The sequence below is a fragment of the Mesobacterium hydrothermale genome (assembly GCF_035818635.1).
In the GTDB taxonomy this organism is placed as follows: domain Bacteria; phylum Pseudomonadota; class Alphaproteobacteria; order Rhodobacterales; family Rhodobacteraceae; genus Mesobacterium_A; species Mesobacterium_A hydrothermale.
Genome location: NZ_JAYLLH010000009.1, coordinates 1 through 57,671, shown reverse-complemented (window position 1 = coordinate 57,671; position 57,671 = coordinate 1). Strand labels below are relative to the sequence as shown.

Annotated in this window: 44 protein-coding genes (1 of these 44 running past the window's edge); 14 read left to right on the top strand and 30 right to left on the bottom strand. The window is 64.4% G+C overall.

What is annotated here, in order from left to right:
• From VK792_RS08385 to VK792_RS08365, 5 genes are all read right to left on the bottom strand, one after another.
• Positions 1 to 3,529 carry the 5' portion of a MupA/Atu3671 family FMN-dependent luciferase-like monooxygenase gene (locus VK792_RS08385; RefSeq protein ID WP_326297015.1) on the bottom strand. Its footprint begins 1,091 nt before the window's first position, so only the first 3,529 of its 4,620 coding nucleotides appear in the window; the start codon lies at positions 3,527 to 3,529; the stop codon falls past the left edge of the window.
• Positions 3,530 to 3,533: 4 nt separating this feature from the next.
• Positions 3,534 to 4,535: a glycosyltransferase family 2 protein gene (locus VK792_RS08380; RefSeq protein ID WP_326297014.1), complete on the bottom strand. Its 1,002-nt coding sequence runs from the start codon at positions 4,533 to 4,535 to the stop codon at positions 3,534 to 3,536.
• Positions 4,536 to 4,538: 3 nt separating this feature from the next.
• Positions 4,539 to 11,012 (bottom strand): type I polyketide synthase, encoded by a 6,474-nt coding sequence (locus VK792_RS08375; RefSeq protein WP_326297013.1) that lies wholly within the window; start codon positions 11,010 to 11,012, stop codon positions 4,539 to 4,541.
• A 184-nt stretch (positions 11,013 to 11,196) separates the two neighbouring features.
• A complete protein-coding gene (locus tag VK792_RS08370) occupies positions 11,197 to 12,561 on the bottom strand; it encodes an oligosaccharide flippase family protein (protein WP_326297012.1) in 1,365 nt (454 codons plus the stop codon).
• A complete protein-coding gene (locus tag VK792_RS08365) occupies positions 12,558 to 13,412 on the bottom strand; it encodes a glycosyltransferase family 2 protein (protein WP_326297011.1) in 855 nt (284 codons plus the stop codon). Before VK792_RS08365 ends, VK792_RS08370 begins: the two co-directional genes overlap by 4 nt.
• A gap of 106 nt (positions 13,413 to 13,518) precedes the next feature.
• Here VK792_RS08365 and epsE point away from each other — a divergent pair, with 106 nt between their 5' ends.
• Complete coding sequence (gene epsE, locus VK792_RS08360) at positions 13,519 to 14,766, top strand: exopolysaccharide biosynthesis GT4 family glycosyltransferase EpsE (RefSeq protein ID WP_326297010.1); 1,248 nt, start codon at positions 13,519 to 13,521, stop codon at positions 14,764 to 14,766.
• Here the strand turns inward: epsE and VK792_RS08355 are convergent.
• Together VK792_RS08355 and VK792_RS08350 are read right to left on the bottom strand one after the other, a co-directional pair.
• Positions 14,752 to 17,661, bottom strand: a complete 2,910-nt coding sequence (locus VK792_RS08355) for a calcium-binding protein (RefSeq protein WP_326297009.1) — start codon at positions 17,659 to 17,661, stop codon at positions 14,752 to 14,754. The two genes, epsE and VK792_RS08355, sit on opposite strands and share 15 nt — an antisense overlap.
• Before the next feature lie 122 nt (positions 17,662 to 17,783).
• Complete coding sequence (locus VK792_RS08350) at positions 17,784 to 18,896, bottom strand: polysaccharide biosynthesis/export family protein (protein WP_326297008.1); 1,113 nt, start codon at positions 18,894 to 18,896, stop codon at positions 17,784 to 17,786.
• 182 nt (positions 18,897 to 19,078) lie between these two features.
• Here VK792_RS08350 and VK792_RS08345 point away from each other — a divergent pair, with 182 nt between their 5' ends.
• Both VK792_RS08345 and VK792_RS08340 read left to right on the top strand, forming a co-directional pair.
• Positions 19,079 to 19,876, top strand: coding sequence for an NAD-dependent epimerase/dehydratase family protein (locus tag VK792_RS08345; protein ID WP_326297107.1), 798 nt, complete (start codon positions 19,079 to 19,081; stop codon positions 19,874 to 19,876).
• Positions 19,873 to 20,484, top strand: coding sequence for a sugar transferase (locus VK792_RS08340; protein WP_326297007.1), 612 nt, complete (start codon positions 19,873 to 19,875; stop codon positions 20,482 to 20,484). The genes VK792_RS08345 and VK792_RS08340 overlap by 4 nt, the downstream gene beginning before the upstream one ends.
• Here the strand turns inward: VK792_RS08340 and VK792_RS08335 are convergent.
• Complete coding sequence (locus tag VK792_RS08335; RefSeq protein WP_326297006.1) at positions 20,481 to 21,161, bottom strand: YjbF family lipoprotein; 681 nt, start codon at positions 21,159 to 21,161, stop codon at positions 20,481 to 20,483. The two genes, VK792_RS08340 and VK792_RS08335, sit on opposite strands and share 4 nt — an antisense overlap.
• On the bottom strand, positions 21,158 to 23,269 hold the full coding sequence (locus VK792_RS08330) for a YjbH domain-containing protein (RefSeq protein ID WP_326297005.1): 2,112 nt from the start codon (positions 23,267 to 23,269) through the stop codon (positions 21,158 to 21,160). The genes VK792_RS08335 and VK792_RS08330 overlap by 4 nt, the downstream gene beginning before the upstream one ends.
• A gap of 224 nt (positions 23,270 to 23,493) precedes the next feature.
• Here VK792_RS08330 and VK792_RS08325 point away from each other — a divergent pair, with 224 nt between their 5' ends.
• From VK792_RS08325 to VK792_RS08305, 5 genes are all read left to right on the top strand, one after another.
• The gene (locus tag VK792_RS08325; protein WP_326297004.1) at positions 23,494 to 24,318 is read left to right on the top strand and encodes a flagellar motor protein MotB; all 825 of its coding nucleotides are present in this window, start codon (positions 23,494 to 23,496) and stop codon (positions 24,316 to 24,318) included.
• Positions 24,319 to 24,420: 102 nt separating this feature from the next.
• The gene (locus tag VK792_RS08320) at positions 24,421 to 25,722 is read left to right on the top strand and encodes a flagellar hook protein FlgE (RefSeq protein WP_326297003.1); all 1,302 of its coding nucleotides are present in this window, start codon (positions 24,421 to 24,423) and stop codon (positions 25,720 to 25,722) included.
• 19 nt (positions 25,723 to 25,741) lie between these two features.
• Complete coding sequence (gene flgK / locus VK792_RS08315; protein ID WP_326297002.1) at positions 25,742 to 27,190, top strand: flagellar hook-associated protein FlgK; 1,449 nt, start codon at positions 25,742 to 25,744, stop codon at positions 27,188 to 27,190.
• 18 nt (positions 27,191 to 27,208) lie between these two features.
• Positions 27,209 to 28,213 (top strand): flagellin, encoded by a 1,005-nt coding sequence (locus VK792_RS08310; RefSeq protein WP_326297001.1) that lies wholly within the window; start codon positions 27,209 to 27,211, stop codon positions 28,211 to 28,213.
• On the top strand, positions 28,210 to 29,316 hold the full coding sequence (locus tag VK792_RS08305) for a flagellar basal body P-ring protein FlgI (protein ID WP_326296999.1): 1,107 nt from the start codon (positions 28,210 to 28,212) through the stop codon (positions 29,314 to 29,316). Before VK792_RS08310 ends, VK792_RS08305 begins: the two co-directional genes overlap by 4 nt.
• 9 nt (positions 29,317 to 29,325) lie before the next feature.
• On the opposite strand, the gene VK792_RS08300 is transcribed toward VK792_RS08305, so the two are convergent.
• The 6 genes from VK792_RS08300 to greA all read right to left on the bottom strand — a co-directional run bounded on the left by VK792_RS08300 (position 29,326) and on the right by greA (position 33,977).
• Positions 29,326 to 29,667: a RidA family protein gene (locus VK792_RS08300; protein ID WP_326296998.1), complete on the bottom strand. Its 342-nt coding sequence runs from the start codon at positions 29,665 to 29,667 to the stop codon at positions 29,326 to 29,328.
• Complete coding sequence (locus tag VK792_RS08295) at positions 29,664 to 31,055, bottom strand: FAD-dependent oxidoreductase (RefSeq protein WP_326296997.1); 1,392 nt, start codon at positions 31,053 to 31,055, stop codon at positions 29,664 to 29,666. Before VK792_RS08295 ends, VK792_RS08300 begins: the two co-directional genes overlap by 4 nt.
• Positions 31,048 to 31,347, bottom strand: coding sequence for a (2Fe-2S)-binding protein (locus VK792_RS08290; RefSeq protein ID WP_326296996.1), 300 nt, complete (start codon positions 31,345 to 31,347; stop codon positions 31,048 to 31,050). Before VK792_RS08290 ends, VK792_RS08295 begins: the two co-directional genes overlap by 8 nt.
• On the bottom strand, positions 31,328 to 32,422 hold the full coding sequence (locus VK792_RS08285; RefSeq protein ID WP_326296995.1) for an NAD(P)/FAD-dependent oxidoreductase: 1,095 nt from the start codon (positions 32,420 to 32,422) through the stop codon (positions 31,328 to 31,330). The genes VK792_RS08290 and VK792_RS08285 overlap by 20 nt, the downstream gene beginning before the upstream one ends.
• Before the next feature lie 66 nt (positions 32,423 to 32,488).
• Positions 32,489 to 33,493 carry a hypothetical protein gene (locus tag VK792_RS08280; RefSeq protein ID WP_326296994.1) on the bottom strand — a complete coding sequence of 335 codons (1,005 nt, stop codon included), beginning with the start codon at positions 33,491 to 33,493 and terminating at the stop codon, positions 32,489 to 32,491.
• A 13-nt stretch (positions 33,494 to 33,506) separates the two neighbouring features.
• Positions 33,507 to 33,977 (bottom strand): transcription elongation factor GreA, encoded by a 471-nt coding sequence (gene greA, locus VK792_RS08275; protein WP_326296993.1) that lies wholly within the window; start codon positions 33,975 to 33,977, stop codon positions 33,507 to 33,509.
• A gap of 313 nt (positions 33,978 to 34,290) precedes the next feature.
• On the opposite strand from greA, the gene VK792_RS08270 reads away from it, so the two are divergent.
• Positions 34,291 to 35,937 carry an electron transfer flavoprotein-ubiquinone oxidoreductase gene (locus VK792_RS08270; RefSeq protein ID WP_326296992.1) on the top strand — a complete coding sequence of 549 codons (1,647 nt, stop codon included), beginning with the start codon at positions 34,291 to 34,293 and terminating at the stop codon, positions 35,935 to 35,937.
• Between the two features lie 208 nt (positions 35,938 to 36,145).
• Here VK792_RS08270 and msrA read toward each other — a convergent pair whose 3' ends face one another.
• The 5 genes from msrA to fzlA form a co-directional block, all read right to left on the bottom strand.
• Positions 36,146 to 36,655, bottom strand: coding sequence for a peptide-methionine (S)-S-oxide reductase MsrA (gene msrA / locus VK792_RS08265; protein WP_326296991.1), 510 nt, complete (start codon positions 36,653 to 36,655; stop codon positions 36,146 to 36,148).
• Positions 36,655 to 37,101, bottom strand: a complete 447-nt coding sequence (gene msrB / locus VK792_RS08260) for a peptide-methionine (R)-S-oxide reductase MsrB (RefSeq protein WP_326296990.1) — start codon at positions 37,099 to 37,101, stop codon at positions 36,655 to 36,657. The genes msrA and msrB overlap by 1 nt, the downstream gene beginning before the upstream one ends.
• A gap of 91 nt (positions 37,102 to 37,192) precedes the next feature.
• Complete coding sequence (locus tag VK792_RS08255) at positions 37,193 to 39,184, bottom strand: hydantoinase/oxoprolinase family protein (RefSeq protein ID WP_326296989.1); 1,992 nt, start codon at positions 39,182 to 39,184, stop codon at positions 37,193 to 37,195.
• A 43-nt stretch (positions 39,185 to 39,227) separates the two neighbouring features.
• Complete coding sequence (gene queG / locus VK792_RS08250; protein ID WP_326296988.1) at positions 39,228 to 40,283, bottom strand: tRNA epoxyqueuosine(34) reductase QueG; 1,056 nt, start codon at positions 40,281 to 40,283, stop codon at positions 39,228 to 39,230.
• A 92-nt stretch (positions 40,284 to 40,375) separates the two neighbouring features.
• Positions 40,376 to 41,047: an FtsZ-binding protein FzlA gene (gene fzlA / locus VK792_RS08245; RefSeq protein WP_326296987.1), complete on the bottom strand. Its 672-nt coding sequence runs from the start codon at positions 41,045 to 41,047 to the stop codon at positions 40,376 to 40,378.
• A gap of 191 nt (positions 41,048 to 41,238) precedes the next feature.
• Between fzlA and VK792_RS08240 the strand changes: the two genes are divergently transcribed.
• Both VK792_RS08240 and VK792_RS08235 read left to right on the top strand, forming a co-directional pair.
• Positions 41,239 to 42,912 (top strand): bifunctional protein tyrosine phosphatase family protein/NAD(P)/FAD-dependent oxidoreductase, encoded by a 1,674-nt coding sequence (locus VK792_RS08240; protein WP_326296986.1) that lies wholly within the window; start codon positions 41,239 to 41,241, stop codon positions 42,910 to 42,912.
• A 200-nt stretch (positions 42,913 to 43,112) separates the two neighbouring features.
• Positions 43,113 to 44,909, top strand: a complete 1,797-nt coding sequence (locus VK792_RS08235; RefSeq protein ID WP_326296985.1) for a SulP family inorganic anion transporter — start codon at positions 43,113 to 43,115, stop codon at positions 44,907 to 44,909.
• On the opposite strand, the gene VK792_RS08230 is transcribed toward VK792_RS08235, so the two are convergent.
• The 3 genes from VK792_RS08230 to VK792_RS08220 form a co-directional block, all read right to left on the bottom strand.
• Entirely contained in the window at positions 44,856 to 45,575 is a 720-nt protein-coding gene (locus VK792_RS08230; RefSeq protein WP_326296984.1) for a metallophosphoesterase, read from the bottom strand. The genes VK792_RS08235 and VK792_RS08230 overlap by 54 nt on opposite strands.
• Positions 45,576 to 45,718: 143 nt before the next feature.
• Positions 45,719 to 47,317, bottom strand: coding sequence for a phosphoglycerate dehydrogenase (gene serA, locus VK792_RS08225; RefSeq protein WP_326296983.1), 1,599 nt, complete (start codon positions 47,315 to 47,317; stop codon positions 45,719 to 45,721).
• Positions 47,318 to 47,478: 161 nt separating this feature from the next.
• Positions 47,479 to 48,633 (bottom strand): phosphoserine transaminase, encoded by a 1,155-nt coding sequence (locus tag VK792_RS08220; protein WP_326296982.1) that lies wholly within the window; start codon positions 48,631 to 48,633, stop codon positions 47,479 to 47,481.
• Between the two features lie 341 nt (positions 48,634 to 48,974).
• Between VK792_RS08220 and serB the strand changes: the two genes are divergently transcribed.
• Positions 48,975 to 49,844, top strand: a complete 870-nt coding sequence (gene serB / locus VK792_RS08215) for a phosphoserine phosphatase SerB (protein WP_326296981.1) — start codon at positions 48,975 to 48,977, stop codon at positions 49,842 to 49,844.
• Here serB and VK792_RS08210 read toward each other — a convergent pair.
• The 4 genes from VK792_RS08210 to VK792_RS08195 all read right to left on the bottom strand — a co-directional run bounded on the left by VK792_RS08210 (position 49,841) and on the right by VK792_RS08195 (position 51,456).
• A complete protein-coding gene (locus VK792_RS08210) occupies positions 49,841 to 50,104 on the bottom strand; it encodes a DUF6455 family protein (RefSeq protein ID WP_326296980.1) in 264 nt (87 codons plus the stop codon). The genes serB and VK792_RS08210 overlap by 4 nt on opposite strands.
• Positions 50,101 to 50,409, bottom strand: a complete 309-nt coding sequence (locus VK792_RS08205; RefSeq protein ID WP_326296979.1) for a DUF6455 family protein — start codon at positions 50,407 to 50,409, stop codon at positions 50,101 to 50,103. The genes VK792_RS08210 and VK792_RS08205 overlap by 4 nt, the downstream gene beginning before the upstream one ends.
• Entirely contained in the window at positions 50,406 to 50,666 is a 261-nt protein-coding gene (locus tag VK792_RS08200) for a DUF6455 family protein (protein WP_326296978.1), read from the bottom strand. The genes VK792_RS08205 and VK792_RS08200 overlap by 4 nt, the downstream gene beginning before the upstream one ends.
• 85 nt (positions 50,667 to 50,751) lie before the next feature.
• Positions 50,752 to 51,456, bottom strand: a complete 705-nt coding sequence (locus tag VK792_RS08195; RefSeq protein WP_326296977.1) for a M48 family metallopeptidase — start codon at positions 51,454 to 51,456, stop codon at positions 50,752 to 50,754.
• Positions 51,457 to 51,592: 136 nt separating this feature from the next.
• Between VK792_RS08195 and VK792_RS08190 the strand changes: the two genes are divergently transcribed.
• Positions 51,593 to 51,823: a DUF8831 family protein gene (locus VK792_RS08190; protein ID WP_326296976.1), complete on the top strand. Its 231-nt coding sequence runs from the start codon at positions 51,593 to 51,595 to the stop codon at positions 51,821 to 51,823.
• Between the two features lie 267 nt (positions 51,824 to 52,090).
• On the top strand, positions 52,091 to 53,779 hold the full coding sequence (locus VK792_RS08185; RefSeq protein WP_326296975.1) for a thiamine pyrophosphate-requiring protein: 1,689 nt from the start codon (positions 52,091 to 52,093) through the stop codon (positions 53,777 to 53,779).
• 4 nt (positions 53,780 to 53,783) lie between these two features.
• Here the strand turns inward: VK792_RS08185 and VK792_RS08180 are convergent, their stop codons facing one another.
• From VK792_RS08180 to VK792_RS08170, 3 genes are read right to left on the bottom strand one after another with little or no spacing between them, the layout of a single operon-like run.
• The gene (locus VK792_RS08180) at positions 53,784 to 54,734 is read right to left on the bottom strand and encodes an ABC transporter ATP-binding protein (protein WP_326296974.1); all 951 of its coding nucleotides are present in this window, start codon (positions 54,732 to 54,734) and stop codon (positions 53,784 to 53,786) included.
• A complete protein-coding gene (locus VK792_RS08175) occupies positions 54,731 to 56,614 on the bottom strand; it encodes a dipeptide/oligopeptide/nickel ABC transporter permease/ATP-binding protein (RefSeq protein WP_326296973.1) in 1,884 nt (627 codons plus the stop codon). Before VK792_RS08175 ends, VK792_RS08180 begins: the two co-directional genes overlap by 4 nt.
• Complete coding sequence (locus VK792_RS08170; protein WP_326296972.1) at positions 56,611 to 57,558, bottom strand: ABC transporter permease; 948 nt, start codon at positions 57,556 to 57,558, stop codon at positions 56,611 to 56,613. The genes VK792_RS08175 and VK792_RS08170 overlap by 4 nt, the downstream gene beginning before the upstream one ends.
• Positions 57,559 to 57,671: the final 113 nt, after the last annotated feature.

The window sequence follows — 57,671 nt, the reverse complement described above, 5'->3', positions numbered from 1 at the left end:
ACCCACCGGGCAAGGCTTCGCCGCCCAGGAAGATGTGGTTGACCTTGCGCAGGGCGGCGCGGGCTTCGTCGTTCATGGCGATCATGCGGGCCATCGAGGGGGTGCACTGCATGTGGGTCACGTTGTGCCGCTGGATCTGTGCCGCGATGGAAAAATCGTCGTCCGGCAAGCCGGCCCCGGCGTTGGCCTGTTTCACCACCTGCGCCAGCAATGGCAGGCTGTTCAGAACCTCGTCCGCAGAGATACCATAGTCGATCAGGCAGGCGATTTCCGTGACCCCGATGGCCTTCAGCTGTTCGGTCCGCGCCAGCGCATCGTCGACCGTGCCGAACAGGCCACTGTCATTGAAATAACGCTCGAAGGCAAAGTTCAGGATCTCGTCCAGTTCGCCGTCTTCCAGCACGTCCAGTTGCAGGTCGAAGGCATTGTTCACACCTTTGGGCCGCTTGAACGCCGGGAAGGCCCAGGCGTATTGCTTGATCAACCCGGCAGCCGAACGCAGGTAATCCTTCATCGGTTCGCGGGCGCGTTCGCGCGCTTCGTCCCGGGTGTCGGCCAGACAGGTGTGCAGCATCAGCGCGACGTTAAAATTCTTCGGGTCATGCCCCGCGTTGCGCAGTTCCTCGTGGTAGACCTTGATCATCCCCGCCACGTCTTCGATCGACTGGCCCAGAAGGTGGGTCAGCACGTTGCACCCCATCTTGCCAGCCTGGCGCCAGGTGTCGGGGTTGCCCGCGATGGTCATCCAGATCGGCAGATGCGTGCTGACCGGGCGGGGTTGGGTGACGACCTCGTGCAGGGTGCCGTCGGCGCGGGGAAAGGCGACGGGTTTGCCGGCCCACAGGTCACGCACCTTGTTGATCGAATCGGTCAGCGCGGCGCGGTTGTTGGGCGGGGTGTTTTCCGGGCGCAGCACGAAATCGTCCGGCTGCCAGCCACTGGCGACGGCCAAGCCGGCCCGGCCATTTGTCAGGTTGTCGATCACCGCCCATTCCTCGGCGATCCGGGCGGGATGGTGCAGGGGGGCCACGACCGACCCCGACCGCACACCGATATTGCGTGTGACTGCGGCGACGGCGGCCCCGGTCACCGACGGGTTCGGGTACGGCCCGCCAAAAGCGTGGAAGTGGCGTTCGGGTGTCCAGACGGCGCTGAATCCATGTGCATCGGCAAATTTCGCGCCTTCCAGCAGGGTGCGGTACTTGTCGCGGCCCACGCCGTCGTCATTGCCCCAATAGTACAGCGAGAAATCCATGTGGGTGTCGCTGACCGGCACGTGGCCGTTGGATATCATTCCGCGATCTTCGTCGCTGGTGATCACCACCTTGAACCCGCGCGCCGTGGTCCAGAACAGCTCCAGCACGGAAATGTCGAAGGACAGGCTGGTTACCGCCAGCCAGGTGCCGGGCGTGTCGTGGGGCACCACCGGGTCCATCCCGGCAAAGAAATTGGCGACGTTTCCGTGTTCGACCATCACGCCCTTGGGGGTGCCGGTCGAACCGGAGGTGTAGATAAGATAGGCCAGATTGTCCGTCGTCACCCCGCTGTCGGGGGTCTGGTCAGAGGCCTGTGCAATGCGCGGATCGCTGTCGATTTCCAGAACCTGCGCACCATGGGCTGGCAGGCTGCGGGCAATGGCGGATTGGCTGACGATCACCTTGGCTCCGCTGTCGGCGACGTAATGTTCCAGCCGGTCGGCGGGATAGGCCGGATCCAGTGGCAGGTAAGCGCCGCCAGCCTTCAGGATGCCCAGCGCGCCGATCAGAAGGTCGGCGGACCGGGCACAATGCAGGCCCACCACCTCATCCGGGCCGACACCCATGCCGCGGAGCGTGTGCGCGACGCGGTTGGCGCGGGCGTTCAACTCGGCATAGCTCAGCGTCAGGGCCTCGAACACCAGAGCGGGGGCATCGGGGGTGCGGGCAACCTGCGCTTCGAACAGGGCGGGCATGGTTTGCGGGCCATCCAGCGCGACATCGGTTGCGTTCCAGTCGTTCAGCACCATCTGGCGCTCGACTTCGGACAGGTTCGGCACCGTGGCCAGTGGCTGGGTCATGTCGGCCTCTGCCAGCCGTTCAAGGCGGGCGGTCATCAGGCGCGCCAGCATGTCCGGCACGCGCGTGGCGTCGAAATGCAGCAGTGCGCCGGTGTCGGTCAGTTCCACGGTCAGCGTGGTGCCGGGGATCGTCCCTGCCGCTTGCGACAGACCGATGCGTGGCGGCACCGACAGGGTCAGCGACCGGTCCCGCAACGCCAAGTCTCGGGCAAAGCCCACGCGTTTGTCCAACATGGCCAGATCGGTGTTCAGCCGTGCGGCCAGATCGGCAAGCGTGCCGTCTTTCGAAACCGAAAGCGGCATCCAGTGCGCGATCAGCCCGGTGCCTGCCAGATCAGCCAGCCGTTCATCGGCAAAGGCCAGATCGCAAGCATCCATCTGCGCCAGTTGCATCGCCCAGACGGCGATCCGCGCCGGATCGGTCGCGGTGTTCAGCGGGATGGTTTGAAAATCGCCCTGGTCCTGCTTGTCGGTCCCGATGGCGGCGGGGTTGAGCGTGGCCAAACGCTTGCGCCACCAGGCATCATGCGGGGCGGTTACTTCGGTCGCGACATCCATTGCCGCCGTCACCTGCGCGGACTGCAGCGGCAGGATTTCCCCGCGCGACAGTTGCGTTGACGGGTTCACCGGCTGGCCGTCCAGCGTCGTCAGACCCGACAGCGCCAGTGCGCCCGTACCGCAGGTTACCACCAGCCGGTCCTTGCCGGCCTCGGTCACGGTGCCGGGTTCGGCATGGGTGTCGATGACACGCGCGGCTCCGATCGACCAGATCCGGTCGCCCAACCAAAGTTTCGGGGTGCACAGCGGGTTCCAGTACGTCGCGTGATCCAGCGCCCGGATCATCCGGTCCAGCTCTGCCGCGGGGCGGGTCAGATCAAGGCAGCCCCCGGCCGAGGGGCGGTCGGCGCGGGCGTGATAGCTGCGTTGGCCCAGGTCCTGCGCCACCGGGGTAAAAGCCGGGTTTTCCAATGCGTCGATCACGTCGCCAAAGCTGTTCAGCCCGGCCTCATAGGCCTTGGTGTTCAGGGTCAGCGCGGTGTCGCCCGCATCTATGGCAAAGCGCTGCTGTGCCACGATGCGACCTTCGTCCACGCCGCCCTCGATCATGTGCCATGTGACGCCGTGTTCCGTTTCGCCTTCGATCAGCGCCCAGACCGGCGCGTTCAGACCGGCGTGTTTCGGCAGCGGCCCGTCGTGGAAATTGATCGCGCCTTTCAGCGGCTTGGCCAGCACGGCGTCGGGGATGATCGCAAGGTTGGCGATCGAGAAAAACCAGTCGAACCCGCCTTCCAGGCGGTCGCCCAGATCAGCACCGGGGGCGAGTACCGGCAGCGAGTGTCCCTCTGCCCACTTGGTGATCTCGGGGCAGCGGGTGACGACCGCCTTGATGACATGGCCCCGTGCCAACAGCTTTTTGCTGCATTCGATCAACAGGCTTTCATTGCCCATCACGACAGAGGAAAACATGGCCATAAGGTTACTCCACTTTCATCGGCTGGGTCGCTCTCGGGATGCGGGGGCGGCCGGGTAAAGGCCGGAACAAGGCCTTCAGGTGATGCGCGATCAGGTCGCGCGAAAAATGATCGGGGCCTGCGGCGGCCTTGCGTTGCAGGATGCGGCGCACTTGCCAAATGCCTTCGCCCAACAGGCGCAGCGTTGTGGCCCACACGGCATAGGCGCGGCCGTGGTTCTTTGTGTAGTAGTGCCACCGGCTGTCGAGCCAATAGACCGGGATCCGCGTCCATTGCCGCATTCCGGTGGACACCGATCCGATGTGCATCACTTCACTGTCGCGCACGAAATGGGTTTCGTGCCCGGCGCGCAGGGCGCGCAGGCTCAGATCGGTTTCTTCGAAATACAGAAAAAACGTTTCGTCAAACAGCCCGATGTCATCCAGCACCGATTGCCGCATCAGCATCGACGCGCCCGCCAACCAGTCCACCCGGCAGGTTTCCTGAGGGATCGGGATCGGCATGGCGTGATTTTTCAACAGGCGTGAAATCGGCCCGGTTCTGGCCGCGCCTTCCAGTTCGCCCAGCGCACAGGGAAAACGGAACTGGGTCATGTGCGGCTCGTCATCGTCGCCATAGATATAGCTGCCGGCAAACCCTGCTTCGGGATGGCTATCCAGATGGGCGATCAACTTGCGGATCGCGTCGGGCTGGGGAAACGCATCCGAGTTCAGGATATAGACGTAATCAGGCTTGGTTCCGTCCGACAGACCGGCGCGGATGCCCACGTTGTTGCCTGCCCCGAACCCGCCGTTGCGGCCCGACTGGATCACCCGGATCATGCGCTCCTGTGCCCAGTCGGCAGCGGCAAGCCTGGCCTGAATCGTCTCGAACGATCCATCACCGGAATCGTTGTCGACCACGGTGATTTCGCCGTCCAGCCCGTGCATGGCACCAAGCGCCGCCTGCACCGATCTCACGGTCATGTCGGCGGTGCGATAGTTCAGGATGATGGTCAAAAGACGCATGGGTTATTCCGCCGCCTGGGTCTTGGGAAAGGCAATGACATCGCCTTTGCCGCCAGACGCGGCCTCGGCACCGACGATCGCCTCTTTCATCAGGGCGGCCAGAACGCGCACGTTGGGTTCCAGCACCATGCTGTCGTGATCACCGGGGACCTCGTGCACCTCGACCTGTGGAACGTATTGGCCCCAGTCGTTGTCATTCAGAACGTAGGCGCGTTCGCTGTTCACCATCTTGCCGCCCGACACCGTCCAGTGGCCAACCAGCGGCGGCCGGAACAAGACCATGCGGCCATCCCACGGGCGTACCTGGTACTGCGCCACGGCGCCCAGGAAGGCGGCCTCGATCTCGGCGTTGTGGAACTGGGTCTCGGCCTGCGTCACCTCGGGTGCGGCGCGGCGTTTGTGCAGTTCCCAGGCGATGCGGTTCCTGGCCCAGGTAAAGGGATAGGTCACGCCCTTCTTCTTCAGCTCGGCCAACTGGATCAGCAACCGGTCCTTGCGCGACAGCGGTCGGCGCTGCGGCAGCGGGCTGTCCAGCAGCACGACAAGCGCCACCTCGTCGCCCATGGACTTCAACTGTTGCGCCATTTCATAGGCGGTGATCCCCCCGCCGGAAAATCCGCCGATCATGTAGGGGCCTTCCGGCTGGACCTGTTTCATCTCGGCGATATAGTCGGCGGCGGCCTCTTGCAGGGTCTTGTGCGGGTCTTCGCCGCCGTACAGCCCCTTGGCCTGCAAGCCATAGAACGGACGATCCGCGCCCAGCAGATGGGCCAGGTGGCGCAGGTTCAGAACGTTTCCGAACATACCCGCCACAAGGAAGAACGGCGTACGCGGCCCACCTTCGCCATCGTGCATGGCGACAAGATGCTTATAGCGGCGCTGCGGCGACTTCGGCGCGTCGGCGCTGCTGCTGTCTTCGGTACTGGCACCGGTGCGCTCTGCGATCAGGGCGGCACATTTGCGGATCGTTGGGGCCTCGAACAGGACCGAGATCGGGAACTCGATGCGATAGGCCTTTTTCACCATGCTGAACAGCCGCACCGCGATCAGCGAATGGCCGCCAAGGTCAAAGAAGCAGTCCTCGACACCCACGTTCTGCACGCCCAAGAGGTCCTCCCAGAACCCGGCAAGGGTGCGTTCGATATCATTCGCGGGCGCGACATAGTCGCCTTCCAGCTGCGGACGCTCGAATTTTTGCGCGGCACCCTGGTCTGCGGTGCTGGCGACGGTCTGCGCCACCAGCGCGGGCAGGTCCATCGAACTGACCACCACCTGCGGCAGGCCCAGTGCCAGCGCGCGTTTGAACGCGGTCACGCCCTCCGCGGGCAGGATGCCTTGCGACAGGTTGTGGTGCAGCCGTTCCTCTGCCGGGGACAGGGGTTGCGCGGTGCCGGTTTCGCCTTCGTCGAACGTGACTTCGGCCGGGGTCAGGCGCGGCGCTGCGTTCAGGATGTTCAGGTCATCGAGGCGGCGGATGGTGAAGCCTTCGACCTCGACCAGAACGGTGCCGTCGGGCGCGCACAGCGTGACGTTGAAGCTGGCGGTCTGGTGATCCGCCTTGTTTTCCGCCGCATTGCGCACCCAGCTGACGATCTGCGCCGGAACCGGGCCGTGCACGCGCACGCGGGCATAGCTGACCGGCACCCACAGGTGCGTCGGCTGATATCCTTCGATCAGGTCCATCGCCCAACCGGTCGCGATATCCATCAGCGCCGGGTGCAGCAGGAACCCGTCGTCGCCCATCGCCTGTTCCGGCAGGGACAGGTCGGCAATGCCTTCGCCCTTGCCATAGGCGCGGCTGTCCAGGGTTTTCCAGCGCGGGCCGAAATTCAGCTGCACCTCTTGCGCGGCGGTCAGCTTGCCCTTGGACAGGCGCTGCGCGGTGCCACAGCGGGCCCGGATCGCCTGCAAGTCGACGGGCGCGGGGCGCGGCAGCGGCATCAGCGACAGGCTGGCCTGTGCGGTCAGGGCATGACCCTTCTTGCCGCCCAGCGTCACGTCTGCCAGCACGTCAAAACCATAGCCGGTGTTGGCCCGGGTCAGCCGCACCTGAACGTCCCGCGCGGCGCCATCAGCCACCCGCAGCGGACGCAGGAAGGTCAGGTCGCGGATTTCGAACGCCGTGCCTTCGCCCTGTGCCTTCAGCGCGTGGGCGGCCAGCGTCAGATAACCGGTGCCAGGCAGCAGCGCATCGCCTGCCGCGGTGCGGTGTTCGTCGATGAACCAGTTGTCGGACGAATAGCTGGCCGTGAACAGGCGGTTGCCCTTGATGTCGAACGTGGCCTTTGCCAGCATCGGCACGGCGACATCCGTGACCGGCATGTCGGGCATCTGACCGGTGCGGGCTGCCACGGCCTCTGCCGCCATGCCGACCTCGTTCCATATGCCCCAGTTGATCGCGACGACCTTCGTCTGGCCACCGCTGCGCGACCGGGCAAAAGCGTTCAGGTATTCGTTGGCGGCGACATAGTCGACCTGACCGGCCGGGGCCGTCACGGTGGACGACGACGCAAACAGCACCATCCAGTCTACGCTGCCATCGGGGAACAGTTGGTCCAGTACCTCTGTCCCGTGGATCTTGGGTGTAAACACATCCTCGACCGAGGCCGGGGTTTTCGCCAGCAGCGGCGCATCGTCGATCACGCCCGCGCCGTGGATCACGCCGGTGATCGGGCCAAACCGGTCAACGGCGGCATCCACCACGCGGCGCATCTGGGTCAGGTTGCAGACATCTGCGGCGGCAATCATCACCTCTGCGCCTGCTGCCTCCAGCGCCTGAACGGCGCGGATGCGACGGGCGGTGCTGTCCTGCGGGGCGTGGCGGTGCAGGTAGTCGGCCCAGTCACTTCGCGCCGGCAGGTCGTTGCGGGCGATCAGGATCAGCTTGGCGCCATCAGCGGCCATGTCCATCGCCAGCGTTTGGCCAATACCGCCAAACCCGCCGGTGATCAGGTATGTGCCACCGGGCGCTAGCACCGGCGCCTCGGGGTCGGACAGATTCAGTGGTTTCATCTGGCAGGCAAAGCGTCGATCGGCGCGCAGCGCGGCGATGTTGTTTGCAGGCTCTGCCAGCAGGTCTTCCAGTACGCGGGTCACAAGCGTGTCCTGGGCCGCCTCAAAGGCCGCCTGTGCCTTGGCACGGCCAAAGATCCCGGCCTGAACCGGCGCGGGCAGCTCAATGTCCAGCGTCGCAACCGTAACCCCTGGCAATTCGCGCGGGATCACGCGGGCGGGGCCGGCGACGGTGACTTTCGACGGATAGGGCAAAGCTTCGTCGCGCACCTGTGCCGCGCCGTTCGTGACCACGGTCATATGCAGCGGACGGGTTGTGGTTTCCTCCGCCAGCGCCTGGCCCAGGAACATCAGCGAATAGAATCCCTGCTCCTGCAAGCGGTGATAAAAGCTCGACCCGGGGCGGTGGCTTTCATCGGCCGTAACCATCCAGAAATGGCCGATCCGGCTGGGGACAAGCCCGCGTGACAGCATGTCCTGCAGCAGCAAGTCATACCCTTCGCGGCCGCGTTCCGGTGCGATGACATACCGGTCTTCGCCGGTGCGAGAGAAGGTATCGCCGCTGCGCACTTCGACCACGGTGTGCCCGGCGGCGCGCAGGTGCCGGGCCGCGCCCTGTGCCACGCCAGCGTCATCCATGAACATCAGCCAACTCTGCGGCTCTGCATCGTCCAGACCCATGGCCACGTCGATTTCGGTTTCAGCGGCGCGGGGCCGCCAGACCGGTTTCCAGCCCCAGCTTTCGATATCGTCGGTCCGCATCAGGTATGCAGGCGCGCTGTCGGTCTGCAGCTTTCCGGGGGCGATGAAATAAGGTGCGCGCTGGAACGCGTAGGTCGGCAACGACACGCGGTTGCGCCGGGCATCGCCCCAGATCTGACCCCAGTCAAACGTGCCCCCCAGCGCCCAGATCGCCCCAAGGGTTTCCAGGAAATAGCGGTCGTCGGCCACCGCCTCTTCGTGGTGGCGCAGCGTCGACAACACCTGTTGCCCTGGCACGCCACCATGCTGCCGTGCGAGCGACGACAGTGCTTTGCCCGGCCCGACTTCCAACAGGATGCGGTTGGGCGCCGTCAGCGCTGACAGGCAATCGGCGAACAGCACGCTGCCGCGCAGGTGATCGACCCAGTAATCCGGGCTGGTCGCCTGTGCGTCGGTCATCATCTGGCCAGTCAGGTTCGACGTCAGCGGGATCCGCGGGGCGTGCAGCGGGATCGACTGAAGATAGGCGCGGAAATCGTTCAGGATGCCATCAAGCATCCTGCTGTGCGCGGCGATGTTGATCGCGATGCGCTGACAGTCGATTCCCTTGGCCTGCAACTGCGCTTCCAGCTTGTCCAGCGCTGCTTGCGGACCAGAGGCCACCGACAGATCGGGCGCGTTGACGGCGCCAAGGTCCAGATCGTCGCCCAGCATAGGGCGCAGCTTGTCTGCCGACAGGGCCACCGACAGCATCCCGCCGGGGGCGACGCTGTCGAACAGCCGCCCGCGCAGGTGCACCAGCCCGATGCAGTCTTCGAACGACATGACACCGGCCAGGCAGGCGGCGGTGTTTTCGCCCATCGAATGGCCGGTCAGCGCGCTGGGTGTCACACCCCAGCTGATCCAAAGCTGCGCCAGCGCGTATTCCACGATCATGATCAGCGGCAGCTGCACCGACGGTTGTTTCAACCGCTCATCGGCGGCGGCCATGTCCTGCCGTTCCGGCAACCACAGCGCGCGAATGTCGTAGTCCAACTTGGTGTCCAGCACCGCCAGGCCGCGGTCCATCCATTCTGCAAAGACAGGCTCTGTCTCGTACAGATCCCGGGCCATACCGGCATATTGCGCACCGCCGCCAGGGAACATGAACACCACGTCAGGACGGTCCAGCGCGGAATGGGTCCGCACCCGGCGCGGGGTTTCCTCTTCCAGCAGGCGGGCGGCTTCGGCATGGGTTTCGGCCACGATCACACGGCGCTTTTCGAACGCCCGGCGGCCTTCCTTCAGGGTCCAGGCGATATCGGCCAGCGGCTGTTCTGGGTGTTTGCGCAAGTGCGCGGCAAGACGCCGGGCGTTTTCATCCAGCGCCGCCTTGTTGCGGCCAGAGACCGTAAGGATCTGGAACGGCCAGTCGCTGTCTTCCGATTCCGTACGAACCGGGGCTTCTTCCAGGACGGCATGGGCGTTGGTGCCCCCGACGCCCAGCGAATTCACCCCGGCGCGCCGCGGGCCCTTGTGCGATACCCAGGGCGTCAGCCGGTCGTTCACCTTGAACGGTGAGGTTTCGAAATCAATCGCAGGGTTCGGGGCCTCGTACCCAAGGCTCGGCGGCATCTGCTTGTGATGCAGCGCCAGCGATGCCTTGATCAGGCTCGCAACGCCAGCGGCGGTGTCAAGATGTCCGATGTTGGTCTTGACCGACCCGATCCGGCAATAGCCCGCATCGTCGGTGGTTTCGCGAAACGCCTGTGTCAGCGCGGCAACCTCGATCGGATCGCCCAGATAGGTGCCGGTGCCATGGCATTCGACATAGTCGATGGTGTCGGCGCTGACGTCGGCAATGGCCTGCGCTTCGGCAATGGCCTGGGCCTGCCCATCAACAGAAGGGGCCAGGTAGCCCGCCTTTTGCGCGCCATCATTGTTCACGGCGGTGCCCTTGATCACGGCATAGACGTGGTCGCCATCGGCAATCGCATCGGCCAGGCGCCGCAGCACGACCACCCCGGACCCGGAACCGAACACAGTGCCCTGGGCGCGGTGGTCAAAGGCGTGGCATTCGCCGTCCGGCGACAGGATTTCGTTTTCCTTGTAAAGGTATCCCCGCCCCTGCGGCAGTTCGATGGTCACGCCGCCCGCCAGCGCCATGTCGCATTCGCCGTTCAACAGCGCCTGCGCGGCGTAATGCGTGGCCACAAGCGACGTGGAACAGGCGGTCTGAAGGTTGATCGACGGCCCGTGCAGATCCAGCACATGTGACAGGCGGGTGGTCATGAAATCCTTGTCATTGCCGGTATGACGCAACAGGAACATGCCCGTCTGTTCGACCAGATCGGGATTCGAACAGACGTTGAAGTAGAAATAGCTGCCCATGCCGCAGCCCGCGAAAACGCCCACCGATCCGTCAAAGTTTTCCGGTACGTGGCCCGCGTCTTCCAGCGCTTCCCAGGCGGTTTCGAAGAACTGACGATGCTGGGGGTCCATCACCGCCGCCTCTTTCGGGGAAAACCCGAAGAATTCGGCGTCAAACATCTCGAATCCGTCCAGCGGGGCGGCGAAGGGAACGTAATTCTTGTGGCGGATCAGGCCCGGATCTTCGCCCGCGTCCAGAAGTTCGTCCTCGGACAGGCGGCGGATCGACGACACGCCATCACGCAGGTTGCGCCAATAGGCCTGAATCGTGTCTGCCCCGGGCAGATGCGCAGCCATTCCGACAATGGCGATATCATTGCCGAATACGGTTTCCGAGTCGGTCTGAACGGTCATATGGGGCACCCCGGTACTCTACATCCCGAGTTTGGTATCCGGCAAATCTGGAGAAAATGCGGCAGGCTTCCGGCTTTTGTTCCACATTCTGCCGCGGAACCGGCTGCTTGCGAAGCGCTGTTTCCGGGCGCTCCACAAACCGGCGGGTTTGCGGTGTCCGGGATTTCCCGTCTGGAAACAGCGGCTACATACCGATGCCGATCAGCGTGGTCACCTCGTGCCAGTGGAACGCCAGCGCCCCCGCGCCCAGAACGGCGGCCAAACCGGCAAACCCAACGTCGTGCCACACGTCCCACGCGCCGGTGCGCCGCGACAGCCAGACCACCACCGGGTAAACCAGCAGGGTCGAAACCCCGCGCGCGACGATCCCGCCGATCACGCCCGCCAGTTCAAGCCCGATCAGCAGCGTTGCCAGCGTGAAAAACGCCCGCGCGCCGGCCAGGACGAAGAACCGCTTGGAATCGCCCATTGCCAGCGCCGCCATGTCATAGGTCAGCACGATCACCTGCGGCATTTGCATCACCGCAATCAGCACCACCATCGGCCCGGCGGCAAGATAGCGGTCGTCGTACATCACGCCCACCAGCCAGACCCCAAGCAGCGAAAAAACCCACAGCATGGCCAGCAGCCCGGCGGTGACGATCGTCCGCATCTTGCGCAGCTTGGCAAAGTTCTCGGGCGAGTCCTTGGGCGGGGCTTCGCGGTAGATCGGGATCAGGATCTTGCCGGTCACCATATTGCCCAGCAGCAGCGGAAAGGACGCCAGGAAGAACCCGATGCTGTAGATGCCGAAATTGTCCAGTGCGAGGTATTTGCCGAACAGGATCTTGTCACCCTGCTGGAACAGAAAGCCCGCGATGGTCGACAGGAAGATCCATTTGCCAAAGTTGATCAGTTCCTGAGCCGCCTCTTTTTCCCAGCGGAACCGGTTGTTCGGGCCGGGCAGGAAGACCGTATTGATGATCACCTGCACCACGGCGCTGATCAGGTTGGAAAACACCAGCGCCCAGACCGACCCCGTCAACCATGCCAGCAGCACGGCAGAGGTGATGCCGGTCACCTGCGTGATCATGTCCAGCGCCGTCACACGCCCCAGCAACAGGTGCCGGTTTGCGGTGTCCATCTTGGTTGGGTCAAAGCCGGAGATCACCAGCGAAAACGCCGCCACCGGCAAAAGATGCATCAGCTGCGGTTCGCCATAGAACAGCGACATCGGCCACGCCAACACACAGGCCATGGCCCAAAGGCCAAACCCCCGGATCACCTGGATCGTCCAGGCGGTGTTCAGGAATTCGGGATCGTCGCCACGCTTGCTTTGCATGATGGCGGGGGTCACGCCCAGATCGGAAAACTGGTACACCGCCTGGATAAATATCATCACCAGCGCCATCATTCCGAAGGCTTCGGGAAACAACAGTCGTGTCAGCAACAGGTTCGACGCCAGCCGCAGCATCTGGCTGAAGCCAAATCCACCGACAGTCAGCATCGAGCTGCGCAGCACCCGTGCCGACAGCGATGCGCCGCGAAACCGTGCGATCACCGTGTTCATCGCCCCCGGCTCCATTCGGCGGACCTGTCTCCGCCCAGCTTCACCGCCAGCGCCACCCCGGCATAAACCGCAAAGCCCAGCGGGTCGCGCAGCGCCATGGCCAGCTTATGGCTGGTGGGGAAGGCTGGCTTGTCGTCGTTGTCCAGAAGTTCAGGGAACCGTGCCTCGATTTCCCGAACGCCCTTGTCCTGCCGTCGCCGCACGCGGATCAGGTTTTTCAATCCTTCGACGATCGGCCAATCATAGCGGGCGGGTACCTTGACCCGTTCGTCTGGCCGAAAGCTGAGCCGCACAAAGGTGTCGTCGGATATGATATCTGGAAACGCGCCCCAACGTGCGCGCCCGGCGGCATTGACCGCGAACACGCCGCATCCGGGCACCCCGTGGGTCATGAACGGCACCTGCCGGTAGATGCGGGCATAGGCGCGGCTGAACCAGCTTCGCGCCGGTGCGATGACGCAATCGCCGCTGGCATAGCGCGGCGCATCGGTGTCCAGCGCGCGGCGCAGCTGGGTCAGCAACGTCGGGGCGATGGTCACGTCTGCATCAAGATAGACCCGTGATCCGGCCCGTGCGGTGGCATCGCCATGGTTGAGCGCGTTCAGCTTGCCGCCCTGCTCCAGGTCCAGCACCGTCAGGTCCCAGCCGCGGCCGGCAAACGCTGCGGTCCGCTGCCGGGCAATTGCCGCCGTATCGTCGCGACAGCCGTTCGCCACCACCACGCAATCCAGGGGCGCGGCATCGTCCCAGTCCGATGCCAGCACGGCATCAAGACAGCCGCCGATGAGGGCCGCTTCGTTGCTGGCGGGCAGGATCACGCTCAGGCTGGGGGAAGTCGACGAAAGTGGCATCTTGCGTACCAATGCAGTCACACATCACGAAAATCGGTGTCGGGTTGGGGGCGTCTATGACAGGGGACTATGGCCAAAGAAAGGAAATACCGGTGAAAAGCAAGGCATGGTTGAACCTTCCGAAACAGTTGATTCCCGGGGACCGCGTCTGCGCATCGGCTATCTGGTGCCGCAATTCCCGGGCCAGACACATGTGTTTTTCTGGCGCGAACTGAAGGCGTTGGAGGCGATGGGGCACGAGGTGACGGTGTTTTCAACCCGCACCCCGCCGCCCGGTCTGATTTCGCACGACTGGTCGCAAGAGGCGATCGCCCGCACCACCTATCTGGGCAAGGCCGACGCCGAGGCGGCCTTGTCCGCGTTCGTGCGCCTGTTGCCCAAGGGCCTGCCAGGCTGGATGCGGCGCGAAGGGATGCGGTTTTCGAAGGACGTGCTGATCACCCTGTCGGCGGCGCAACAGGTGCTGCGCCATTGCCGGGAAAAGGGGATCGACCACGTGCATGCCCATTCTTGTGGTCGCGCCGCGCTGATCGCCGCGCTGGCGCAAAAGATGGGTGGTCCGACGTGGTCAATGACGCTGCATGGCCCGTTGTCGGACTATGGCTCTGGCCAGCGGTTCAAATGGTCGAATGCCGGGTTTGCCACGGTCATCACACAAAAGCTGCTGGATGAAATGCGGCGTGACCTGCCCAACGATCTGCCCGATCGCGTGGTGATCCGCCCGATGGGTGTCGATACCGACGCGTTGGTGCGCAGCCAACCCTATGAACCGGTGCGCCGTGGTACGCCGATGCGCATTTTCGCCTGCGGTCGGCTGAACATCGTCAAAGGTCATCAGGACCTGATGACCGCCGTGCGCAAGCTGCTGGACCAGGGCGTGGACGTGCGGCTGGAAATCGCGGGCGAGGACGATGATGGCGGCGATGGCTACCGCAAGGAGTTGCAGGGCCACCTGAAAAACCTGCGCTTGCAGGATCACGTGAAACTTCTGGGCGCCATCGACGGCACGGCCGTGCGCGACAAGTTGTTGAACGCGCATGTCTTCGTGTTGGCAAGCTGGCATGAACCCCTTGGCGTCGCCTATATGGAGGCGATGAGCTGCGAAGTTCCGACCATCGGCACTGCGTCGGGGGGCGTCAAAGAGCTGATATCGGACGGTGATAACGGGCTGCTTGTGCCGCCCAGGGACCCCGACGCGCTGGCCGCCGCGATCAAGCGGCTGTCGGGAGATCCCGATCTTGCCATGCGACTAAGCCGTGTGGGCCGCCAGCATATCGTCAGGAATTTCCGCTCCAGCCTTGGGGCGGAGACGCTGGTCGATGAAATCCTGCGGCTAAAATCAGCGGCTGAGTAGCGCGGTTTCGATCAGGACGCCGTCGGAAAATTCCAGGTATTCGACAGATGCCATGGTGACGGTCACGTTGCCCGCCTGCGCCGTGATCGCCATCGGGGTCAGCGAGAAGGTATAGTCAGCCAGCGTCAGCGGCAGCACGCCGGTGTCGATCCCGTCGCCGCCATGCAGGTGATCGGAACCGCCGTTCGAGATCAGAAAATCCTCGCCGGCGCCCCCCAGCAGGATGTCTTCCTCCGGCCCGCCGGTCAGGTCGTCGGCGGCATCCGTTCCGGTCAGGCGCAGACCGTTGGCAAAGGCGCCCGGGTCGCGGTCCTGCCATTTGGCATTGCCCGTCGCACTGTAGGCCATCAGCGCGTCAAACCGGGCATTGCTGTCGGTCAGGGTGCGCAGCGCGCCCCAACTGCCCCATTTCGTCGGCAGCGACACGTCGACAAAGGCATTGAACATCCGCCCGCCAGCGTCTTCCCAGCCCGTCAGCAGGGTGTCGTACAGCGCGGCCATCTCGGCGCTGTAGTTGAACTGGGTGAAAAACGCGGTGATGCGCTCGTCTTCCAGTTGTGTTCCATGGGCGGAAACGTGGGTGCCGCCCTCGTACATCAGCAGTTGCAGCCCTGCCGCCTTGGCGGCCTTGGCGTGGTAGGGAAAGATGACATCGGTCATTTCCTTGACCGATCCGGCGCGCAACGCGGCGGCGACCGGGGCGTTGGCGCCGGTATAGCCCTCTTGTTCGACGAACTGGTCCAGCGCGGCACCCGTCAGACCCTGCGCGCGGCCCGCCTTGCGGGCGTCGGCGTCGGCCGCGTCCAGCCAGCGTTTCATCTGCGGGGCGTTTTCATCGCCGCCCATTTCGAACCCGAAATAGCCGGTGATCGCGTAGCCGTCGAAACTGGTCTCTGGCTTGTGACCCAGCACCTTTTCCGCCCGCCGGGAGGTCAGGACCAGTTCTTCGAGCCCTTGCCAGCCGGTGTGCGTGGCGGCGACCCGCATCAGCCGTCCGACGCCGCCGAACACGTCGGTCCAGATGTCCATAACCTGCGCCGCGCGCAGACCGTAATATTCCATCCAGCCGCTGTCATCCCGGCCCCAAAGCGCGGTTGCCCGATCCTGTGCATAGAGCGCCTGTGGGAAGATGAAATTCCACACCTCGTTCGAATATTCGACATAGGCCATCAAGCGCGGATCCAGGTTGTCGCGCACGTAGCGGGCAAATTCGCGGACATAGGTGTCATCGGCCATGTGGGGCATGTTGAACCAGGGGTCTGCGCCCAATTGGTTCGCCAGCGCCACCATCACCGGCAGCGGCACGCCCTTTTCGACCCAGCTGTAGTCAGTCATCTTCGGACGGTCGTCCCAGCTGGCGATTTCCGACCCGTTGGTCTGCATCCAGTCCATGAATCGCACCGACCGCAGGTTTTCGACGACCGCGATCCAATCGGGGTTGAACAGCACCCCGGCCTCGTACAGCGGCAAGTGGTCTTCGCGGAAAATCGCGATGTTGCGGATCGGATCGTCGGGATCGGTCTTGTTCAGAGCGATGGACACCAGCCCGTCGCCCGGTGTCAGAGTAAACCGGCCCTGACCGTCGGCCAGCCGCACGTTGCGGGCCCGGCCACCGATTTCAAGATCCCCCTTGCCTTCATAGCGCACCAACCATGTGCCGGGCAGGTACCCATCGTCGGGCGACTGGTCGGAAAACAGGAAGGTTTCCAGCTTGGTTACGGTGTCGGGCACCCGCAGCGGCCAGCCGTTTTCGTCCAGCGCCCCGGCGGCGCGCAGGTCCTTCGCCTCGACCCCGCCCCACTGGCCCTTGATATGGCCGATCCAGGGACGGGCCGATTTCATTGCGTTCACGAACGGGTTCTGGCTGGACCAGTCGGCAATCCCGTTCAGTCCCATCGCCAGTGCGGGCGCGCCGTCGGGCACAGGGAGTGCTGCGCGATCGGTGGCCGGTGCCGCTGCCGGTTCCGAAACCGGCAGGTGCGCGCTGTCAAAGGATGGCGAGAGCCGTTGCCAGATCTGGTCGGCGATCCAGCCATAGTTGTCGCGTACCGTGGCATGGATCGTGTCGGGCAGGTCGATGGCAGCAGGCGGCGGCACCTCGTACAGCGCCGAATAGGTGATCATCGCAGCCAGGAAATACAGCGTCTGCCGCCCATGCGGGGCGTCGTCCTCGTACAGGTCAGTGACGTCGATCCCCGACAGTTCATCCTTTGTCAGCAGATAGGACAGCGTGCTGGCCACAGGGATCAACCGGATGTCCATGCTGGGACGCGCCGCGTTCATGGCATCGACATAGGTCGTGAACCAGTCGTGGTACTCACCCTGGTTATAGGCGTGGAACTTGCGCAGGCCGCGGTTCGAAGGCGGGAACCGCCCGGCCACGGTGCCCATCTCGGCCCAGCCTTCGTAGATATGGAACGGCATGTCCGGGTTTTCGCGGGCGATCCAGTCGAACAACCGCAGCGACGCCTCGACCGGGCTTTCGCCGCGCGGGTTGTCGCCATCATAGGGCCGGTCCGGTCCCTGGTACTGGATGAAGTTCGCCGGGTTCATCATCACACTGGTGAAACCGGCGCCGGAAAAACGTTGCTGCCGCGCGTTCCACGCGCTGGTCACCCCCGGAAAGCTCCAGTTCGGCTTGGGCGGCAGTTCGTCGGCGAAATTGCGGACAAAGCCCCATTGCCCGTCCAGAGCCAGCGACCGGCCATCGGCGCGGGCCAGTCGGGCCAGCCAGACCGGCACGTTGGTGTCGGTGTCGGTTTCGGACAGGTGATTGACCAGGCTGTTTCCGAACACATAAAGGCGCTGCGCCTCTTTCGGCTGCGGTTCGGCCTGTGCTGCGGTGATACTCAGGGCGCTTATTAGCAAAGCGCCCAGCAATCGGAATACGGACATGAAAAATCCCTGCTCGCCTCGGGGTTTTTCACAATATGGGGCAAAGGGGGCGCTGGAAAAAGGGGGACAGGCGAAAACAGACTGTCCGGGCGGGTCGCGGCCCGTCGGGGCCGCGACCGAAGTTACAGGTTGTTGACCTGTGCCGACAGGCCCAGCATCGAGCCGATCAGGCCGAATACGGTGCGCACCGAGGTGATCGGGGATTCTGTCGCCAGAACCGTATCACCGGGGTTGATGTCGAATTTCCGCGCGGCAAACAGCCCGTCCGCCGATGTCAGGTCCATAGTAAAGACCACCTGCTCGTGCTCGGGGCCCTTGCCGGTTCTGGACACCTGCTTGCGGCCATATTCGCGCAGCACCAGAACGCCCTTGGGATCGGCGCGGGTGTCGGCCAGACCACCCATCAGCGAAACCGCTTCCAACGCGCTGACCCGTTCCTTGGGGAAATAGATCAGGCTTTCCTTGCCCGATGCCCCCAGCGCGGTGAAGGACCGTTTGTCCTCTTCCACCACGATCTTGTCATTGCCGCGCAACACCGTGTTCTTCGATGCCGACGCCAGCAGTTCCTCGGCCGTGATTTCATAGGTCGAGCCGCCGCGGATCAGCCGCACGACCGGGTTGCGCAGGGTGTGGGAAATCCCGCCGCCGGCGGAAATCAGGCTGAGGATGGTATAATCCCGCGACGGCATCGGATAGGTGCCGGGCTTGGCCACGCCGCTGACCAGATCAACCGAATTGTCCTGCCCGTGTTGCAGCGTCAACTGCACCTGTGCCGACGGCACCACCGGTTCCAGGCGTTCTTGAATGCGGGCGCGGGCAGTGGCGGGGGTCAACCCGCGGACGAACACCTCGTCGACATAAGGCACGAAGATCGCGCCGCTGGGGTCGACCTCGATCCCTCTCATCTCAACCGATTTCTGTTCCAGCCCGGTAATCAGCGAATTGGGTTGGCTGTCCCAGATCGTCAGGTTGATCCGGTCGCCGGTCCGGATCACCGAGGATGACGGGGCCGCCGTACGGTTGATCCAGTTGTAATGGCGACCAGGGCCTGTTGCGGGCCAGGACTGAATGTTCGGAATATTTTCGCGCGTTACCTGAACCACCTGAAAACTCGGGTTTTCAGACGTGGCTTCCTTGGTGATTTCCGTCTGGATCGCCGCGCCGCGTGGCAGGGAACAGGCGGAAACCGACACAAGGATCAGAATGGCGCAGACCGCTCGAATGAACTGTCGCAATTCGGTTCCCCCACAACGCACGCCCAGTGGCAAGGGCGTGACTATTCGTCGTTTCACCACCTATTGTCATAGTGCTAGTGGGATGGGCAAGGCGTAACGGCGGCGCAGGATGGGAAGACGTGGCAGGAAAAACGCAGGCAAAGCGGGTGCTGGTGCTGGGTGCCAGCGGGAAACTGGGGCGTATGGCCCTGCAACTGATGCCGGGGGTTTCGGACCAGCCCGTTGAATTAATTCCTGTTTTTCGTGACGGCCCGGTCCGCGACGGGGCCGTGATCTGGCAGCCGGGCGGAAATTTGCCTGTCGGGCTGCGCGCAGATGTGGTGCTGGCGTTGTGGGGTGTAACGCCCGGACCTGAAAAAATCCTTGACGATAACGCAAGACTTGGTTCCGCAGCGGTCCGGCTGGCCGATATCTTGGGGTCTGCGTGTATCATCCACTGCTCGTCGCAGGCGGTATATCGCCCCGTTTCCAATCCCTTGAGCGAAGATCTTCATCCCGATCCGCAGAACGATTACGGCCGGGCCAAGCTGCACATGGAACAGGTGATTGCCGCAATGAGCAGCGCGTCAGGGCCGCGCTCGGTGTGTTTGCGCATCGGCAATGTGGCCGGCGCCGAAAGCCTGTTTGCGGCCGGTCGTGCCGGGGGCCAGATCAGGCTGGATCGGTTTGACGACGGGCAGGGGCCGCTGCGCAGCTATATCGCGCCGGGTGATCTGGCGCGCGTTCTGGCGACGCTGTGCCATGTCACGCCAGACAGCCTGCCCGATGTGCTGAACGTGGCGGCACCCGCCCCCACGACGATGGAGGCGCTGGCCCGCGCGATGGGCTGGGAGGTGATCTGGTGCGATGCACCCGATACGGCGGTTCAGCGGGTGGTTCTGGATACAACGCGGTTGCAGGCGATCTGCCCGCTGCCGCCGCAAAGCGCAGAGGCGGCGTGGATCGCCCGCGACGTCAAGGCCGGAGGATGGGACAGATGACACTTGGCAAGCGGTTTTTCGATTTCACTGTGGCGCTGGTCTTTGGCATCCTGCTGTTGCCGCTCATCGTCGGCGTGGCGCTGGCGATCCTGATCCTGGACGGGCGACCGGTGCTGTATCTGTCGGAACGGATGAAGACACCTGACCAGGGGTTTACGCTGTGGAAGTTCCGCACCATGCGGCCCGACCCCGGCGACCGTGGCGTATCGGGCGGCGACAAGGCCACACGCATCACCCGCACCGGCACCACATTGCGCCGTTACCGGCTGGATGAACTGCCGCAGTTCTGGAACATCCTGCGCGGCGACATCAGCTTTGTCGGCCCGCGCCCGCCACTGCGCCGCTACACCGACAAGTTCCCGGACCTCTATGCCGATGTGCTGAAAAGCCGCCCGGGCGTCACCGGCATGGCGACGCTCGCCTATCACCGGACAGAAGAACGACTTCTGGCGGCCTGCAAGACAGCGGACGAAACCGAAGAGGTCTATTGCCGCCGCTGTGTGCCACGCAAGGCCCGGCTGGATCTGATCTATGCCCGGCGCCGGACATTGTGCAGCGATATCCGCCTGATGGTGGCGACGGTAGTCCGCCGCATTCCACTACATTAACGGCGGGCGTGCTGAAGCGTGACGTAACCCGTCACCTCGCCCACCCACTGGTGCGATGCGACAACCGTTCCATCGCCCTCGACGACAAAGAAGTTGTCAAGCCGGGGCAGGTCGGTGCCGCTGCATGTCATCCGCATCACCCGACCATTGGCCGAGATCTCGCCAAAGGCGACGGCGGTCATTTCCCCGCGCGTGACGGTGCAGACATAGGTCATTTCTGTGATGGCTTCCTCGCCATCCAGAAACCGCAGGGTGTATGGCACGGTGCCGTCCAACCTGGACGCGATATGGCGCACAAGGCTGTCTGTCTCCGAGGACATCACGTCGCCGCCCAGGCCTCGGGTCGCGGTGATGATCCCGTTGCGCAGCGTGGCGCTTTGGCGTGAAGAGTTGGCATAGGTGCGATAGGCACCGTTGGTTTCGATCTGCGCCAGCAGTGTCTGTGTCTTACTGTCCTCGATCGTCATCACAGCGATCGACGCCCCTGTCTGCTGCAACGCGCCGGCCAGTTGGTCCTGGGTCAGCGCCGGGGCGCCTTCCTTGCGGGCGTTGTTGCCCTGGATGGCCCCACGCAGAAGCTTCACACCTTCGTTTGCGGAAGGATCGTTGCCGCACCCGGCCAGAAGGCCCAGCATCGCGGCAGCCGCGATGGCCTGCATCAGTCGACTGGATTTCATCGCCAGAACCTTCCCCAGGTGTTGGTCATTTGCGGCTCGTGGTATTCGCGCACGCGATCGTACAGCCGATTGTTCAGCTCCAGCCGCGAACCGCCGTCGCGATTGAGCGACTGCAGCGTGATCTTCGAGGCACCACGGGTCGATTTGCCCGAAGGCCAAGACAGCGGGATGGTAAAGCGCAGCCCCTTGTCGAACGAGCCTTCGCCGAAATCCTCGGCCGAGGCGTCGGTGAAAGTGGCATAGGCACCAACGCGCCAGCCATTACCGAACTCCCGGTCAAGCGAGATCGTGGCACCATAGTCGCCGGCAAGGTAGCGACCGACATCCAGTTGCCCGTGGAACCCGTTGCCAAAGTCGTAATAGGCCGAGGCATATCCGGTGACCGCATCATAGCTTTGCAGGCCAAACATCTGGTCGAAATCGCGCTTCTTGACATAGTTCAGCTCGACCCCCAGTCCCAGGCGGCTGTCGACCGGTTTCCACAGCACTTCGGTGGAAACGCCGGCATACATCATTTCAAGGTAGCCGACCGAAACCCGGCTGAACAGGTTCGGACCGGGGCGGCCATAATAGGACAGCGTCAGGCTGTCGATCGCCGGGTCGCCTTCGTTGGCATACTTGGCATAGTCGGTGCGGACCGGCGGCAGGGTCGGGGCGACGGCCGGCGGCGTGCTGACCTTGTAAAGGTTGCCGGTGACGCGCTTGGAAACCGCGCCTTCCAACACAAGGTTGGGCGACAGTTCATAAGCCGCCTGAACCCGCATGTTCAGGTTTGCGCGGATCGGGCTGTTGGGGTCGAAGATACTGAAATTCAGATCCGGACCAAGCGACCAGGTAAAGCGCGGGTAAATCCCCGGCGTGACCTCGGGCGCGCGGCCAAAGCCGTCGACGATCCGGGTCTTGGCCAGCATTTCCGCCGCCGCTTCGTTTTCCAGCGCCTCGACATCGGACCGGCGCATTTCCACCGCCGACAAGGCCATTCCGCTGACGACCGGGACGATGGTGAAATTCTCGACCGAGCCAGGCAGGCTGCGGGTCATCGCGCGGGCGGTGCGACCGATGGCCTGCGGCGTCATCCCGTAGCGGATGTTGCGCACCCGCACCGTGGCCGACCGGCCGTCCAGGTCCATGCCTTCCAGCGCGATACCTTCCTTGGCCAGCGACGCCGACAGGCTGCCATAGGCCTTGTTGGAAATCGTGCTGTCCGCGGTCCATCCCAGATCGGCGCGTTGCGCCGCGCTGCGCGGCTTCACCGGCAGCGGTGCGGAATCGGTGCTGCCCGGGATCGGCGATTCCTTGAGCCGGGTAAAGAAGGTCATCGAAACCCCGAAGGTGTCGCCATACGCATGGTAAAGCGACAGCTGATGACCGCTCTTGAACGTGTAATCCAGACCGTAGTTCCAAGGGCTCTTGCGCTTGAAGCTGCTGCCGGCAACCTCGTCCACATAGGCGTCGAGCGAATATTCCGCTTTCAGCCGCAGCCGGTCGTTCGGCGCATAGCTGATGCCGCCAAAGGCTGACACGTCCCCCCGGAACCACTGGTTGTAGGACGGGATACCCCCCTTGCCCAGCGTCGTGGTCGGACGGGTGCCGGTGGTTGCAAACGCATTGGACGAGCCCAGCCGCCCCCAGCCAAGACCACCGGTCAGCTTCAGCCCCGGCGCAATCGTCTTGGTCGCGACAAGGTATTCGCTGCTGTACAGCCCGGTGCCGGCAAAGTCCTGAAGACCGATGGTGACCGCGGGGCGATAGCGGCCCTCGGTCAGCAACTGATAGCGCAGGTCGAAGCTGCGGTCGTAATAGACGCCGCCGATGCTGCCCGGGTTGCTGAAGTTTTCCAGCGCGGCATAGCGGAAGCTACCGGAAATCCGCGGTGTCAGCTGAAAACTCAGCGTGACACGGGTGGAGTCGTGGATCCGCGCAAAGGTCGTGGACAAGGTCGCGTCAGGTGCCATTTCGGCGGTCGGCGTATCCATCAGGCCGGGCGCGCCGTACAGGCCAAAGCTGGTGATGCGGTCCTGCGCCGCGGCGGTGCCCGCGGCAAGGGTACAGGCCAGCGCGGCGACGGTTCGCTTCAACCCGCTGCGATGCGATGAAATGGCTGGCATGAATGATTTCCTGTCAGAACGCGTGCTTGGTGCTTGATGTTTGCTACGCGATGAACCCGGGCCTGTCCATCGCCTCGGGCAAGAGTCCGTGCCGACTGTGGATTTCGGGCAAGACCTTGCCGCCCTTTTGACCTGTAACTTAACCGAACAGTTTTAAGTGTTAAGCCGGCTTTAACGGCCCCGCGGCTATTTCTGTCCACGGGGCGTAATTCAAGGTGTGTGGGATGAAGGGCGGCAGCAATGTTGCGCCGGTCATCATCAAGAAGAAAAAGGTCGTTGCGGGCGACGGGCATCATGGCGGTGCCTGGAAAGTTGCCTATGCGGATTTCGTTACCGCGATGATGGCTTTTTTCATGCTGATGTGGCTGTTGAACGCGACAACGGAAAAACAGCGCAAGGGGATAGCGGATTATTTCAGCCCGACGATTGCGGTGAACCGCGTATCTGGCGGCGGTGATGGCAGTCTTGGCGGGACGTCGGTGTTCTCGGAAAACACCCTGCCCAAGGTCGGCACCGGCGCGACCAGTCTGCACCCGACGCGCGACGTGGCCGCGCGCGGGGCGATCACCGCGCCCGACAGCGGTGCCGGAAAGGCCGACATGGCCAAGCTCGAAGAGGCGCTGTTGGGCCGCGGCGGGGAATCCGTGCTGGAAGAAAACGATTTGCGCCATGTCGAACTGCGCTTGACCGACGAAGGCGTGACCATAGAAATCTTCGACCTGCCCGACGCGCCGCTGTTTACCGATGGCAACCGGACGACGCCGTTGTTGCAGGCGCTGGCCCGCGGAATTGCCGCGGCGGCAAATGCGGTCGAAAACCAGATAGCGGTCGATGCGCACACACGCTCGGTCCCGCTGGTGCGCAGCGAAAACCCGGTCTGGACCGATTCCGCGACCCGTGCCGGTGTCCTGCGCGACCTGCTGACCGGCGCCGGTCTGGACGAAGCGCGGTTTGATCGCACCACCGCCCATGCCGACCGCGAACCGGTCAGTGCCAACCCCATGTCCGAACGCAACAACCGGCTGGAGGTGGTTTTTCTGCGGCCCTGACGATCCGGGCCGCGAACTCTGCACAATTTTAGCCGTTAGCGGCCCGTTAAGACAGCGCGCGTATGTCTTCTGCTGGTTTCCGGTGCAGCAGAAAGGCGTGTCATGACCATTTCCTCCTCCCTCAACGCGGGCGTCGCGGGCCTTGCGTCCAACGCAACCCGACTGGCGGCGATTTCCGACAATATCGCGAACTCGGCCACCAATGGCTACAAGCGGGTCGAAACCGATTTTCAGTCGATGGTGATGGCGTCGCGCGGGGGGGTCTATGCCGCCGGTGGTGTGCGGGCGAACACCCATCGCCTGATCGATCAAAGCGGGTCTTTGGTCGCCACCACCAATGCCACCGATCTGGCGGTGCGGGGCCGCGGTTTCCTGCCCGTCGCCAAGGTGACAGAGGTTGAAAGCGGCAATGGCCACCCGCAGATGTTCCTGACCACCACCGGGTCTTTCCGCACCGACGCCAGCGGCTATCTGCGCACCGAATCCGGGCTGATGCTGCTGGGCTGGCCGGCGCAGGCCGATGGCACCGTGCCGACCTATCCGCGCGACACCAGCGACGGGCTGGAACCGGTCAAGATCAATGTGAACCAGTTTTCCGGCGAACCCACCACGCATATGACGTTGGGCGTAAACCTGCCCGCGACGGATACCTATGCCGGTGCCTCCGGCGACCCGCAGGAGCTTTCGGTCGAATATTACGACAACCTTGGCCGGTCGGAAAACCTTCAGATCACCTTTACCCCCACCGTCCCCGCAACCGGGACGTCGAACCAGTGGACCATGCTGATCGAAGACACCGCGCAGCCCGGTGTGATCATTGGCCAATATGATCTGGAATTCGACAACTCCCGCGCCAGCGGCGGTACGCTGTCCGGTATCACCACCGTGACCGGCGGCGCCTATGACGCGTTGACCGGCACGCTGACGGTTGACGTGCTGGGCGGCCCGATCGAGCTGAACATCGGTCAGCCGGGCGAAAGCGACGGGCTCACCCAGTTGTCCGACAGCTTTGCGCCGCTGAACATCTCCAAGGACGGGTCGCCCGTCGGCAACATGACCTCGGTCGAGGTCGACGAGGCCGGCGTTGTCGTGGCCTTCTTCGACACCGGCATCACCCGCCCGATCTATCAGGTACCGCTGGTCGATCTGCCCAATCCCAACGGCATGGTCGCGCTGGACAAGCAGACCTACATGCCGTCGCCCGAAAGCGGCAGCTATTTCCTGTGGAACGCGGGTGATGGCCCGACCGGCGACATTGTCGCCTTCGCACTGGAAGAATCGGCAACAGATGTGGCCAGCGAACTGACCGACATGATCCAGACCCAGCGCGCCTATTCGTCCAACGCCAAGGTGATCCAGACCGTGGATGAGATGTTGCAGGAAACCACCAATATCAAGCGCTGAGCCAGCATAGGAGGCTACCATGAGCCTGTCCGGCGCCCTTTCCAACGCGATGAGCGGCATCAGTGCCAATGCCCGCGCGGCAAGCCTTGTGTCCGACAACATCGCCAACGCGCTGACACCCGGCTATGGGCGGCGCGAACTGGTCACCCAATCCGACAATGTCGCCACCCATGGAGGCGTACAGGTGTCGGGGGTGATCCGGCACAGCGACCCGGTGCTTCTGGCCGAACGGCGCCTGGCTGACGCCCAGGCCGAAGGTCAGGCCGTACTGGCCGGCAACGCGCAGAAACTGGAGATGCTGGTCGGCTCGCCTCTGGATGAAACCTCGCTCACGGGGTTGCTCGACGCTTTCGACGCAAGCCTGATTTCCGCCGCCGCCGATCCATCCGCGACCCTGCGTCTGACCCAGGTGTCGCGCTCGGCCCTGGCGATCAGCGGCCGGCTGAACGATCTGACCAACAGCGTGCAATCCAGCCGCCGCGACGCCGAAGCGTCCATCGCGGCGCAGGTCAGCCGCCTGAACGGCGCGCTGGAACGGATCGCGGATCTGAACACGCGGATTTCCCAGATGGAAAACGCCGGGCAGGACAATTCCGTCTACGTCGACCAGCGCCAGCTGGAAATCGACTCGGTGGGCGAAATGCTGTCGATCCGCGTTGTCGCCCGCGACAGGGGCGAGGTGGCGATTTTCTCGACTGGCGGGGCGGTTCTGCTGGAAGGCTCGCCCGCGCAGTTTGCCTTTACCCGCGCCAATGAAATCGCCCCGCACATGACGCAGGCCAACGGGCTGTTGTCGGGCCTGTTGATGAACGGTGAACCGGTTGCAACGGGGCCCGATGGCCGCACCGGCGGCGGGACGCTGGCCGCGGCCTTCCAGATCCGCGATCAGGAAACGGTCGGTTTCCAGGCCAAGCTGGACGGGCTGGCGCTGGACCTGGCCCAACGCCTTGGCGCCGGCGGCCCCGACAGCACGCTGATCCCGGGCGACCCCGGGATCTTTACCGACAACGGCGCCGCGGTCACCGCTGCCGATCTGACCGGCCTTGCCGGGCGGCTGACCCTGAACGCGGCCGTCGCGCCCGGGGCGCAGACCGTCTGGAAACTGCGCGATGGTCTGGGTGCGTCAACACCCGGAACCGTTGGCGATGCGGGCCTGCTGAACGGCTATCGCGACGCTCTGTCCACGGTCACCGCGCCCACGGCCACGGCGCTGGGCGGCATCACCCAGGATGCCTTTGGCCATTTTTCCGACCTTGTCACCGGCATCGCCGATGCCCGTATCAGCGCTGAACGCGATCTGGCCTTTGCCCGCGGTCAGCAGCTGGCGCTGCAGGAACAGGAACTGGCCGAAGGCGTCGATACCGATCACGAAATGCAGCTCTTGCTGAAGATCGAACAGAACTATGCCGCCAATGCGCAGGTGATCCGCGTGCTGGACGACCTGATGCAGCAACTGCTGCAAATCTGATACCTAAGGGGGAACGCCATGCTTCAGATCGGGGACCTTGCCAATTCGCTGGTGATGCGGTCCTACCAGACCCGCATCAAGACCGAACTCGCCCGCCTGAGCGAAGAGGTCACCACCGGCCAGAAAGCCGACCCCGCCGCGCAGCTGTCCGGCGCGCTGACCCACCTGACCGGGGTACAAAGCAGTCTGTCGCGATTGCAAGCCTACAAGCTGTCGAACACCGAGGCGAAGCTGATCGCCGACGCCGCCCAGCGCGTGATGGGCGACATGCAGACCGCGACCGCCGCGCTGGGTGCTGACACCTTGCAGGTGGAACTGTCCACCTCGCCGGTTGCGCGCGCGTCGCTGGCCGACAAGGCGCGGCAGGTCTTTGCCGGGCTGGTCTCCGGCCTGAACGCACAGCAGGCCGGGCAAAGCCTGTTCGCGGGCGCCGCCACCGGCAGCCCGGCGATGGCCAGCGCCGACGATATCCTGGCGGCGTTGGCAACGCATCTGGCGGGGGCGGCCACGATGCCCGACATCGCGGCGCGACTGGACGATTGGTTCAACACCTCTGGCGGTGGCTTTGAAACGCTGGCCTACCAGGGTGCCGCGGACAGCCGTCAGCCCCTGCGCCTGAACGACACCGCCAGCGTTGGCTTTGACTTCCGGGCGGACGACCAGGCCTTTCGCGACATGCTGAAACATACTGCCACGGCGGCACTGGCCAGCGGGGCGGGACTGTCGGTGGACAGCCAGATGCAGGCCGACATGCTGACCGGGGCGGGGGAGGGGCTGTTGACCGTGCAGGGCGAATTCACCGCGCTCAGGGCCGAACTCGGCTCGGTCCAGGAACAGATCGACCTTGCGATGCAGCGCAACGATGCCGCCGAAAGCGCGGGTCGGATCGGGCGCAACGACCTGCTTGCCGCGGATCCGTATGACACCGCCACGCGGCTGGAACTGGTGCAGTCGCAGCTTGAAACGCTGTACACCGTGACCGCGCGCAACAGCCGCCTGTCGCTGGTGGATTTCCTGCGATGACACGGGTTTTCACCATCCTTCTGCTGGCGCTTCTGGCGCTGGCCCCGCCGCTTTGGGCACAGTCGATCCGGATCAAGGACCTGGTCGAATTCGATGGCGTGCGCGACAACGCACTTCTGGGCTACGGGCTGGTCGTGGGGCTGAACGGCACCGGTGACGGGCTGCGCAACGCCCCCTTCACCGAAGAGATCATGACCAACATCCTGGAACGGTTGGGTGTGAACGTGACCGGTGAACAGTTCCGGCCCAAGAACGTTGCCGCCGTGATCGTCACTGCCGATCTGCCGCCCTTTGCCCGTGCGGGCAGCAAGGTGGACGTGACCGTTTCGGCCATCGGTGACGCCAAAAGCCTGTTGGGCGGGACGCTGATCATGACCCCGCTGAACGCCGCCGACGGGCAGATCTACGCCGTGGCGCAGGGCACGATCATCGCGGGCGGTGCGCAGGTCGAAGGCGACGGGGCGCAGACGGTGCAGGGGGTGCCTACGTCCGGCGCGATCCCTTCGGGCGCCACGGTGGAACGAGAGGTGGATTTCGCCTTTGCCGATCTGGGTGTCATGCGGCTGGCGCTGCGCGAACCCGATTTCACGACGGCGGCCCGGATCGAAACCGCGATCAACCGCGCACTGGGCAAGCGCGCCGCCCTGATGGAGGACGCGGGGACGGTGTCGATTGACATCGGTACAACCGGCGCGCGGTCGCCCGCGCACCTGATGGTGCGGATCGAAAACCTTGTGGTCACGCCGCAGCGGCGCGCGACCGTGGTGGTCGATCAGCGGTCCGGCACCATCGTCATGGGCGAAGACGTGCGGATTTCGCGCGTGGCGGTGTCACAGGGCAACCTGACCCTGCGGATCGAGGAAACGCCGATGGTCGTGCAACCCAACCCCTTTGCCGAAGGGGAAACCATCGTCGTGCCGCGCACCAATGCCCAGTTGCAGGAAGACCCCGGCATCAGCCTGGCAGAGGTGCCTGCAGGCACGACATTGTCAGAAGTCATCGCCGGGTTGAACGCGCTTGGCGTCGCGCCGCGCGACATGATCGACATCCTCAAAAGCATCAAGGCGGCCGGTGCGCTTCATGCCGATTTCATCGTGCAATAGGGTCTGAAATCAGTCGCAGGCCGCGGTGACGATGATTTCCACCCTCAGCGTGTCGCGCGCCAGTTTCGCCTCGCCGCAGGCGCGGGCAGGGGCGTGCCCCGCAGGCACCCAGGCGTCCCAGACGGCGTTCATCTCGGCGAAATCGGCCATATCGGCCAGCCAGATGATCGCTTGCAGCATACGGTCGGGCGACGATCCGGCCTGTTCCAGCAGCGCCTCGACCCGCGACAGGCAATCCCTGGTCTGTTCGGTCACCGTGTCGCCATTGCCGACCTGCCCGCACAGATAGGCCACGCCATTGTGCTTGACGATCTTGCTCATCCGCGTGCCGGTTTCCATCCGTTCGATCATGTCTCTGCCTCCGTATCGCTTGCCGCGACCATGGCGGCGATTTCGCCCAATGTCACGGGCTTGATCGGTGGCCGGATGCGGAAAGCGCCGGTCTGGTCCGGCGTTTGCCGATGGGCGCTGGCCAGCAGTTCGGTGATCGTCGCCCCGCAATACCGCCCCTGGCATGGCCCCATGCCGACGCGCAGGAACGCCTTGCACTGGTTCGGCCCCATCGCGCCCCGCGCGGCGGCCGCGCGCACCTGCCCGGCGGTGATCTCTTCGCAGCGGCAGACAACGGTGTCATCCTTCGGTGCCAGGCCGCCCGAATAGGGCGGATAAGCCCGGTCAAGGAACCGACGGAATGCCCGCTGGCGTGCCAGGGCCCGGCGCAGGGGACGCGCCGCCAGATCGCGGTCGCCGGTCGTGATGGCCCCCAAGGTGCAGGCCACCTGCAACGCCGCCAGCTGCCCCGAAAGCTCTGCCGCCTGCGCGCCAAGGATGCCACCGCCGTCCCCCGCGACAAACACGCCGGCCACAGTGGTTTCGCCCCAGGCATCGGTGACAGGGGCAAAGCACCTCTGGTGATCCGACCAGGCATGATCGGCCTCGATCGACCGGGGGATCTGCGTGTTCGGCACCACGCCATGATGCAGCAGAACCGTATCGCAGGCGATCTGCTGCGGGCCCTTGGCGGTGGTGAACGCGATGCCCTCGGTCCGCGTGTCCCCCAGCACCGCCATGTCCCGCACCCCGGTGAACCTCCGCACCCCAGCGCGGCGCAGATCAGCCAGCAGCCCCAGCCCTTTTGCCAGATCCCGGATCCCGCGCAGCGCCCCCGTCAGGTGCCCTTGCGCCGCCAGCAAGTCACCCATCCGCTGCGTTTCGACCAGTGCCAGCGGCGGCGTTCCCGCCCGCACCATCTGCGCCGCGACAAGGTAAAGCAGCGGACCACTGCCCGCCAGAACCGCCCGTTCCGCCACCAGCCCCGACCGTTTCAGCAGGATCTGCGCGGCGCCCGTCGTCATCACCCCCGGCAGGGTCCAGCCCGGCACGGGCATCGGCCGCTCCAGCGCGCCGGTGGCGATCAGCAGGCGCTGGCCGGCGATCCGTTCCGCCTGTCCGTTGCGGGTCAAGAACACCTCTGGCCCCGCGCCGACCTGCCAGACCGTGGCCCCCCCGAGATGCGTGATCCGTGGATGCGCCAGCGCGCCGGTCAGCGCCCGCCCGCGCAGGTAATCCGCCCCAAGGATCGCCCCGCGCGGGCCAGAGACCCGGTCGACCTCGCGGTAGATCTGCCCGCCCGCGCGCGGCTGTTCGTCGATCAGCACCACCGACAGGCCCAGCCCGGCGGCGCGCGCCGACGCCGCCATCCCGGCGGGGCCTGCGCCAAGGATCAGCAGGTCAGTCATCGGCATCCCCCGGGCGCGGCACGCGGTGCACCTCCAGCCCCTCGGACACCTCGGTCATGCAGGCCTGTCGTGTCACCCCGTCGATCTGCACAAGGCAGTCATAGCACGCGCCCATCATGCAGAACGGCCCGCGCGGGCGGCCCGTCGCGGGCGTGTCGCGGAACGCCTCGATCCCGGCCAGCAGCAGCGCGGCCGCCAGCGTTTCGCCTTCGGGCACCGACAGGGCCTGCCCGCCGAACCTGATGGTCACGCGTGGCCGGTCGGGCGTCAGGTCACGAAAAACGGGCTTCACCAAAAACCTCCAGATCGGGGGACGCATCCGTGCCTTCCAGCCAGTCGGGCAGGAACAGCGCATGCGCCGCGGCCAGGGTGATGCCGGAATGGCAGGTGACCAGCGACGCGCCGGGCATCGTGGCGCTGTGCTGATAGATCGGCAGCCCGTCGGGCGTCATGATCCGCAGCGCGCCCCAGCTGCGCACCAGCTGCGCCCGGCCCAGAACGGGATAGGCGGCCACGGCCTCGGATGCCAGCCGGGCCAGCCCCTCGGGCGTGGTGTGATCATCATATCCAACCTCTTCGTTGGTGGCACCGATCTGGATCCCACCTTCATCCACCTGTCGCGCGATCAGCGACGGCAAGCGCAGCGTTGGCGGCAGTTTCTCGGTGATCAGGACCTGGCCGCGCTGCGGCCGCACGGGCGCGCGGAAACCCAGCTTCGGCCCCAGCGCCGCGGCACCCAGACCGGCGGCCAGCACGATCTTGCGCGACTGGTACTCTGCCCCGGTATCACAGATCACCCGGAACAGGTCGGTCTTGTCGACCTCGGTCACCTTTACGCCGGTCACCACGCGCCCGCCGCGCCGCCGCACGTCCGACGCAAGGGACCGCAGCAGTTTCAGCGGGTTCGCCTGACCGTCCTGATGGTGCAGGATCGCCCCGGCCAACTTGGGGCCGATCGCGGGTTCCTCTTTCCGCAGGGCGTTGTTGCCCAGCACCTCGAACGGGTAATCGCCGCCCAGTTGTTCTTTCAGCGCGCTGAACTGGGCCACGGTCGCGTCCAGCGTGTCTTCGGAAAAATGCAGGTCCAGCCCGCCGCGTTGTTCCAGGTGCAGATCAATCCCGGCGCCGTCCTGCAATTCGGCGGCAAACCCGGCCCAGGCGGCGGCGGATCCTTGCGACCAACGGGCATAGCGCGGCTGCTTCAGGCCCTTGCCCTGCACCCAGACCAGCCCGAAATTCCCCCGGCTGGCGCGAAAGCTGCCGTCGCCGCCGTCCAGCACCGTAACCGACAGGCCCCGCCGCAGCAGGCCCCAGCCGACCGACAGCCCGACGATCCCGCCCCCGATGATGATGTAGTCCGATTCCATGCCGGCCCGGCGTCCCAAATCAATCGACCCAAGGCTATCCGCTTTGGCGCGAAGGTCCAGACGGGATCAGTCGAACGTGCCCGCCACACGCCCCAGCAGCATGAAGGCGCGGGCGGTGCGGGTGTTGGCGAACTCCGACAGCTCCGTGTCACTGGCGTTTTCCTCGAACCCGACAAAGCTCTTGTCGAAGACCCGCAGAAAATGATGCGCCGCGTCGCGAAAGATCGGGTCCTGTTTCATCCGCGCGGCGGTCAGCGCCAGCGACGACCGGTCTCGAATCCCGCCCAGCGCGGCAACCGTGCGGCCGCGTTCACCCTTGGCGAACTTGCGCCAGATCTCGGGCCGGGCCAGATCGGGGCGCAGATCATCCATATAGATACCGTCCTGGCTCAACAGGGTCAGCACGTCCTGGCTGGCCTGCACCAGTTGCCCGGTCTGGCGGTGTTTCAACGCCCGGCGCAGCGCGGCAAAGCCTTCCTCGTCTTCGGTGGTTTCGGGGAAATTCAGCGCGCGGATGAATTCCTTGACCGGCAACGGTGGTGTGATGTCCTCGACCGTCGTGCCCAGTGCCAGCATCTGCTGATCGTCGTCGCCGGGGGCGGCGGTGTTTTCCGGGCGCGGCGCGGCGGTGGGAAACGCCGTCCGGGTCGAACTGAACATCGCCAGCGTGGTTTCCGCCTTTTTCTGCGCGGCGGCGATTTCGTCCAGTTTCTTGGAAATCGTCGGATAGCCGTCGCCCGCGCCGCGCTGCGACTGGGTCACATAGGACTTGCGGATCGCTTCGATCGCGACCTGCAACCGTGCGCTTTCCTCGCGCATGACGCGGCTGGCGCGGGCGGCGGTGGCGGCAACCCAGATCATCGCGATGGGCAGCACAACGACCATCAGGTTCATGATGAACTGCATCCCGGCACCGTCGGCCACGTCCCCGGCAAACATGTAGTAGCCCGCCAGCCCCAGCCACAGCAGGCTGAACACGATGGCCGCAATCTCCAGCCCGGTCAGTCCGGAGTTTTCCGGCCGGTCATAAATGCCAAGCTGCGGCGGTTGGGCGTCGGGCTTTTCGGCCATGGGGCGCTCTCGATCAGATGTATTCGATCTTAAGCACTTCGTAGGACTTTTCGCCACCCGGCGTGCGCACTTCGACGCTGTCGCCTTCCTCTTTTCCGATCAAGGCGCGGGCCAGGGGCGATTTGATGTTCAATTTGCCCTGTTCGACATTGGCCTCGGTTTCGCCGACGATCTGCCAGGTCTTTTCCTCGTCGGTGTCTTCGTCGACCATGGTCACGGTCGCGCCGAACTTGATCGCGCCGGACAGCTTGGTCGGGTCGATGACTTCGGCCAGCGACAGCGTGCCTTCCAGTTCCTTGATGCGGCCTTCGATAAAGCCCTGCTTTTCGCGCGCCGAATGGTATTCGGCGTTTTCCTTCAGGTCGCCCAGTTCGCGCGCCTCGGCAATCGCCTGGATGACGGCAGGGCGCTCAACGGACTTGAGCTTTTTCAGTTCAGCCTCAAGCGCGACAAAACCCGCGCGGGTCATCGGGATCTTTTCCATTTTTCTTGCCCTCATTGCAAAAGGGGACGGCGCCTGTCGGGCCGTCCCTGCCGGGTGGTTACCCCTTCCTGAACCAAAGCTACCGGTTTTGGCAAGGGGCTTGCCGCCGGGTTTTGGGGGTTCGCCGCGCGCGCAAGGCGTGCAAGACTGCGGTCTTGCGTCCCCGTCCGGGCAGTTGTCGTGAAAATTCGGAACTTTTCGGGTCACTCTGTCGGAATCGCACTTTGTAACGCCGTGTCGCAATTGACCAATGCTGCGCCGCCGCGTTAGTCAGTCGCGAAAGATTGTTGCGCATTTCTGGGAAGGAACGGCCATGAGCGACATTGAACGCGAAGCGATGGAATACGATGTGGTCATCGTCGGCGCAGGTCCTGCGGGCCTGTCGGCCGCGATCCGTCTGAAACAGCTGGATGCCGATCTGAACGTCGTCGTTCTGGAAAAAGGCTCCGAGGTCGGCGCGCATATCCTGTCGGGTGCGGTGCTGGACCCCTGCGGCCTTGATGCGCTGATCCCCGACTGGAAGGAAAAGGGCGCGCCGCTCAATGTCCCGGTGAAGGAAGACAATTTCTACATGCTGGGAGAGGCCGGGGGCATCCGCATTCCGAACTGGCCGATGCCGCCGCTGATGAACAACCACGGCAATTACATCGTGTCGATGGGCAACGTCTGCCGCTGGATGGCCGAACAGGCCGAAGAGCTGGGCGTTGAAATCTTCCCGGGCATGTCCTGTTCCGAACTCGTCTATGGCGAGAACGGAGAGGTCAAGGGCGTCGTCGCCGGTGTCTTCGGGCTCGAACCCGATGGCTCGTATGGTCCCAACACCGAACCCGGGATGGAACTGCATGGCAAATACGTCTTCCTGTCCGAAGGCGTGCGCGGCTCGCTCGCCAAGGAAGTGATCGCCAAATACGACCTGTCGAAGGGCCATTGCCCGCAGAAATTCGGCATCGGCATGAAAGAGATCTGGGAAATCGACCCGGCCAAGCACCGCGAAGGCACCGTGACCCACACCATGGGCTGGCCTCTGGGCGGCAACGCCGGCGGTGGCTCGTTCATCTATCACCTGGACAACAACCAGGTGTACGTCGGTTTCGTGGTGCACCTGAACTATGAAAACCCGCACCTCTATCCCTACATGGAATTCCAGCGCTTCAAGCACCACCCGATGGTCAAGGAGCTTCTGGAAGGCGGCAAGCGCGTCGCCTACGGTGCGCGGGCCATTTCCGAAGGCGGGTACCAGTCGATGCCCAAGATGGTGGCGCCGGGCGTGGCGTTGCTCGGCTGTTCCGTCGGCATGGTCAACGTGCCGCGCATCAAGGGCAACCACAACGCCATGCTGTCCGGCAAGGCCGCGGCAGAGGCCGCCTTCGACGCGATCAAGGCCGACCGTTCGGGCGACGAGCTGACCGCGTATGAAACCGAGGTGCGCGAAGGCGCCATCGGCAAGGACCTGAAGAAGGTCCGCAACGTCAAGCCGATGTGGTCCAAGTGGGGCATGCTTCCCAGCCTCGCGCTGGGCGGGCTGGACATGTGGACCAACACCTGGGGGTTCTCGCTGTTCGGCACCATGGGCCATGGCAAGACTGACGCCGCCGCAACCGGCGAGGCGTCGAAGTTCAAGCCGATCGACTATCCCAAGCCCGACGGCAAGATCAGCTTTGATCGCCTGACCAACGTGTCCTTCAGTTTTACCAACCACGAGGAAAGCCAGCCCTGCCACCTGCATCTCAAGGATGCCTCGGTGCCGGTGGCGGTCAACCTGCCCAGGTTCGACGAACCGGCGCAGCGCTATTGCCCGGCGGGTGTCTACGAAGTGGTGGAAAAGGACGGGGCGAAGGAATTCGTCATCAACTTCCAGAACTGCGTGCACTGCAAGACCTGTGACATCAAGGACCCCAGCCAGAACATCAACTGGACGGTCCCGCAGGGCGGCGACGGCCCGAACTACCCGAACATGTAAGGCAGCACGCCAGGACCATCAAAGCCCCGGACAGGGTCCCGGGCTTTTGTCTGTCTGTTGCGACCCGTTGGGCCAGCGCCGTGCGCCGTGTTACCGGGGTCACCCCGCACACCGATGCGCATGGAATGTGCATCCTGTGTGCATGGGGTGTGCCAAGGGGAAAACCCGGCAAATCCAGCCCGTTAACCCCCGATTCGCAGGGCTGCGCCTATTCCGCGGCGTCGCGCTTCGGCAGCACCCAGTCGGGGCGCGGGAAGTGGCAGGTATAACCGTTGGGGATCCGCTCCAGGTAATCTTGATGCTCCGGCTCCGCTTCCCAGAAATCGCCCACCGGTTCGACCTCGGTCACCACGCGACCCGGCCACAACCCCGATGCGTTCACATCCGCGATCGTGTCTTCGGCCACCTGTTTCTGCGCTTCGTCGACGAAATAGATCGCCGAGCGATAGCTCATCCCAAGGTCGTTGCCTTGCCGATTGACTGTAGTAGGGTCATGAATCTGAAAGAAAAATTCCAGCAACCGGCGATAGGTGATCTTGTCCGGGTCAAACCAGATCTCGATCCCTTCGGCATGGGTGCCGTGGTTGCGATAGGTGGCGTTGGGCACGTCCCCGCCGGTATAGCCGACGCGGGTCTTCGACACCCCCGGCAGCTTGCGGATCAGGTCCTGCATGCCCCAGAAACACCCCCCCGCCAGAACGGCGCGTTCAAGGCTCATCAGATATCCTCCACTTGGTCGATATAGTCGCCATAGCCTTCGGCCTCCATCTCATCGCGGTGGATGAACCGCAAGGAAGCCGAGTTGATACAATACCTTAGCCCACCCCGATCCATCGGCCCATCGGGAAAGACGTGGCCAAGGTGGCTGTCGCCATGGGTGCTGCGCACCTCGGTCCGGATCATGCCGTGGCTCAGGTCACGCAGTTCGTGAATGTGCGACGGCGCGATCGGCTTGGTAAAGCTGGGCCATCCACATCCCGATTCATACTTGTCCGACGAGGCAAACAGCGGCTCTCCGCTGACCACGTCGACATAGATGCCCGGTTCCTTGTTGTGCAGGTATTCGCCTGTACCGGGTCGTTCCGTGCCGCTTTCCTGCGTGATGCGGTATTGTTCCGGTGTCAGCGCGGAAATGGCGTCTGGATCCTTTTTGTAGCGGGTCATGTTACCCTCCGGTGTGGTTCCCATGAACATAAGATGGCGCGATGCGTGACAAAGCAAAGCCTTGTTGCAACCCCCTCGCCAAGCTGTACCCTTAATCCGCGACCCGCGCCCGGCCCGAGGCTTCGACGGTCAGCTCTGCCTCGACAAAAACCTCGCGCGATTCGATCTGGACAAGGCGCACATCGCGGGTGACCGCACAGGCGATCCCCGCCGCACCCGCCGCCTCTGCCTCGGCCCGCGCGTCGCATTCCAGCGCGGTTTGCAGGCAGGTCAGGGCCTCCTCCAACGCGCCGAAATCTTCTGGCCCGGCGGCCAGATGCACACGAAACCGGCCTTCGGACGGCGCGGTGACGGTGCCGCTGCGGCGCACGGTGATGCGCCCGACGACAGCGCCGATCGCATTGGCGACCTCGGCGTGGCGCGGCAAGATCATCTGCGCGTTCAAGGCGTTGCCCACCGCGGGATAGTAGCACCCGGCAGACGCCCCCAGCCCGATCACCGGCACCGCAAGCGCGGCGTTCAGGGTCAAAAGCCCGCTGTATCCGGACAGCGCCCGCTGCAACAACGGATGCCGCGACAGCGTGTCGGGGTCTTCGTCCCAGCCGTCTTCGGCAAAGGCGCTTTGCAGCAGGGCCAGCGCGGTTTGACGGGTCAGCTGGTCAATGATCATCTGCCCAAGTGCCTGTGGATCGGGCGCCAGCATTCCGCCATGGCCGACCCGCCGCCGCGCCATCAGCCGCAACGCCAGCTCCGCCGCCTCGATGTTCCAGTCTGCCAGCCGGCCCAGCACATGCGCCGCGTCTGTGGGCGTAACACCCGACACCTGCACCAGCCCGCGATCCACCAGCCGGGTCAGAGCCTGCCCTTCCAACCGGGTGCGCAGCAGCTTGCCCACCGGTACAGGGGCGTCGCCTAGCCGGTCCAGAACGGCCTGGTCGCGCTCTGCCAGACCGGCGCTGTCCTGCCCCTGAACCCGCAACGCGAACTGCCCATCGTGTTCGGACGGCGCGGGGCGCGCCAGTTGCTCCTCCAGTGCCGGGATCACCGCGTCGGGCGCGGTCTGCGCCACCAGCGACACCGGCAATACCCGGCGCGGGCCCAGCGTGACACCGCCCTGCAAACCTTCGGTCACCGGCACCACCACGCTGTCCCCGCCCAGTCCGTGGGTGCGCATCGCCACCGCTTCGACCATCGTCCGCCAGCCACCGACCCGCGCCCCGGCGGGGTCGATCGCGGGCCGCCCGTCGCGCAGCAGCGCAATGTCCGTCGTGGTGCCGCCAATGTCGGACACCAGCGCCTCGTCCGCCCCGGTCAGCCAGCGCGCCCCCACGATAGACGCGGCGGGACCAGAGAGGATGGTTTCGATCGGCCGCTCCATCGCCTGCGCCGCCGACATCAAGGCGCCATCGCCCCGCACCACCATCAGCGGCGCGTCGATCCCCATGGCGCGCAGCCCGTCATCCGCCCGGCCGATCAGCCGGTGGGTCAACCCGATCAACCGCGCGTTCAGCACGGCGGTCAGCGCCCGTTTCGGCCCGCCCAGCCTGGCCGACAGTTCGTGCGAACAGGTGACAGGCCGCCCGGTCACCCGGCGCAGGGTTTCGCGCGCCGCGACCTCGTGCGCGGGGTTGCGGGTGGCGAATTGCGCCGCGACGGCAAAGGCCGACACCGGCTGCGCCCGCGCCCAGTCCGCCAACCTGTCCAGGTCCAGCGGCGCGACCTCGGCCCCGGCATGGCTGTGACCGCCGTCCAGCACGATCACCGGATCGCCCGCCAGCGCGCGCGACAACCCGTGGCTGTCCAGGTCTTTCTCGGCAAAGCCGATGAACACCAGCCCGACGCGCTGGCCGTGCCCCTCGACCAGGGCGTTGGTGGCCAGCGTGGTGGACAGCGACGCCATGGCGATCTGGTCCGGCGCGACCCCGGCCTGGTCCAGCACCGCGCGCACTGCGGCGGTGATCCCGTCGGCCAGATCGTGCCGCGTGGTCAGGGACTTGGCGCTGGCCAGAACTTCGGCCTCGTCGCGGATCAGCACCGCGTCGGTATAGGTGCCACCGGTATCCACACCCAACAGGATTGCCATGCGTCGCGTCCTCTTCTTGCCTGCCCTTCGGATCGCAGCGCAATCAGCCCGCGTCCCGCCCGTTTGCGACCTGTAACAGCCGTTCCACCGCCCAACGCGCCGCATCCGCCACCGTCGCATCGGGATCGGCGGTCAGGTTCCGCGCCACCGGCAGCAACGTGGCGTCCCGCGAATTGCCAATGGCATAAAGCACGTTGCGCACGAACCGGTCCCGCCCGATCCGCTTGACCGGGCTGCCGGAAAACTTCGCCCGGAATGCGGCATCGTCCAGCGCGGCAAGCTCTGCCAGCCGCGGCGCCAGCAAGTCGTCGCGCGCGTGGTACTTCGCCTCCTGCGCCACCTGCGCGAACTTGTTCCACGGACAGACTGCAAGACAATCGTCACAGCCATAGATCCGGTTTCCCAGCAATGGCCGCAACGCCGGATCCACGGGCCCGTGATGTTCGATCGTCAGATAGGAAATGCAACGCCGCGCATCCAGCCGGTAAGGCGCGGGAAAGGCCGCGGTCGGACAAATGTCCTGGCACGCGGTGCACCGGCCGCAATGGTCGCGCCCGGGCGCATCCACCGGCAGCTCCAGCGTGGAGAAGACCGACCCGATGAAAAACCAGCTGCCCAGCTCGCGGCTGACAAGGTTGGTGTGCTTGCCCTGCCAACCCAGCCCCGCCGCCTGCCCCAACGGCTTTTCGGCCACCGGCGCGGTATCGACGAACACCTTCACCGCGCCACCCGCCTCGGCAATCAGCCAGCGCGCCAGCCGCTTCAGCCGCTTCTTGACCACGTCGTGGTAATCGCGGTTCTGCGCATAGACGGAAATCGCCGCCCGATCAGGCCGTTGCAACACGTGCAAGGGGTCGTGCGACGGCCCGTAATTCTCGGCCAGAACGATCACCGATCGCGCCTCGGGCCACAATGCCGACGGGTCCGCCCGCCAGGCCACCCGCTCCGCCATCCAGCCCATCCGGCCATGATAGCCCTCGGCCAGGAAAGCCTCCAGCCGTGCCGGTACCTCGGGCAGATCGCCGGGCCGGCAAATCCGGCAGGCGGAAAACCCCTCGTCCAACGCCCGTGCCACCAGCCTGTCCTTCAGATCAGACAAATCCGCGCCCTGCATCATCTTGCCGGAAAATATCCCGGGGGTGAATGGCAGCTTGCTGCCAGAGGGGGCTGGCCCCCTCCGCCCGGCCGGGATCAGAAATCCAGGTCGGCATAGTGCGCCGGCGGCCGGAACCCGGGGATCTGGTCGGCCAGGATGCTGCGGAACGCCGGGCGGGACTTGATTTTCGCGTACCAGTCCTTGACCACGTCCGACCGGTTCCAGTCCACGTCCGAGATATAGTCGAGCGACGACAGATGCGCGGCGGCGGCGAAATCGGCCAGCGTCATCACGTCACCGGCAAGCCAGCGGCGGTGTTCCAGCAGCCAGGCCATGTAGTCCAGGTGATACTTGATCGCCCGTGCGCCGGATTTCACGTTGCCGCTGTCGGGAAAGCCCTTGCCTATGATCTTCTTGTTGACCCGCTCATACAGCAGTTTCGACGTGACCTCGTTGTGGAACTTGTCGTCGAACCAGCCCACCAGCCGGCGCACCTCATAGCGCGCCTCGGCGCTGCGGGGCATCAATGAGGGTTCGGGAAACGCCTCTTCCAGGTACTCGCAGATCGCGGCGCTTTCGGACAGGACAAGGTCGTCCAGTTTCAGCACCGGCACCTTGGCCGCCGGGTTGCGTCGCAGGAAATCCGCGCCCATCTCCCAATACCGTTCCTCGATCAGTTCGCAGTCGATCTTTTTCTCCGCCAGGCTCAGCCGCACCTTGCGGCAGAACGGTGACAGCGGAACATGATAAAGCTTGGCGACGGGCATAAGGGTGATCCGGACGGGAAGATACGTTTCCTACTTGCCGCGAACGCGGGCGCAGTTCAACCTTTCGCAAGACAACGGGGCAAGGTTTCGCTGCCTAGTATCCTGTGACACCGTGCCACGAAAATAGGGGTTAGTCATTCGTCTTTTCGAATGTATAAGCCCCAGCCATACCACGCGAGGAGGAAATGCGCATGGACATCAAGCCAATTTCTCCCGATATCTCTGTCGCCCCGCAGATCCAGCCCGAAGAGCTGGCCGAACTGGCGTCGCAAGGATACCGGGCAATCATCTGTAACCGGCCCGACGGTGAAGGCGCAGACCAACCCACCTTTGAAGAAATGGCCGCCGCGGCCCGTGCAGTCGGGCTCGAAGCGCGCTATCTGCCGGTTGTCTCGGGCAAGGTGCAGGACAGCGATGCCGAAGATTTCGGCAAGGCGCTCCGGGAACTGCCCGGCCCGATTCTGGCCTATTGCCGCACCGGCACCCGTTCGGCCACTTTGTGGTCGCTCAGCCAGGCGTCGACCATGGCACCGGCGGAAATCCTGACCGCAGCCAAGAACGCGGGCTATGACATGGCGGGCGTCGTACGCCGCATCGTCAATGGCGGCAAGACTCCCACGGACACTGGCGACGCGAAATTTGACGTGGTTATCGTTGGCGGCGGCGCGGCGGGCATCTCTGTTGCGGCCAGCCTGAAGTCGCGCAAGCCTGACCTCGACATTGCCGTTCTGGACCCTGCCGACATCCACTACTACCAGCCGGGCTGGACCATGGTTGGCGCTGGCGTGTTCGAACCGCAAAGCACCGCCCGCACCATGGGCAGCCTGATCCCCAAGGGTGTGCACTGGATCAAATCCGCTGTTGCCGCGTTCGAACCGCAGAACAATGCCGTGATCCTGGACGGTTGCCGCGTGGTGAAATACGACCGCCTGGTGGTTTGCCCGGGGCTGAAGCTTGACTGGGGCAAGGTCGACGGGCTGGTGCAGACGCTCGGCAAGAACGGCGTTACCTCCAACTATCGCTATGACCTCGCGCCCTATACCTGGGAACTGGTCAAGGGGCTGAAGTCGGGCAACGCGATCTTCACCCAGCCGCCGATGCCGATCAAATGCGCCGGCGCGCCGCAAAAGGCGATGTATCTGTCGGGCGACTACTGGTCGAAGGTTGGCCGCCTGAAGAATGTGGACATCCAGTTCATGAATGCCGGTGGCGTTCTGTTCGGGGTCAAGGACTATGTCCCGGCGCTGGAAGAATACGTCAAGAAATACGATGCGACGCTGAACTTCTTCCACAACCTGATCGCCATCGACGGTCCGGGCAAGACCGCGACTTTCAAGGTCGCCAAGCCCGATACAGAGGCGACAGAGGTGACCGTCGACTTCGACATGATCCACGTGGTGCCGCCGCAAGTCGCCCCCGATTTCATCCGGGTGTCGCCGCTGGCCGATGCCGCGGGCTGGGTCGATGTCGACCAAAGCACGCTGCGCCACAAGTATTACGACAACATCTGGTCGCTGGGTGACGTGATGAACGCGCCGAACGCCAAGACCGCCGCCGCGGCGCGGATGCAGGCGCCGATCGTGGCCGAAAACATCGTCGACGATATCAAGGGCATTTCGCCCACCGCGATGTACAACGGCTATGGCTCGTGCCCGCTGACCGTTGAACGCGGCAAGATCGTTCTGGCGGAATTCGGCTATGGCGGGACGCTGTTGCCCAGCTTTCCCAAGTGGATCCTGGATGGCACACGCCCAACCCGCAAGGCCTGGATCCTCAAGGAACAGATCCTGCCGCCGGTCTATTGGAAGGCGATGCTGCGCGGCAAAGAATGGATGGCCAAACCCGAGAAGGTTTCGGCAAAGTAATCCCTGTCTGATGACTTTCAAAACGCCCCGGGCAACCCCCGGGGCGTTTTTTGTCTGCGTCAAACCCGCCCACATCAGCGGCCGTTCGGCAAATCATACATTTTTTGCTTCACTTATTCTGGTTTCTGAATGTATAGCGGCCCCACCTGATGATTCCCCTGTGCGCGGGGCAAGGGCCCGCGCCGCAACAGGAAGTGCCCATGAACATACCCAAGATAACCCGCGCGTCTTTCGAACGGCATCTGCCGATCCTGACGTGGTCCAAAACCTATGATCGTGACACGCTGACCAGCGACCTCGTGGCCGCCGTCATTGTGACGATCATGCTGATCCCGCAATCGCTGGCCTATGCGCTGCTGGCTGGCCTGCCGGCGGAGATGGGGCTTTATGCGTCGATCCTGCCGCTTGTCGCCTATGCCGTCTTCGGCACCTCGCGGGCGCTGGCGGTTGGTCCCGTGGCGGTCGTGTCGCTGATGACGGCGGCCGCGGTCGGCAATCTGAACCTTGCCACCCCGGCGGAATATGCCGCTGCGGCGATCACGCTGGCCTTTATCTCGGGCATCATCCTGACGGTGCTGGGTGTGTTCCGGCTTGGCTTTCTTGCCAACTTCCTCAGCCACCCGGTGATCGCCGGCTTTATCACCGCGTCGGGCATCCTGATCGCCACGTCTCAGATGAAGCATATCTTTGGCATCAAGGCTGAGGGTCACAACCTGGTTCAACTGGTCTGGAGCTTGCTGGAGCATCAGCAAGCCACCAACGTGATCACGCTGTTCATCGGCGTATCGACCGTGGCGTTCCTGTTCTGGGTCCGCAAGGGGCTCAAGCCGCTGCTGCTGGCTGCGGGTCTGAAACCGCGCCTGGCCGATATTCTGGCCAAGGCAGGTCCGGTGGCGGCGGTTGCCGTGACCACGCTGGCGACCTTCATTTTCGGCCTGCATGACAAGGGGGTCGCCATCGTGGGCGAGGTGCCGATGGGCCTTCCGCCGCTGACGCTGCCGGCCTTCGATCCGGCGATGTGGAGCCAGCTGTTCATTCCGGCGCTGCTGATCTCGATCATCGGTTTTGTGGAATCGGTGTCGGTTGCACAGACCCTGGCGGCGAAGAAACGCCAGCGCATCATCCCCGATCAGGAACTGGTGGGTCTGGGCGCGTCCAACATCGCGGCGGCGGTGTCGGGCGGCTACCCGGTGACCGGTGGCTTTGCCCGGTCTGTCGTGAACTTCGACGCCGGCGCGGAAACCCCCGCCGCCGGTGCGTTTACCGCTATCGGCATCGCGCTGGCCGCGCTGCTGCTGACCCCGCTGCTGTTCTTCTTACCGAAGGCCACGCTGGCGGCCACCATCATCGTGGCGGTTCTGTCGCTGGTCGACCTGTCGATCCTCAGCCGCGCCTGGGGCTATTCCAAGGTTGATTTCGCTGCCGTTGCCGCCACCATCTTCCTGACCCTGGGCTTTGGTGTCGAAGTGGGCGTCAGCGCCGGTGTGATGCTGTCGATCGGGTTGTTCCTGTACAAGACCTCGCGCCCGCACGTGGCAGAGGTGGGCCTTGTTCCTGGCACCCATCACTTCCGCAACATCCTGCGGCACGAGGTGGAAACCATCCCCGGTGTCGTCACCCTGCGTGTCGACGAAAGCCTGTACTTCGCCAACGCCCGGTTCCTGGAGGACTATGTCACCAACCGGGTGATCAAGGACACGACGCTGCGCGATGTGGTTTTGATGTTCTCGGCCGTGAACGAAGTCGACATGAGCGCGCTGGAAAGCATGGAAGCGTTGAACCACCGGTTGAAAGACATGGGCATCCGCCTGCACTTCTCCGAGGTGAAGGGCCCGGTCATGGACCGCCTTAAGCGCAGCCATTTCCTGGACGAGATCGAGGGCAAGGTTTACCTGTCGCAGTACGATGCCTGGACCGCGCTGCGGAATCCGCACCTGCCACCGTCACAGACGGGCGCGGCCAACGCTGCTGAGGGTCCAGCCCTCGCGGCCCAGTAAAAGAACAGGGATCAGGGGGCGTCCATAGCCGGCGCCCCCGTCCACGTTCACGTGATTGCCGCAATGCACCGGCGCTTCGGTGGGGGTGTGGCCGTGAACGACAAGCCGACCGTGGTCGCGCGGATCATCCAGAAATTCATCGCGGATCCAGATCAGGTCATCCTCGGTCTGTTGTTGCAGCGGCACGCCGGGCCGGATCCCCGCGTGGACAAAGACGTGATCGTCGGTCAGGTGCGTCGTATCGAGGGATTCGAAAAACGCGATATGCGACGGCGGGATCGCCTGCAGCGCGTCGGCATGGATGTCTTCCAGCGCTCTGCGTTCATCCGCATCAACCCCGTAGGACTCCAGCGTCGCACGACCGCCGACAACCGGTGCCAGCCAGTTGCGCGGCGTTTTCATCCGCGGATCGGCGTAGTGCGGATCCTTCAGGAACCGCAGCAGGAACCGGTCGTGGTTGCCCATCAGCGGGATCCAGGGGCGGCCCGCGGCAATCCCGTCCAGCAGCATGTCGATCACGCCGCGGCTGTCGGGTCCGCGGTCGGTGAAATCGCCCACCAGCACCACCGGGGCGCCTGCGTGTTCGTCCCGTTCGATCAGGTCGAAGGCGTTTTCAAGCATCTCGCGTTGGCCGTGAACATCGCCGATGGCGTAAATTGGGGGCATCCTGGGTCCTTTCGTTGTTTCCTGCGTAACGGGTTGCCCTGGCATCGAAAAGGGTTCGGACTGCAAAGTCTGGCGTTTTGTGGTGGGAATGAAAAACGCCGCCCCGGTCGGGGCGGCGTTTGTTCGTTTCGCAAAGGATGCGTTCAGGCCACGTCGAATTCCAGCGGCTTGATCTGGCGGAACAGGCCGGTTTCGGCCAGCTTCGCCCGCGCCTCTGCCGAGACCGGTTCGTCGACGTAAAGCAACGCGATGGCTTCACCGCCGGCAACGGCACGGCCCAGGGTAAAGTTCGCGATGTTGACGCCGTGATCGCCCATGGTCTTGCCCAGCACGCCGATGATGCCCGGCACGTCTTCGTTCGTGGTATAAAGCATGTGCGACCCGATCTCGGCGTCGATGTTGATGCCCTTGATCTGGATGAAGCGCGGCTTGCCATCGCTGAACACGGTGCCCGCGATGGACCGTTCGCGCTTGTCGGTGACCACGGTCAGCTTGACGAAGCCTTCGAAAGCGCCCGACTTGGCCTGGTTGGTGGTCGAGATCTGGACGCCGCGTTCACGGGCGATCAGCGGGGCCGACACCATGTTCACATCGGGGTTCACCTGCTTCATGATCCCCGCGATGGCCGAACAGTTCAGCGCTTCCAGGTTCATTTCGGCCACGACACCGTCATACAGGATGTTGATTGCCTTGATCGGTTCATCGGTCATCTGGCCGATGAAGCTGCCCAGGTGATCGGCCAGTTTGATCCACGGACCCATGACCTTGGCCTCTTCGGCGGTGACGGACGGCATGTTCAACGCGTTCTGCACCGCGCCGGTCAGAAGGTAGTCGGCCATCTGCTCCGCGACCTGAAGGGCCACGTTTTCCTGTGCCTCGGTGGTGGCTGCGCCGAGGTGCGGGGTGCAGACGACGTTGGGCAGGTTGAACAGCGGGTTTTCCTTGGCCGGTTCTTCGGCGAACACGTCAAAGGCGGCACCGGCGACGTGGCCCGATTTCAGCAGGTCGGCCAATGCGTCTTCGTCAACCAGGCCACCGCGGGCACAGTTGATGATGCGCACGCCTTTCTTGGTCTTTTCAAGGTTTTCGCGGCTCAGGATGTTGCGGGTGCCATCGGTCAAGGGCACGTGCAAGGTGATGAAGTCGGCACGCTTCAGCAGAACGTCCAGATCGTCGATCTTCTCGACCTGCATCTTCTCGGCCTTCTCTTCCGAAAGGAAGGGATCGTAGGCGATGACCTTCATCTTCAGGCCGCGGGCGCGGTCGCAGACGATGCCACCGATGTTGCCCGCGCCGATCACGCCAAGGGTCTTGCCGGTCAGTTCGACCCCCATGAACTTGGATTTTTCCCATTTGCCAGCGTGGGTTGAGGCCGACGCTTCGGGGATCTGGCGAGCCACGGCGAACATCATCGCGATGGCGTGTTCGGCGGTGGTGATCATGTTGCCGAACGGCGTGTTCATGACGATCACGCCTTTCTTCGATGCCGCTTCCTTGTCGATGTTGTCGGTGCCGATGCCGGCGCGGCCGATCACCTTGAGGTTGGTGGCGTTTTCAAGGATCGTCGGGGTCACCTTGGTGGCCGAACGGATGGCAAGACCATCGTAGTTGCCGATGATTTCTGCCAGCTTTTCCTTGTCCTTGCCGACTTCGGGCATGAAATCCACGTCGATGCCGCGATCACGGAAGATCTGGACGGCGGCGTCGGACAGTTTATCAGAGATGAGTACCTTGGGAGCCATGGATCTGGTCCTTTCGAGGGGGGCACAGCCTATGCACATTCCATGCACAAACCATGCATACGATTGATGAGTATCGGGGTGGCTGGACCGGTGCGCAGGGCGCAGCGGTCAAACCGGCGTGTCTGGAAACCGGCCCCAGGTCACGCCCGGGGCGCGGTGGATCAGGCGGTTTCGGCCAGGGCTGCGATCTCGGCGTTGAACGCCCATTCGAGCCACGGCAGCATTGCCTGGATGTCCGAGGTTTCGACCGTACCGCCACACCAGATCCGCAGACCGGCCGGGGCGTCGCGATAGGCCCCCACGTCGAGCGCCGCGCCTTCGGCTTCCAGCCGCTTGGCCACGGCTTTGGCAAAGGTGGCGCCATCGGTGATGCGCGGATCGGTGAACTTCAGGCAGACGCTGGTGTTCGACCGGGTCGCCGGGTCAACCGCCAGGTTGTCGATCCAGTCGCGGGCTTCGCAGAAATCCCAGATTGCCTGCGCGTTGGCATTGGCCCGGGCGATCAGGCCCTGCAGCCCGCCGACCGACCGCGCCCAGTCCAGCGCGACGAGGTAATCCTCGACCGCGAGCATCGACGGGGTGTTGATGGTTTCGCCCTTGAAGATGCCTTCGATCAGCTTGCCGCCCTTGGTGAGGCGGAAGATTTTCGGCAGCGGCCAGGCCGGGGTGTAGCTTTCGAGCCGTTCGACGGCGCGGGGCGACAGGATCAGCATGCCATGGGCCGCTTCGCCGCCCAGAACCTTCTGCCAGGAGAAGGTCACGACATCCAGCTTGTCCCAGGGCAGGTCCATCGCGAAGGCGGCGCTGGTGGCGTCGCAGATGGTCAGGCCGTCGCGGTCTGCGGGGATCGCATCGCCATTGGGAAGGCGCACACCCGAGGTGGTGCCGTTCCAGGTGAAGACCACGTCATTGTTGAAATCGACCGTCGCGAAATCGACGATCTCGCCATAGGCAGCGGTCTTGACCTCGGCGTCGATCTTCAGCTGCTTGACGACATCGGTGACCCAGCCCGAGCCGAAGCTTTCCCAGGCCAGCATTTCCGCCTTGCGGGCACCCAGCAGCGACCACAGCGCCATTTCGACGGCGCCGGTGTCCGAGGCCGGCACGATGCCGATTCGGTAGTCGGCCGGCACGCCCAAAAGCGCGCGCGTTTCCTCGATGGCGGCCTTCAGCTTGGCCTTGCCGATCGCGGCGCGATGCGAGCGCCCAAGCGCGGCATCCGACAGATTGTTCAGATTGAAAGTGGGGATCTTGGCGCAGGGGCCAGAGGAAAAACGCGGATTTGCCGGCCGCGTTGCCGGTGCATTGGTAGCCATGTCGGTCTAACCTTCCAGATAGAAGCCCCTCGTTGGGGAGGGGTGTCCCACCGCCGCGTTTACGGGGGCTTGCGGTGACTCGCAAGTCGGAAAAAACGCCCGGATGGACGTTTTCGGGCGCTGATCTTCTGGCGATGGAGCGGATCGGAAACTTTTGGTTATGAAGTCAAAGACGCCGCCGCGCACGGCGCAGGCAGGGTCGGCCTGTCGTCTTCCTTCGGAAACGCAACAGGCGGCGGGCGCGCCTGGCCGGTGCGGCGCGCAAGACGACGCAGGCGCGCGGTCTGGCGCTTTGGTCATGTCGTCGCTATGGGAGGCGCGACATTTCTGGAGGCTGGCCAATGTATGTTGCTGTTCTGATCTCACGCCCCGGCGGGCTGGAACCCCCCATGGTCGAGGCGTTGCGCAATGCCTGGGGCGGCGGTGTCGCGGTCTGGCTGAACCCCGGCGAGGCGGCAGAATTCGATCTGCCTGTGTTGCCTGACACCCTTGATGCGGTGCGTACCGATCTGGATTCGGTCGGGGTCGATGTGAACGTTCTGCCAAGCGCGGGGCGGCGCAAGGCGATGTTGCTGGCCGACATGGATTCGACCATGATCCAGCAGGAATGCATCGACGAACTGGCGGACGAGGCCGGGGTCGGCGCGCGGGTGAAGGACATCACCGCCCGCGCGATGAACGGGGAGCTGGATTTCGAAGGTGCGCTGACCGAACGGGTCGGTCTGCTGAAGGGGCTGCCGGTGTCGGTGATCGACCGGGTGCTGGACACCCGGATCACCTTCATGCCCGGTGGGGCGGCCCTGGTGGCGACGATGAAGGCAAACGGCGGCCACGCGGCCCTGGTGTCGGGCGGCTTCACCGCCTTTACCGCAAGGGTGGCGGCGGCGCTTGGCTTTGACGAAAACCGCGCCAACACGCTGTTGACCGATGGCGATCTGCTGAGCGGCGAGGTGGGCCGCCCGATCCTGGGGCGCGAGGCCAAGGTTCAGGCGCTGAAAGAGATCACCGCGCGGTTGGGGCTGTCGCCTGCCGATGTGCTGGCGGTGGGTGACGGGGCGAATGATCTGGGGATGCTCGGACTGGCAGGGATGGGTGTGGCCCTGCACGCCAAGCCGTCGGTTCAAGCCCAGTGTGCCTTGCGGGTGAACCACGGTGACCTGTCGGCGCTGCTGTACCTGCAGGGCTATGCCCGGTCGGATTTCGCCGCCTAGTGCAGCAGGTTCAGACGGTTGAGTTCCGATGCGTTGCGGCAGCCGTCTGGGGCCGTGCGTGACAGATCGGTGCGCGAGGCCAGCCATTCGGTGCATTGGTTCGTGAGCGGGCAGCCGCGGCAGCGGGTGATCATTTGCGCATAGGCTTTTTCGCTGAGCCGGCCCGAGGCCATTTCATCGGCAAGGTTCAACCCCATGACCCGCGCCACGCTGCGCGTGATCCAGAAATGACGGGTGGGATCGCCAAGGTGCAGTGTCATTTTGCGTTCGTCCTGTAGTTTGCCCGCAGCCGCGCAAAGCGTTCGTGGTTCACGCAGGTTTGCGGAACGGCGCGCGGGCGCTCGGTGCCGGGATGGTCAAGCCAGTGATGGCATCCTTCGGTCCAGGCACAGCCCCGGCAGTGCTGCACCATCGAAGCCCAGTCAGCGTTCGTCAGTTCACCGTCATCCATCGCGGCGACCAGATCGGTGCCGGTGGCTTTGGCCATGCGCTGAACCAGCCAGAAATGTTCGTTCTCGTCGCCCAGCGGTTCAAACGGGCGGTGTTCCGGGGATGGCTGGGTCATGGATGGCTGTTCCGCAGATCGCCGAACAGTTCCGCGTTGCGGCAATAGCCGGGCGGGTCGCTGGCCTGTGGGCCGGTGTCCAGCCAGTGTTCGCAGGAATCGGGGTTGGTACACCCTGTGCAGCGCAGCACCGCATCGTCGATTTCGCTGATCGTCAGGTGGCCGCGCAGGGCCTCTTCTTCCAGGTCGATGCCCAAGGCGTCGGCCATCCGGTCTACAAGCTGGGCGTGTCTCCGTAGGGTCTTTGTCGACTGCATGGTCTTTCCCCCTTCGCGCTGAAGTGCATGAACAGCACCTTAGCAGTCCTGGCCGGATCGACCCTTGATGCAGGTCAATGGCGGGTCACAAGGCGGCCGCGGTCCGGCGAACTGCCTCGATTCGCGCCGCATTCGGGGGATGAGTGCCCAGGAATTTGTCGCCGGGGTCGGGCAGACGCGTAAAGAATTCGGCGCCGCGCACCGGGTCAAAGCCTGCGCGAATCGCGATCACCGTGCCCAGGCGGTCGGCTTCGAGTTCGAATTCCTTGGAAAAGCTGCGTGCCCCCAGGCTGGCGCCCATCTGTTCGGCATTGCGCACCGCGTCGGCGCTTCCTCCGCCAAGTGCGGCCAGCCCTGAAAAGATCAGCGCCCCGACCGCGGCGTTCTGCTGCGCCCGGCCAAGGTGGCCCGCGATGTGATGCGACGCCTCGTGCCCCATGACAAAGGCCAGTTCATCGGCATTCTGCGCGCTCAGAATCAACGCAAGGTTGAAAGCCAGAATCGGACGACCGTTGGCATCGACGGTCTGGAAGGCATTCGGCGCTTCGCCGGGGGTGTCATCGACAACGATCTGGTAATCGCAGTTCACGCCTCGGGTGGCGCGCCGGCATTCTTCTTCGGCAACAGGTTCGACACGGTCGACAACCGACACGAATTGCTGTGCGGCGCGCTGCGCCAGCGCGCGGACCTCGCCCCGGGACAGATCTTGCCTCTGGGGTATGGATTGCGTTGTCTGGATCGGCTCGCAGGCGGCCAGGGCGATGACGATGAGAACGAGCAACCAACGCATGAAAGTTTCCGGTTAGGGCAGGGGCATTTCTGAAAATAGGTACAGCGCCGGTGCCGTACCAGTCAAAACTGGGTCATCGTGACGGCTTGGGCGGGAAACCTCTTGCGTGCGGGGACGGGCGCGTTAGGCTGAGCGCATGTTCAGCATCGAGCACGAATTCGACTCCACCGTCGTGACCCTGGTAGACGAGGGCGAAGCGCCCTTGATGGAAGATATCGTCGTCAACAGCTTTGCCGAATGCATCACCGTGGAACAGTACGATCCGCGGGAAGACCGGGTGAACCGTATTACCCTGTCAATTTCGCAGATGCGCGACCTGGCTGCTGCGATCGAACTGCCCGAAGGGGTCTATTCCCGGATCAAGTGACCCGGTTTCACAACCCTGTCGTGTCTCTGTCACGGAACCGAGATGTTCGCCCCGTATCGCGGACGCAGGTTCCATGCTGCTGCCGGATTCGACCGATGACCGAACTTGATCCTCTTCGTTTTGTGCTGCGTTGCCTGTTCGAGCGTTGCGAAAGCTCTGTCTTTCAGCAGGCGCGCCGCTGGGCATTCGGGCTGAGCGCCCGCTGACCCACTGGCCAACCGCGCCGTTTCGCGCCAGTCTGCCCGCAAACGCAGGGGAGGGCGCGATATGGCACAGATCACGGCGGGCGCGGCGCTGGTTGCGCGTTTGGGGCGCCTTGGCGTCGATTGCATCTTTGCCAATTCCGGCACCGATTTCCCGCCGATCATCGAAGGCCTGGCAGAGGCCGCCGCGAAGGGCATGGCGCTGCCGCGCGCGGTGACTGTGCCACATGAAACCGCGGCTGTCGCCATGGCGCATGGCTATACGCTGGCCACAGGCCGGGCGCAGGCGGTGATGGTGCACACCAACGTGGGGCTCGCGAATGCGGTGATCGGCACGATCAATGCGCGGGCCGACAACATTCCGATGCTGCTGTTTTCGGGCCGCACGCCGACGACCGAGGCCGGGCGCTTCGGCGCGCGGACCGTGCCGATTGGCTGGGGGCAGGAAATGTCGGATCAGCATGCGCTGGTCCGGGAGCCCTGCAAATGGAACTATGAACTGCGGTTTCCTGAACAGGTGCAGGACATGACCGACCGCGCCCATGGCATTGCGCATTCGGTACCGCGCGGCCCGGTCTATCTGTCGCTTCCGCGCGAGGTCTTGTGCGAGACCGTCGATCTGCCTGAGGTGCCGGCGCAGATGGCACCGTCGTCGCCGATGGCCCATCCCGGCGACATCGCCGAGGCGGCGCGGCTGATCGCCGGGGCGCAGTTCCCTGTGATCTTTGCGCAACGCGGCGCGGGATCGTCAGAGGCGTTCGAGGCGCTGTCGGCCACGGTGGATCGCTGGGCCATTCCGGTCTGCCAATACTGGTCGCTGCAACTGGCGTTGGCCAGTGATCACCCGATGGCCACCGGCCCCGATCCGGCGCCGTTGCTGGCGCAGGCTGATGTGGTTGTCGTGCTGGAAGGGCTGGCGCCGTGGATGCCTGACGCGCATGCGCCAAGGGCCGATTCGACGGTGATCCAGATCGGCCAGGACCCGTTGTTTGCCCAGACACCGGTACGGAATTTCCGGTCGGACTTGTCGCTGGCGGGGGATCTGGGTTGCAATGTGGTGGCGCTGTGCGCGGCGCTTGACCGGCTTGATCCGGGCGACCGCAGCGCGCGCCGCGCTCGGGTTGCGGCAACCAGCGCCGCGCGGTGGGATGCGGTCGACAACCAGATTGCCGCGGACGGGCGCGGCCCCGCCCTGACCAAGCGCTGGGTCAGCGACCGGCTGGCGCGGCTGTCGGGCGACCATCGGGTGACGATTTTTGGCGAACTGGGGGCGCAACTGCCGGCGATGCGGCTGAGCGATCCGCAAGCCTGGTTCGAAAGCCCGCATTCGGGCGGGCTGGGTTTTGGCCTGCCGGCCGCAATGGGGTTCCACATGGCGCGGCCAGACCGGCTGACCATCGCGACGGTGGGCGACGGATCATACATCTTTGCCAATCCGCTGGCGTGTTTGCAGGTCGCCAAGGCGCAGGGGCTGTCGCTGCTGGTTGTGGTGCTGAACAATTCCGAATGGGGCGCGGTGCGGGCATCTGTCAGCGGGCTGTACCCCGAGGGTTATGCGGTGAAGGCCAACGCCGTCCCGTTGACCGATCTGTCCCCGTCGCCCGATTTCGCCGTGGCCGCGCAGGCCTGCGGCGCGCTGGGCCTGTCAGCCGACAGCCCCGAAACGTTCGAGACCGCGCTGGCCAGGGCGGTGGCCCACGTCACGGCCGGGCAGGGCGTCGCGGTGATCGACGCCACCGTGCTGCGCGACTGAGCCGTCAGAGCGGGTGGTGACAAGCCACCTGAACGCCGTCGACATCGCGCAGCTTGGGCACGTCTGCCGCGCAGCGGTCCGAGGCAAAGGGGCACCGCGCCCGGAAGGCACAGCCCGATGGCGGGTTCAGCGGATCGGGCAGTTCGGTTTCCCGCCCTTCCGGCGCCTTCAGGTCACGGCCCACCACCGGCGCGCTTTCGGCCAGCAGTTTGGTGTAGGGGTGGCGAGGACTGGAGAATATCCGTGCCGCCGGCCCGATCTCGACCACTGCGCCAAAATACAGGACGGCGACCCGGTCGCTGACAGCTTCGACCACCGCAAGGTCATGACTGATGAACAGGTAGGTCAGGTTGAACCGTGCTTTCAGATCGCTGAGCAGGTTCAGAACCTGCGCCTGCACCGAAACGTCCAGCGCCGATACCGGCTCATCCAGGATCAGGATGCGGGCATCGGCGGCCAGCGCGCGGGCGATGCCGATCCGCTGGGCCTGACCGCCGGAAAATTCATGCGGATAGCGATCGAGGAATTCTTCGCGCAGGTTCACGGCGGCAAAGATTTCGCGGATCCGTGCAGCGCGTGCCTCGGCGTTCATCCGGTGCAGGTGGCGCAGCGGGGCTTCCATGATCTGACGGATGGTCTTGCGCGGGTTCAGACTGCTTTGCGGATCCTGAAAGACATACTGGATGCGCCGCCCGAAAACGGCTGGATCGGCGTTGTCGAGCGGTTCGCCATCGATTTCGATCGTCCCGGTGGTCGGTGGCAGCAGCCCGACAAGCATCCGCGCCAGCGTGGACTTTCCACAACCGGATTCGCCCACGATGCCAAGCGTTTCGCCCACCGGCACCGACAGCGTTACCGGCTGCACCGCGTGGACAAAGGCGCGCGGCGGCCCGATCAGGCGCTTGCCCACCGGGAACGCCTTGCTGAGGTCGGTCAGTTTCAGCGCTTCGGTCATGACGCGGCCTCGTGTTCCGGCAGGGGTTCGGGGGCGATGCAGCGGATCTTGCGCCCGCTTTCCTCTGTCAGCTCTATGGTGCCATGGCGGCAGGCGTCGGTGGCCTTGTGGCAGCGGTCGGCAAAGGCACAGCCATCGGGCAGCCTGTCGACAACCGGCGGGAGGCCGGGAATGGCGGCCAGGGTGCGGCGACCCTGACCCAGTTCCGGCACACAGGCCATCAGCCGTTTGGTATAGGGATGCCGCGGCGCATGCAGAATGGCCTCGGTATCGCCCTCCTCGACGATCCGGCCGGCGTACATCACCGCGACACGGTCACACAACTGCGCCACCACGCCAAAGTCATGAGTGATAAAGAGGATGGCCAGCCCGCGTTCGCGCCGCAAATCATCCAGAAGGGACAAGATCTGCGCCTGCACCGTCACGTCCAGCGCGGTTGTGGGTTCGTCGGCGATGATGACCTCGGGGTCATTGGCCAGCGACATGGCGATGCCCACGCGCTGGCGCATCCCGCCCGACATTTCGTGCGGATAGTTCGACAACCGGCTTTCGGCATTCGGAATGCGCACCGATTTCAGCAGGTCCAGTGCCTTGGCGCGGGCCTCGGCCACGCTGACGGGGTGGTGCGCACGGATCGCCTCGATCAGCTGGTCGCCAACGGAATACAGCGGGTGCAGCGTGGTCAGCGGATCCTGAAAGATATAAGCGACGCGGTGTCCCCTCAGACCGCGCAGAACCTCGTAAGGTGCGCCGATCAGATCGTCCCCCTTGTAATACACCGCGCCGCCGGTGATGACCCCGGGAGGAGAGGCCACCAATCCCATGATGGACAGGGCCGTCACGGATTTGCCCGATCCGCTTTCGCCGATCAGCCCGAGGCATTCGCCGGGGCGGACCGACAGATCGACGCCGCCGACCGCCTTGTAGATCCGGGTCTTGACGTGAAACTGGGTCTGAAGCCCGCAGAGCTGCAACAAGGCTGTCGCATCGGCTGCCGGCACCGGGTCTTTCCGATCGACCATCGTGGTCGGCATCGGGCGGGACAGCGCCCCGGACTTCAGCCGGGGATCCAGCGCATCGCGCACCCCGTCACCCAGCAGGTTGATCGCCATCACGATGATCAGGATCATCGCCCCCGGCACCACCGAGGTATGCGGGTTGGTGATCAAGGCTGACCGCGCCTCGCCCAGCATCGACCCGAGATCGGCCTGTGGCGGCTGGCTGCCCAGCCCAAGAAAGGACAGGCCTGCGGTTTCCAGGATCATCCAGCCCACCGTCGTGGACATCGCAATCACGATCACCGGGATGACGTTCGGCACCACTTCGGTGACGATGATCCGGGCGTTGGTCATGCCCGACAGCCGGGCGGCATCGACGAATTCCTTGTGCGCAATGCCCACCGTCACGCCGCGAATGTTGCGGGCGAAGAACGGGATGTTGACCGCCGCAACCGCAATCAGCGCATTCATCAGCCCCGGCCCCAGCGCCGCCACGATGGCCAGCGCCAGCAGGATATAGGGAAACGCCATCAGCATATCGACGCCGCGCATGATCAGGTTGTCGGTGCGCCCGCCATAGAACCCCGCAATCACGCCGATCGTGGCGCCGATCGTGGCAGCGACCACGGCGGCGGTGAACCCCACCGCCAGCGACAACCGCGTACCCCACATCAGCCGGCTCAGCAGGTCGCGGCCCAGGTGATCGGTGCCCAGCGGCGCGGTGTCCGAAAACGGTTTCAGGAACCGGTTGGCGGTGTTGGTGACATCCGGGTCCGCCAGCGGCAACAGCGGGGTGATCAACGCCAGCAGAACGACGACCGCCATCACGATCAGCCCGGCCAGCGCCAGCCGGTTGCGCGACAGCAGGCGGAAAAAGCTCATGTCTTGATCCTCGGGTCCAGAAGGCTCTGCGCCACGTCCACCGCGATGTTGAACAGGACATAGCAGGCGGCGACGAACACCACTCCGCCCTGCACCAGCAGGATGTCCCGCTTCAGGATCGCGTCGACCAGCATCCGGCCGACACCCGGCCACTGGAACACCATCTCGATGTAGACCGCGCCGGACAGCACGAACCCGGCCTGGATGCCTAATACCGGGATGATGCTGACCATCGCCGCACGCAGCGCGTGGCGCCAGATCACGCCGCGTTCGGTCACGCCCTTGGCGCGCGCCGTACGAATGAAATCCTGTCGCAGCACCTCCAGCATGGCGGATCGCGACAGACGTGCGATAACGCCGGTGGCCACCACCGCCAGCGCGATCACCGGCAAGGTCATGTGGCTGGCCAGAGCCGCGGCATCGCGCGCGCCGTAGATCGGCCACATGCCGGACACCGGGAACCAGCGCAGCCTGACCGCGAAGATCAGGATCATCATCATGCCCAGGAAAAAGCTGGGGATCGAAATGCCCAGCAGCACCACGAAGGTGATCAGCTTGTCGGCCCAGCCATATTGCCGCGCCGCAGACACCACACCGGCCGCGACCCCCAGGATCGAACACAGCATAAAGGCCGCCCCGGCCAGCACAAGCGTGGCGTTGAACCGCTCCAGCACCTCGTCCAGAACCGGACGATTCAGGCTGAAGCTGCGGCCGAAGTCACCCTGCAACATATTGCTTAGCCAGATAAAGTATCGCGGGATCAAGGGCTTGTCCAAGCCAAGGTCGCGATTCAGCTTCTCGACATTCTCAGGCGTCGCATAGGAACCCAGGATGGCGGTCGCCGGGTCGCCCGGGATCATCGCCATGATCAGGAACACGATGACGGAAATACCCAGAAGCACCGGGATCGCCGAAAGCAGTCGCTTCAGAACATAGCCTGCCATAAGGCCAGGTCCCCCTTTTCATCATCTTGCCTGAAATATCCCGGGGGGTCTGGGGGGCAGCGCCCCCCAGCCGGGGGGGGGGGGGGCCCCCCCCCCCCGCACCCCCCCCCCCC

Bases quoted from the DNA above. Each gene is read 5' to 3' on its own strand.
- VK792_RS08380 (WP_326297014.1), bottom strand. From the start codon at position 4,535: ATGCGTCTTTTGACCATCATCCTGAACTATCGCACCGCCGACATGACC.
- VK792_RS08375 (WP_326297013.1), bottom strand. From the start codon at position 11,012: ATGACCGTTCAGACCGACTCGGAAACCGTATTCGGCAATGATATCGCC.
- VK792_RS08370 (WP_326297012.1), bottom strand. From the start codon at position 12,561: ATGAACACGGTGATCGCACGGTTTCGCGGCGCATCGCTGTCGGCACGG.
- VK792_RS08365 (WP_326297011.1), bottom strand. From the start codon at position 13,412: ATGCCACTTTCGTCGACTTCCCCCAGCCTGAGCGTGATCCTGCCCGCC.
- epsE (WP_326297010.1), top strand. From the start codon at position 13,519: ATGGTTGAACCTTCCGAAACAGTTGATTCCCGGGGACCGCGTCTGCGC.
- VK792_RS08355 (WP_326297009.1), bottom strand. From the start codon at position 17,661: ATGTCCGTATTCCGATTGCTGGGCGCTTTGCTAATAAGCGCCCTGAGT.
- VK792_RS08345 (WP_326297107.1), top strand. From the start codon at position 19,079: ATGGCCCTGCAACTGATGCCGGGGGTTTCGGACCAGCCCGTTGAATTA.
- VK792_RS08340 (WP_326297007.1), top strand. From the start codon at position 19,873: ATGACACTTGGCAAGCGGTTTTTCGATTTCACTGTGGCGCTGGTCTTT.
- VK792_RS08335 (WP_326297006.1), bottom strand. From the start codon at position 21,161: ATGAAATCCAGTCGACTGATGCAGGCCATCGCGGCTGCCGCGATGCTG.
- VK792_RS08330 (WP_326297005.1), bottom strand. From the start codon at position 23,269: ATGCCAGCCATTTCATCGCATCGCAGCGGGTTGAAGCGAACCGTCGCC.
- VK792_RS08325 (WP_326297004.1), top strand. From the start codon at position 23,494: ATGAAGGGCGGCAGCAATGTTGCGCCGGTCATCATCAAGAAGAAAAAG.
- VK792_RS08320 (WP_326297003.1), top strand. From the start codon at position 24,421: ATGACCATTTCCTCCTCCCTCAACGCGGGCGTCGCGGGCCTTGCGTCC.
- flgK (WP_326297002.1), top strand. From the start codon at position 25,742: ATGAGCCTGTCCGGCGCCCTTTCCAACGCGATGAGCGGCATCAGTGCC.
- VK792_RS08310 (WP_326297001.1), top strand. From the start codon at position 27,209: ATGCTTCAGATCGGGGACCTTGCCAATTCGCTGGTGATGCGGTCCTAC.
- VK792_RS08305 (WP_326296999.1), top strand. From the start codon at position 28,210: ATGACACGGGTTTTCACCATCCTTCTGCTGGCGCTTCTGGCGCTGGCC.
- VK792_RS08300 (WP_326296998.1), bottom strand. From the start codon at position 29,667: ATGATCGAACGGATGGAAACCGGCACGCGGATGAGCAAGATCGTCAAG.
- VK792_RS08295 (WP_326296997.1), bottom strand. From the start codon at position 31,055: ATGACTGACCTGCTGATCCTTGGCGCAGGCCCCGCCGGGATGGCGGCG.
- VK792_RS08285 (WP_326296995.1), bottom strand. From the start codon at position 32,422: ATGGAATCGGACTACATCATCATCGGGGGCGGGATCGTCGGGCTGTCG.
- VK792_RS08280 (WP_326296994.1), bottom strand. From the start codon at position 33,493: ATGGCCGAAAAGCCCGACGCCCAACCGCCGCAGCTTGGCATTTATGAC.
- greA (WP_326296993.1), bottom strand. From the start codon at position 33,977: ATGGAAAAGATCCCGATGACCCGCGCGGGTTTTGTCGCGCTTGAGGCT.
- VK792_RS08270 (WP_326296992.1), top strand. From the start codon at position 34,291: ATGAGCGACATTGAACGCGAAGCGATGGAATACGATGTGGTCATCGTC.
- msrA (WP_326296991.1), bottom strand. From the start codon at position 36,655: ATGAGCCTTGAACGCGCCGTTCTGGCGGGGGGGTGTTTCTGGGGCATG.
- msrB (WP_326296990.1), bottom strand. From the start codon at position 37,101: ATGACCCGCTACAAAAAGGATCCAGACGCCATTTCCGCGCTGACACCG.
- VK792_RS08255 (WP_326296989.1), bottom strand. From the start codon at position 39,184: ATGGCAATCCTGTTGGGTGTGGATACCGGTGGCACCTATACCGACGCG.
- fzlA (WP_326296987.1), bottom strand. From the start codon at position 41,047: ATGCCCGTCGCCAAGCTTTATCATGTTCCGCTGTCACCGTTCTGCCGC.
- VK792_RS08240 (WP_326296986.1), top strand. From the start codon at position 41,239: ATGGACATCAAGCCAATTTCTCCCGATATCTCTGTCGCCCCGCAGATC.
- VK792_RS08235 (WP_326296985.1), top strand. From the start codon at position 43,113: ATGAACATACCCAAGATAACCCGCGCGTCTTTCGAACGGCATCTGCCG.
- VK792_RS08230 (WP_326296984.1), bottom strand. From the start codon at position 45,575: ATGCCCCCAATTTACGCCATCGGCGATGTTCACGGCCAACGCGAGATG.
- serA (WP_326296983.1), bottom strand. From the start codon at position 47,317: ATGGCTCCCAAGGTACTCATCTCTGATAAACTGTCCGACGCCGCCGTC.
- VK792_RS08220 (WP_326296982.1), bottom strand. From the start codon at position 48,633: ATGGCTACCAATGCACCGGCAACGCGGCCGGCAAATCCGCGTTTTTCC.
- serB (WP_326296981.1), top strand. From the start codon at position 48,975: ATGTATGTTGCTGTTCTGATCTCACGCCCCGGCGGGCTGGAACCCCCC.
- VK792_RS08210 (WP_326296980.1), bottom strand. From the start codon at position 50,104: ATGACACTGCACCTTGGCGATCCCACCCGTCATTTCTGGATCACGCGC.
- VK792_RS08205 (WP_326296979.1), bottom strand. From the start codon at position 50,409: ATGACCCAGCCATCCCCGGAACACCGCCCGTTTGAACCGCTGGGCGAC.
- VK792_RS08200 (WP_326296978.1), bottom strand. From the start codon at position 50,666: ATGCAGTCGACAAAGACCCTACGGAGACACGCCCAGCTTGTAGACCGG.
- VK792_RS08195 (WP_326296977.1), bottom strand. From the start codon at position 51,456: ATGCGTTGGTTGCTCGTTCTCATCGTCATCGCCCTGGCCGCCTGCGAG.
- VK792_RS08190 (WP_326296976.1), top strand. From the start codon at position 51,593: ATGTTCAGCATCGAGCACGAATTCGACTCCACCGTCGTGACCCTGGTA.
- VK792_RS08185 (WP_326296975.1), top strand. From the start codon at position 52,091: ATGGCACAGATCACGGCGGGCGCGGCGCTGGTTGCGCGTTTGGGGCGC.
- VK792_RS08180 (WP_326296974.1), bottom strand. From the start codon at position 54,734: ATGACCGAAGCGCTGAAACTGACCGACCTCAGCAAGGCGTTCCCGGTG.
- VK792_RS08175 (WP_326296973.1), bottom strand. From the start codon at position 56,614: ATGAGCTTTTTCCGCCTGCTGTCGCGCAACCGGCTGGCGCTGGCCGGG.
- VK792_RS08170 (WP_326296972.1), bottom strand. From the start codon at position 57,558: ATGGCAGGCTATGTTCTGAAGCGACTGCTTTCGGCGATCCCGGTGCTT.